General features: G+C 71.7%; 53 protein-coding genes (2 of these 53 running past the window's edge). 23 read left to right on the top strand and 30 right to left on the bottom strand.

The window, feature by feature from the left end; all coding sequences use genetic code 11:
* Together ACIQ7D_RS24650 and ACIQ7D_RS24645 are read right to left on the bottom strand one after the other, a co-directional pair.
* Positions 1–234 carry the 5' portion of a sugar phosphate isomerase/epimerase family protein gene (locus ACIQ7D_RS24650; RefSeq protein ID WP_403940884.1) on the bottom strand. It extends 720 nt beyond the left edge of the window, so 234 of the gene's 954 nt are visible here — the first part of the coding sequence; its start codon is at positions 232–234; its stop codon lies beyond the left edge, outside the window.
* A gap of 61 nt (positions 235–295) precedes the next feature.
* On the bottom strand, positions 296–1,225 hold the full coding sequence (locus ACIQ7D_RS24645; RefSeq protein WP_403940882.1) for a Ppx/GppA family phosphatase: 930 nt from the start codon (positions 1,223–1,225) through the stop codon (positions 296–298).
* A gap of 39 nt (positions 1,226–1,264) precedes the next feature.
* On the opposite strand from ACIQ7D_RS24645, the gene ACIQ7D_RS24640 reads away from it, so the two are divergent.
* A complete protein-coding gene (locus ACIQ7D_RS24640) occupies positions 1,265–2,119 on the top strand; it encodes a hypothetical protein (protein ID WP_403940880.1) in 855 nt (284 codons plus the stop codon).
* Positions 2,120–2,165: 46 nt separating this feature from the next.
* Here the strand turns inward: ACIQ7D_RS24640 and ACIQ7D_RS24635 are convergent, their stop codons facing one another.
* Positions 2,166–4,067 (bottom strand): hypothetical protein, encoded by a 1,902-nt coding sequence (locus ACIQ7D_RS24635; RefSeq protein ID WP_403940911.1) that lies wholly within the window; start codon positions 4,065–4,067, stop codon positions 2,166–2,168.
* 221 nt (positions 4,068–4,288) lie between these two features.
* Between ACIQ7D_RS24635 and radA the strand changes: the two genes are divergently transcribed.
* Together radA and disA are read left to right on the top strand one after the other, a co-directional pair.
* Positions 4,289–5,695, top strand: coding sequence for a DNA repair protein RadA (gene radA / locus ACIQ7D_RS24630; RefSeq protein ID WP_403940879.1), 1,407 nt, complete (start codon positions 4,289–4,291; stop codon positions 5,693–5,695).
* 44 nt (positions 5,696–5,739) lie between these two features.
* Positions 5,740–6,864, top strand: a complete 1,125-nt coding sequence (gene disA, locus ACIQ7D_RS24625) for a DNA integrity scanning diadenylate cyclase DisA (RefSeq protein ID WP_329822168.1) — start codon at positions 5,740–5,742, stop codon at positions 6,862–6,864.
* Positions 6,865–7,020: 156 nt separating this feature from the next.
* Here the strand turns inward: disA and ACIQ7D_RS24620 are convergent, their stop codons facing one another.
* Entirely contained in the window at positions 7,021–7,890 is an 870-nt protein-coding gene (locus ACIQ7D_RS24620; protein WP_403940876.1) for a hypothetical protein, read from the bottom strand.
* 169 nt (positions 7,891–8,059) lie between these two features.
* Between ACIQ7D_RS24620 and ACIQ7D_RS24615 the strand changes: the two genes are divergently transcribed.
* From ACIQ7D_RS24615 to cseC, 6 genes are all read left to right on the top strand, one after another.
* Entirely contained in the window at positions 8,060–8,710 is a 651-nt protein-coding gene (locus ACIQ7D_RS24615; RefSeq protein ID WP_403940874.1) for a phosphatase PAP2 family protein, read from the top strand.
* Positions 8,711–8,974: 264 nt separating this feature from the next.
* A complete protein-coding gene (locus ACIQ7D_RS24610) occupies positions 8,975–9,949 on the top strand; it encodes an A/G-specific adenine glycosylase (protein WP_403940872.1) in 975 nt (324 codons plus the stop codon).
* Between the two features lie 162 nt (positions 9,950–10,111).
* Entirely contained in the window at positions 10,112–10,711 is a 600-nt protein-coding gene (locus tag ACIQ7D_RS24605; protein ID WP_403940870.1) for a SigE family RNA polymerase sigma factor, read from the top strand.
* Entirely contained in the window at positions 10,708–11,427 is a 720-nt protein-coding gene (locus tag ACIQ7D_RS24600) for a hypothetical protein (protein WP_403940910.1), read from the top strand. Before ACIQ7D_RS24605 ends, ACIQ7D_RS24600 begins: the two co-directional genes overlap by 4 nt.
* Positions 11,428–11,492: 65 nt before the next feature.
* Positions 11,493–12,206, top strand: a complete 714-nt coding sequence (gene cseB / locus ACIQ7D_RS24595; protein WP_403940868.1) for a two-component system response regulator CseB — start codon at positions 11,493–11,495, stop codon at positions 12,204–12,206.
* Entirely contained in the window at positions 12,203–13,531 is a 1,329-nt protein-coding gene (gene cseC / locus ACIQ7D_RS24590) for a two-component system sensor histidine kinase CseC (RefSeq protein ID WP_403940866.1), read from the top strand. The genes cseB and cseC overlap by 4 nt, the downstream gene beginning before the upstream one ends.
* A gap of 102 nt (positions 13,532–13,633) precedes the next feature.
* Here cseC and ACIQ7D_RS24585 read toward each other — a convergent pair whose 3' ends face one another.
* On the bottom strand, positions 13,634–15,295 hold the full coding sequence (locus ACIQ7D_RS24585; protein ID WP_403940864.1) for an MDR family MFS transporter: 1,662 nt from the start codon (positions 15,293–15,295) through the stop codon (positions 13,634–13,636).
* A 145-nt stretch (positions 15,296–15,440) separates the two neighbouring features.
* Between ACIQ7D_RS24585 and ACIQ7D_RS24580 the strand changes: the two genes are divergently transcribed.
* Entirely contained in the window at positions 15,441–16,022 is a 582-nt protein-coding gene (locus tag ACIQ7D_RS24580) for a TetR/AcrR family transcriptional regulator (RefSeq protein WP_403940862.1), read from the top strand.
* Between the two features lie 52 nt (positions 16,023–16,074).
* Here the strand turns inward: ACIQ7D_RS24580 and ACIQ7D_RS24575 are convergent, their stop codons facing one another.
* Positions 16,075–16,746 (bottom strand): M23 family metallopeptidase, encoded by a 672-nt coding sequence (locus ACIQ7D_RS24575; RefSeq protein WP_403940860.1) that lies wholly within the window; start codon positions 16,744–16,746, stop codon positions 16,075–16,077.
* 362 nt (positions 16,747–17,108) lie between these two features.
* Between ACIQ7D_RS24575 and ACIQ7D_RS24570 the strand changes: the two genes are divergently transcribed.
* On the top strand, positions 17,109–17,528 hold the full coding sequence (locus ACIQ7D_RS24570; RefSeq protein WP_403940859.1) for a trypco2 family protein: 420 nt from the start codon (positions 17,109–17,111) through the stop codon (positions 17,526–17,528).
* Positions 17,525–20,752 (top strand): NACHT domain-containing protein, encoded by a 3,228-nt coding sequence (locus tag ACIQ7D_RS24565; protein WP_403940857.1) that lies wholly within the window; start codon positions 17,525–17,527, stop codon positions 20,750–20,752. The genes ACIQ7D_RS24570 and ACIQ7D_RS24565 overlap by 4 nt, the downstream gene beginning before the upstream one ends.
* Positions 20,753–20,853: 101 nt before the next feature.
* On the opposite strand, the gene ACIQ7D_RS24560 is transcribed toward ACIQ7D_RS24565, so the two are convergent.
* Positions 20,854–23,376, bottom strand: coding sequence for an ATP-dependent Clp protease ATP-binding subunit (locus ACIQ7D_RS24560; protein WP_403940855.1), 2,523 nt, complete (start codon positions 23,374–23,376; stop codon positions 20,854–20,856).
* Positions 23,377–23,809: 433 nt separating this feature from the next.
* Between ACIQ7D_RS24560 and ACIQ7D_RS24555 the strand changes: the two genes are divergently transcribed.
* Positions 23,810–24,502: an SCO3374 family protein gene (locus ACIQ7D_RS24555; protein ID WP_403940853.1), complete on the top strand. Its 693-nt coding sequence runs from the start codon at positions 23,810–23,812 to the stop codon at positions 24,500–24,502.
* Here ACIQ7D_RS24555 and ACIQ7D_RS24550 read toward each other — a convergent pair.
* From ACIQ7D_RS24550 to ACIQ7D_RS24505, 10 genes are all read right to left on the bottom strand, one after another.
* On the bottom strand, positions 24,481–24,816 hold the full coding sequence (locus ACIQ7D_RS24550; protein WP_365806118.1) for an Lsr2 family protein: 336 nt from the start codon (positions 24,814–24,816) through the stop codon (positions 24,481–24,483). The genes ACIQ7D_RS24555 and ACIQ7D_RS24550 overlap by 22 nt on opposite strands.
* A 143-nt stretch (positions 24,817–24,959) precedes the next feature.
* Positions 24,960–25,499, bottom strand: coding sequence for an amino-acid N-acetyltransferase (locus tag ACIQ7D_RS24545; protein WP_403940850.1), 540 nt, complete (start codon positions 25,497–25,499; stop codon positions 24,960–24,962).
* A gap of 9 nt (positions 25,500–25,508) precedes the next feature.
* Positions 25,509–26,018 (bottom strand): BlaI/MecI/CopY family transcriptional regulator, encoded by a 510-nt coding sequence (locus tag ACIQ7D_RS24540; protein WP_403940849.1) that lies wholly within the window; start codon positions 26,016–26,018, stop codon positions 25,509–25,511.
* 147 nt (positions 26,019–26,165) lie between these two features.
* Positions 26,166–26,351 (bottom strand): hypothetical protein, encoded by a 186-nt coding sequence (locus ACIQ7D_RS24535; protein ID WP_403940847.1) that lies wholly within the window; start codon positions 26,349–26,351, stop codon positions 26,166–26,168.
* A gap of 14 nt (positions 26,352–26,365) precedes the next feature.
* Positions 26,366–27,010, bottom strand: a complete 645-nt coding sequence (locus ACIQ7D_RS24530; RefSeq protein ID WP_403940908.1) for a hypothetical protein — start codon at positions 27,008–27,010, stop codon at positions 26,366–26,368.
* 266 nt (positions 27,011–27,276) lie between these two features.
* Complete coding sequence (locus ACIQ7D_RS24525) at positions 27,277–28,074, bottom strand: type III pantothenate kinase (protein WP_329822185.1); 798 nt, start codon at positions 28,072–28,074, stop codon at positions 27,277–27,279.
* Complete coding sequence (nadC, locus tag ACIQ7D_RS24520; protein WP_403940845.1) at positions 28,074–29,126, bottom strand: carboxylating nicotinate-nucleotide diphosphorylase; 1,053 nt, start codon at positions 29,124–29,126, stop codon at positions 28,074–28,076. The genes ACIQ7D_RS24525 and nadC overlap by 1 nt, the downstream gene beginning before the upstream one ends.
* Before the next feature lie 2 nt (positions 29,127–29,128).
* On the bottom strand, positions 29,129–31,000 hold the full coding sequence (locus ACIQ7D_RS24515) for an L-aspartate oxidase (protein ID WP_403940843.1): 1,872 nt from the start codon (positions 30,998–31,000) through the stop codon (positions 29,129–29,131).
* The gene (gene panC, locus ACIQ7D_RS24510; RefSeq protein ID WP_403940906.1) at positions 30,997–32,004 is read right to left on the bottom strand and encodes a pantoate--beta-alanine ligase; all 1,008 of its coding nucleotides are present in this window, start codon (positions 32,002–32,004) and stop codon (positions 30,997–30,999) included. Before panC ends, ACIQ7D_RS24515 begins: the two co-directional genes overlap by 4 nt.
* 68 nt (positions 32,005–32,072) lie before the next feature.
* Positions 32,073–33,026, bottom strand: a complete 954-nt coding sequence (locus ACIQ7D_RS24505) for a Rossmann-like and DUF2520 domain-containing protein (protein ID WP_403940841.1) — start codon at positions 33,024–33,026, stop codon at positions 32,073–32,075.
* Positions 33,027–33,178: 152 nt separating this feature from the next.
* Here ACIQ7D_RS24505 and ACIQ7D_RS24500 point away from each other — a divergent pair, with 152 nt between their 5' ends.
* Positions 33,179–34,438, top strand: a complete 1,260-nt coding sequence (locus ACIQ7D_RS24500; protein WP_403940839.1) for a threonine aldolase family protein — start codon at positions 33,179–33,181, stop codon at positions 34,436–34,438.
* Between the two features lie 19 nt (positions 34,439–34,457).
* On the opposite strand, the gene ACIQ7D_RS24495 is transcribed toward ACIQ7D_RS24500, so the two are convergent.
* The 4 genes from ACIQ7D_RS24495 to ACIQ7D_RS24480 all read right to left on the bottom strand — a co-directional run bounded on the left by ACIQ7D_RS24495 (position 34,458) and on the right by ACIQ7D_RS24480 (position 37,456).
* The gene (locus tag ACIQ7D_RS24495; RefSeq protein WP_403940837.1) at positions 34,458–34,688 is read right to left on the bottom strand and encodes a hypothetical protein; all 231 of its coding nucleotides are present in this window, start codon (positions 34,686–34,688) and stop codon (positions 34,458–34,460) included.
* A gap of 184 nt (positions 34,689–34,872) precedes the next feature.
* Positions 34,873–35,475 (bottom strand): AAA family ATPase, encoded by a 603-nt coding sequence (locus ACIQ7D_RS24490; protein ID WP_403940835.1) that lies wholly within the window; start codon positions 35,473–35,475, stop codon positions 34,873–34,875.
* A gap of 5 nt (positions 35,476–35,480) precedes the next feature.
* Positions 35,481–36,152 (bottom strand): response regulator, encoded by a 672-nt coding sequence (locus ACIQ7D_RS24485; RefSeq protein WP_403940833.1) that lies wholly within the window; start codon positions 36,150–36,152, stop codon positions 35,481–35,483.
* 107 nt (positions 36,153–36,259) lie between these two features.
* Positions 36,260–37,456, bottom strand: coding sequence for a sensor histidine kinase (locus ACIQ7D_RS24480; RefSeq protein ID WP_403940831.1), 1,197 nt, complete (start codon positions 37,454–37,456; stop codon positions 36,260–36,262).
* 168 nt (positions 37,457–37,624) lie between these two features.
* Here ACIQ7D_RS24480 and ACIQ7D_RS24475 point away from each other — a divergent pair, with 168 nt between their 5' ends.
* Positions 37,625–38,605 carry an SAM-dependent methyltransferase gene (locus tag ACIQ7D_RS24475; protein ID WP_403940905.1) on the top strand — a complete coding sequence of 327 codons (981 nt, stop codon included), beginning with the start codon at positions 37,625–37,627 and terminating at the stop codon, positions 38,603–38,605.
* A gap of 101 nt (positions 38,606–38,706) precedes the next feature.
* Positions 38,707–39,858, top strand: coding sequence for an NADH-quinone oxidoreductase subunit D (locus ACIQ7D_RS24470; RefSeq protein ID WP_403940830.1), 1,152 nt, complete (start codon positions 38,707–38,709; stop codon positions 39,856–39,858).
* Positions 39,859–39,931: 73 nt separating this feature from the next.
* Here ACIQ7D_RS24470 and ACIQ7D_RS24465 read toward each other — a convergent pair whose 3' ends face one another.
* The 4 genes from ACIQ7D_RS24465 to ACIQ7D_RS24450 all read right to left on the bottom strand — a co-directional run bounded on the left by ACIQ7D_RS24465 (position 39,932) and on the right by ACIQ7D_RS24450 (position 43,822).
* Positions 39,932–41,125, bottom strand: coding sequence for a hypothetical protein (locus ACIQ7D_RS24465; RefSeq protein WP_403940828.1), 1,194 nt, complete (start codon positions 41,123–41,125; stop codon positions 39,932–39,934).
* A gap of 175 nt (positions 41,126–41,300) precedes the next feature.
* A complete protein-coding gene (locus tag ACIQ7D_RS24460) occupies positions 41,301–42,290 on the bottom strand; it encodes an ABC transporter substrate-binding protein (RefSeq protein ID WP_403940826.1) in 990 nt (329 codons plus the stop codon).
* A gap of 87 nt (positions 42,291–42,377) precedes the next feature.
* On the bottom strand, positions 42,378–43,127 hold the full coding sequence (locus ACIQ7D_RS24455; RefSeq protein ID WP_403940824.1) for an ABC transporter permease: 750 nt from the start codon (positions 43,125–43,127) through the stop codon (positions 42,378–42,380).
* A 2-nt stretch (positions 43,128–43,129) separates the two neighbouring features.
* A complete protein-coding gene (locus tag ACIQ7D_RS24450; protein WP_403940822.1) occupies positions 43,130–43,822 on the bottom strand; it encodes an ABC transporter permease in 693 nt (230 codons plus the stop codon).
* A 152-nt stretch (positions 43,823–43,974) separates the two neighbouring features.
* On the opposite strand from ACIQ7D_RS24450, the gene ACIQ7D_RS24445 reads away from it, so the two are divergent.
* A complete protein-coding gene (locus tag ACIQ7D_RS24445; protein ID WP_403940821.1) occupies positions 43,975–45,162 on the top strand; it encodes an ABC transporter ATP-binding protein in 1,188 nt (395 codons plus the stop codon).
* 70 nt (positions 45,163–45,232) lie between these two features.
* Here ACIQ7D_RS24445 and ACIQ7D_RS24440 read toward each other — a convergent pair whose 3' ends face one another.
* The gene (locus ACIQ7D_RS24440; protein WP_403940819.1) at positions 45,233–46,348 is read right to left on the bottom strand and encodes an alpha/beta hydrolase; all 1,116 of its coding nucleotides are present in this window, start codon (positions 46,346–46,348) and stop codon (positions 45,233–45,235) included.
* 358 nt (positions 46,349–46,706) lie between these two features.
* On the opposite strand from ACIQ7D_RS24440, the gene ACIQ7D_RS24435 reads away from it, so the two are divergent.
* From ACIQ7D_RS24435 to ACIQ7D_RS24410, 6 genes are all read left to right on the top strand, one after another.
* Positions 46,707–48,593, top strand: a complete 1,887-nt coding sequence (locus ACIQ7D_RS24435) for a phosphatidylglycerol lysyltransferase domain-containing protein (protein ID WP_403940817.1) — start codon at positions 46,707–46,709, stop codon at positions 48,591–48,593.
* A 71-nt stretch (positions 48,594–48,664) separates the two neighbouring features.
* Complete coding sequence (folP, locus tag ACIQ7D_RS24430) at positions 48,665–49,546, top strand: dihydropteroate synthase (RefSeq protein ID WP_403940815.1); 882 nt, start codon at positions 48,665–48,667, stop codon at positions 49,544–49,546.
* An 8-nt stretch (positions 49,547–49,554) separates the two neighbouring features.
* Positions 49,555–50,043: a nuclear transport factor 2 family protein gene (locus ACIQ7D_RS24425; RefSeq protein ID WP_403940903.1), complete on the top strand. Its 489-nt coding sequence runs from the start codon at positions 49,555–49,557 to the stop codon at positions 50,041–50,043.
* A gap of 192 nt (positions 50,044–50,235) precedes the next feature.
* Positions 50,236–50,595, top strand: coding sequence for a dihydroneopterin aldolase (gene folB / locus ACIQ7D_RS24420; RefSeq protein ID WP_403940813.1), 360 nt, complete (start codon positions 50,236–50,238; stop codon positions 50,593–50,595).
* The gene (gene folK / locus ACIQ7D_RS24415) at positions 50,592–51,206 is read left to right on the top strand and encodes a 2-amino-4-hydroxy-6-hydroxymethyldihydropteridine diphosphokinase (RefSeq protein ID WP_403940811.1); all 615 of its coding nucleotides are present in this window, start codon (positions 50,592–50,594) and stop codon (positions 51,204–51,206) included. The genes folB and folK overlap by 4 nt, the downstream gene beginning before the upstream one ends.
* Before the next feature lie 51 nt (positions 51,207–51,257).
* On the top strand, positions 51,258–51,755 hold the full coding sequence (locus ACIQ7D_RS24410; RefSeq protein WP_403940810.1) for a DUF3180 domain-containing protein: 498 nt from the start codon (positions 51,258–51,260) through the stop codon (positions 51,753–51,755).
* A gap of 28 nt (positions 51,756–51,783) precedes the next feature.
* Here the strand turns inward: ACIQ7D_RS24410 and folE are convergent, their stop codons facing one another.
* The 4 genes from folE to tilS form a co-directional block, all read right to left on the bottom strand.
* Complete coding sequence (folE, locus tag ACIQ7D_RS24405) at positions 51,784–52,389, bottom strand: GTP cyclohydrolase I FolE (RefSeq protein WP_403940809.1); 606 nt, start codon at positions 52,387–52,389, stop codon at positions 51,784–51,786.
* A 117-nt stretch (positions 52,390–52,506) separates the two neighbouring features.
* Positions 52,507–54,534: an ATP-dependent zinc metalloprotease FtsH gene (gene ftsH, locus ACIQ7D_RS24400; RefSeq protein WP_403940807.1), complete on the bottom strand. Its 2,028-nt coding sequence runs from the start codon at positions 54,532–54,534 to the stop codon at positions 52,507–52,509.
* Positions 54,535–54,777: 243 nt separating this feature from the next.
* The gene (gene hpt / locus ACIQ7D_RS24395; protein WP_329822208.1) at positions 54,778–55,338 is read right to left on the bottom strand and encodes a hypoxanthine phosphoribosyltransferase; all 561 of its coding nucleotides are present in this window, start codon (positions 55,336–55,338) and stop codon (positions 54,778–54,780) included.
* A gap of 93 nt (positions 55,339–55,431) precedes the next feature.
* Positions 55,432–56,123, bottom strand: partial view of a tRNA lysidine(34) synthetase TilS gene (gene tilS / locus ACIQ7D_RS24390; RefSeq protein WP_403940805.1) — the 3' portion only. 355 nt of this gene lie beyond the right edge of the window; 692 of the gene's 1,047 nt are visible here — the last part of the coding sequence; its start codon lies beyond the right edge, outside the window; its stop codon occupies positions 55,432–55,434.

The following is a 56,123-nucleotide window of genomic DNA, read 5'->3' as shown; positions in this document are numbered from 1 at the left end:
GGTGATCAGCAGACAGGGCGCGTGCACGGCGAGGACCGGGACGCCGTGGTAGTCGGAGAGCCGGCGCAGCGCCTCGATGTCCTGGCTGACGGGGTCCGTCCAGACCATGACCTCGACGCCGTCGTAGCCGAGACGCGCGGCGATGTCGAAGGCCGTCGCCGTGGACTCCGGGTAGACCGAGGCCGTCGACAGCGCGACCTTCGTATCCGGGATGCGCACCACTGGATCTGCCACGGGGACAGCGTACGGGCCGCGGCGGTGCGGCCGTCGGCCGGTTACGGCGGGAGTCGGCCGGTCACGGTGCGAGCTGGTCGAGCCGGCGCAGGATGACGCCCTCGCGCAGCGCCCACGGGCAGACCTCCAGCGTCTCCACGCCGAACAGGTCCATCGCGCCCTCCGCGACCAGCGCGCCCGCCAGCAACTGGGCCGACCGGCCCTCGGAGACCCCGGGGAGCGCGGCGCGCTGGACGGCGTTCATCGTGGCCAGTTTCGGGACCCACTCCTCCAGGTCCGGGCGTCTCAGCTCGCGCTGCACGTACAGCCCCTCGCCGGAGCGGGCCGCGCCCGCCAGCCGCGCGAGCTGCTTGAAGGTCTTGGACGTGGCCACCACATGGTCCGGGCTGCCGATCCGGGCGAACTCGCCGACCGTACGGGCGATCCGGGCCCGTACATGGCGGCGCAGCGCCTTCACGTCGATCGGGTCGGGCGGGTCCCCGGGCAGCCAGCCCGCCGTGAGCCGGCCCGCGCCCAGGGGCAGGGAGACCGCCGCGTCCGGCTCCTCGTCGATCCCGTACGCGATCTCCAGGGAGCCGCCGCCGATGTCGAGCACCAGCAGCTTCCCGGCCGACCAGCCGAACCAGCGGCGGGCGGCGAGGAAGGTCAGCCGGGCCTCCTGCTCGCCGGTCAGGACTTCGAGGTCCACCCCGGTCTCGCTCTTGACGCGCGCGAGGACCTGCTCGGCGTTGACGGCCTCCCTTACCGCGGAGGTGGCGAACGGCAGCACGTCCTCGCACCCCTTGTCCTCCGCCGCCTGGAGGGCGTCCGCGATCGTCGCCACGAGACGGTCGACACCGTCGGGGCCGATCGCGCCCTCGGGTTCGAGCAGTTCGGCGAGGCGCAGCTCCGCCTTGTACGAATGCGCCGGCAGCGGCCGGGCACCGCGGTGGGCGTCGACCGCCAGCAGGTGCACGGTGTTCGAACCGACGTCCAGGACTCCGAGTCTCATGAGCGGAACGCTACTGCGAACGCCGCATACGCTGGACATGTGCCAAAGACGAAAAAGGCGAAGCCGGGCAAAGCCAAGGGCCCGAAGAAGCAGGACCAGCAGCAGGGGACCCGTGGCGGCGCCCGGGCGGTCCCTGACGAGAAGGGGCTTGACTTCGCCCGTGCCTGGGTCGAGTTCCCGGACCCGGCCGACGAGGAGCAGGTGTTCCGCTGCGATCTGACGTGGCTCACCTCACGGTGGAGCTGCATCTTCGGCAGCGGCTGCCAGGGCATCCAGGCGGGCCGCGCCGACGACGGCTGCTGCACGCTGGGCGCGCACTTCTCGGACGAGGACGACGAGGCGCGGGTCGCACAGCATGTGGCGCGGCTCACGCCCGAGCTGTGGCAGTTCCACGAGGAGGGGACGGCCACGGGCTGGACGCAGACCGACGAGGACGGTGAGCGCCAGACGCGGCGCTGGGAGGGGTCCTGCATCTTCCAGAACCGTCCCGGATTCGCGGCGGGCGCGGGGTGCTCGCTGCACATCCTGGCGCTGCGGGAGGGCCGGGAGCCGCTGGAGACGAAGCCGGACGTCTGCTGGCAGTTGCCGGTGCGGCGTACGTACGACTGGATCGACCGGCCCGACGACACGCGCGTGCTCCAGGTGTCGATCGGCGAGTACGACCGGCGCGGCTGGGGGTCGGGCGGTCACGATCTGCACTGGTGGTGCACGTCCGCGACGTCGGCTCACGGCGCGGGCGAGCCGGTGTACAAGACGTACGGGCCCGAGCTGACGGAGCTGATGGGCAAGGAGGGGTACGACCGGCTGGTGGAGCTGTGCGAGCGGCGGATGGCGAGCGAGCTTCCGCTGCTGGCCCCGCACCCGGCGGACCCGCCGCGACCGGCGTCCGCCTGACGCGCGGCCGGTCGGCGGGGCGGTGCGGTGCCGTGAGCGGCCGTGGTCAGCGGGGCCCGGACGGTTCGGCGGACGGGGCGGGCCCGGCGGCGGAGCTGGTGGCGGGGGCCTGATCGGGCGGGTCCGGGTCCGGCGGCGACTGCGACGGGCTGCCGGGGCCCGGCAGCCCGGGGCCTGAGTTCTCCGGGCCTGGCCCCGTCGGGTCCGCGGAGCCCGGGGCCGAGGAGCCGCCGGGCGCCGTGGGCCCTGTCCAGGCCGGCCGGGGTGGGCCGGGGTGCGCGGGGTGGCCGGGCCGCCCGCTGTGGTCGGGTCGGCCGGGGAGCGGGGGCCTGGTGCCGTACCCGTGGATCCGTACGGCGGCGCCCGCCGGGTAGAGCGCGATCCGGGCGCTCCACGGGCCCGCCGGTTCGCGCGCGTGGTCCACGTAGACGCGGACGGTGACGGACTCGCCGGGCGCGAGCGTCCCGTAGTGGCGGCTCAGGGTGATCCAGGGGGCGCGGGTGCCGGCCGTCCAGGAGACCCGCTCGCCGCCGGAGGCCCGCAGCGTGATCAGGGTCGTGGCGCCGGCGGGCCGTGCCTCGACGGTGAGCCCGCCGGGGTCGGCGTGGCCCGCGCCGGACGCGCCCGTACCGTCGCTGAGGATCTCGACGGCGACGCCGGGCGCGCGGCTGTCCTCGGTGAAGGGGGCGCCGGGCCGGTTCCGGGTGGCGCCCGCGTTCTCGTAGTGGTCGTGATTCTCGTGGTTCTCGTCGTTCCCGTGGTTTCCGTACCGCTCGTACGGGTCGTCATAGGGATGGCCGTCGAGGGCGGGCGGGCCCGCGGTCTCACCCGCGCTGACCGAGGCGCCGTCGCGGCCCTCGCCGGTCCCCGGCGCGCCGCGGTACGCCGCCCAGAGGGCGAGGACGGGCGCGGCGACGACGGTCGCGACCACGGTGGTCGTCACGGCGCGCGCCCGCAGCCGGTCGCGGCGGGCCGCGCGGTCCTTGGGGTCCATCGGGTAGCCGTTGCGGCCGAAGCGCGGGGCGGTGGCGCGGGCGCGGGGCGCCTGGACCATGGCGGTGTACGCGGCGCCGCGCGGCGCTTCGACGAGCGGCAGCGGGGCGGTGCCGACGGACAGCGCCTCGGTGGCGTCGGCGGCCCCGGCGGCACCTGCGGCGGGGCCGGGCGGGGAGGGCTGCGTCGTACGTGAGCCGGGCCACGGCCCCGCCGCCTCGGCGCGCTCCGCGGCGCGGCGGCAGCGCGGGCAGTCGTCGACGTGGCGGACCAGTTCGCGCCGGAGCGCGGCGGAGAGCAGGACGTGGTGGTCGCCGGTGAGCCGGGCGACGGAGGGGCAGTCGCAGGTGTCCACGACGGCGAGCGCGGCGCGGGTGCGTTCGACCTCGCAGGCGGCGGAGGAGAGCAGTTCCCGGGTCGCGGCGAGTTCCTTGGACAGGACGGCGGCGACATCGCGCGGATCGAGCCGGTGCCGTACCACCAGCTCCAGGACCTCGCGCTGCTCGGGCGTGGTCCCGGCGGCCTCGGGCCAGGCCAGCAGGGCCAGTTCACTGCGGCGGCGCTCGGCGGTCCCGGGCGCGGTCCCGGCGGAAGGCGGCGCGGGGCCGGGCTCCGGAGCCGGCTCGCGGTGGCCCGTATGCGCCCCCGGGCGGGTGCGGCGCTGTTCGGTGAGCTTGCGCAGACAGGCCCAGCGGGCGAGGGCGTAGAGCCAGGCCTTGCGCTCCCCGGCGCCGGAGGGGCAACGGCCGTACTGCCGCTCGGAGAGGGCGAGGACGTCGCCGAGTACCTCGGTGGCCGCGTCATGGTCGCAGAGCACGGAGAGGCAGTAGGTGAACAGGCCGTCCAGATACGGCTCGTACCGTGCCGGAGGGCGCTGCGCCACCGAACGGGGCGCACGACGGAGGGCGCGGTGTGCGCCGGTGGTGTGCGTGGAGGTTTCGGGGCGGCTGCTCATCACCCGGCGACCGTAGACAGGGCAACCCGTACCCTTCACGCCCCTTGAGCACATTTAATCCTTACGGGTGAAGCTATCCCTCAAAAGGGGACACGAATGTCGCGTTTCAATGGGTTCGAAGTGGTACAGGGGCCTCCCTCACCTGACTTACTCCCTCCCGGAGCGCCCGGCGGACCGGCCGGGTGGTCCCGGCTGTCGGTGTGCCCCTATACGGTGACGCCATGGCTGCCCGTGCGAAATCCAAGGACCGGCCGTCCTACCGCTGCACCGAGTGCGGCTGGACGACCGCCAAGTGGCTCGGCCGCTGCCCCGAATGCCAGGCGTGGGGGACGGTCGAGGAGTACGGCGCGCCCGCGGTGCGGACGACGGCGGCCGGCCGGGTCTCCACTGCCGCGCTCCCCATCGGCCAGGTCGACATCCGTACGGCGACGGCGCGCTCGACCGGTGTGCCGGAGCTGGACCGGGTGCTGGGCGGCGGGCTGGTGCCCGGGGCCGTGGTGCTGGTCGCGGGCGAGCCGGGCGTGGGGAAGTCGACGCTGCTGCTGGACGTCGCGGCGAAGGCGGCCAGTGACGAGCACCGCACGCTCTATGTGACGGGCGAGGAGTCCACCAGCCAGGTCCGGCTGCGCGCCGACCGGATCAAGGCGATCAGCGACCATCTCTACCTCGCCGCCGAGACGGACCTCTCGGCCGTCCTCGGTCATCTCGACGCGGTCAAGCCGTCGCTGCTGATCATGGACTCCGTACAGACCGTCGCGTCCCCCGAGATCGACGGGGCGCCGGGCGGCATGGCGCAGGTCAGGGAGGTCGCGGGGGCGCTCATCCGGGCCTCGAAGGAGCGCGACATGGCGACGCTGCTGGTCGGGCACGTGACGAAGGACGGGGCGATCGCGGGCCCCCGGCTGCTCGAACACCTCGTGGATGTCGTGCTGTCCTTCGAGGGCGACCGGCACGCGCGGCTGCGGCTGGTCCGCGGCGTGAAGAACCGGTACGGCGCGACGGACGAGGTCGGCTGCTTCGAGCTGCACGACGAGGGGATCACCGGCCTCGCCGACCCGTCGGGGCTCTTCCTGACCCGGCGCGACGAGCCCGTACCCGGCACCTGTCTCACCGTCACCCTCGAAGGGCGCCGGCCGCTCGTCGCCGAGGTGCAGGCGCTCACGGTCGACTCCCAGATCCCCTCGCCCCGGCGCACCACCTCGGGGCTGGAGACCTCCCGGGTCTCGATGATGCTGGCGGTCCTGGAGCAGCGCGGCCGGATCAGCGCGCTCGGCAAGCGCGACATCTACAGCGCGACGGTGGGCGGCGTGAAGCTGACGGAGCCCGCCGCGGACCTGGCGGTCGCCCTCGCGCTGGCGTCGGCGGCGAGCGACACCCCGCTGCCGAAGAACCTGGTCGCGATCGGCGAGGTCGGGCTCGCGGGCGAGGTCAGACGGGTCACGGGGGTCCAGCGCAGACTGTCCGAGGCACACCGTCTGGGCTTCACCCAGGCCCTCGTGCCGACCGATCCGGGCAAGGTTCCGCCCGGTATGAAGGTGACGGAGGTGGCCGACATGGGCGACGCTCTGAGGGTGCTGCCGCGCCGAGGTAGGGCGGACGCCCCACGGGACGACAACGCTCGCCGGTAGACTTTGCCCTGGTCTCGCCCATCCGTACGAGCCGGAGGAGTGCAGTGGCAGCCAACGACCGGGCATCAGCGCCCGGAAAGTCCGGCGCGGGCTCCGGCAACGAAGCGCTGATCCGCGCGTCCCTGAGCGCTGTCGCGCCGGGGATGGCGCTGCGCGACGGGCTGGAGCGCATCCTGCGCGGTAACACCGGCGGTCTCATCGTCCTGGGGATGGACAAGACCGTCGAGTCGATGTGCACGGGCGGTTTCGTACTGGACGTGGAGTTCACCGCGACGCGCCTGCGCGAGCTGTGCAAGCTCGACGGCGCGCTCATCCTCGACAAGGACATCACGAAGATCCTCCGGGCGGGCGTGCAGCTCGTCCCGGAGTCCTCGATCCCCACCGAGGAGACGGGCACCCGGCACCGTACGGCGGACCGGGTCTCCAAGCAGTGCGGCTTCCCGGTCGTCTCCGTGTCGCAGTCGATGCGGCTGATCGCGCTGTACGTGAACGGGGAGCGCCGGGTCCTGGAGGAGTCGGCGGCGATCCTGTCGCGGGCGAACCAGGCGCTGGCGACCCTGGAGCGGTACAAGCTCCGTCTGGACGAGGTCGCGGGCACGCTCTCCGCCCTGGAGATCGAGGACCTGGTGACGGTCCGGGACGTGACGGCGGTGGCTCAGCGGCTGGAGATGGTGCGCCGGATCGCCACGGAGATCGCCGAGTACGTGGTCGAGCTGGGCACCGACGGCCGGCTTCTCTCGCTCCAGTTGGACGAGTTGATCGCGGGCGTGGAGCCGGAGCGGGATCTGGTGGCCCGTGACTATGTCCCGGAGCCGACCGCGAAGCGGGCCCGTACGGTCGACGAGGCGTTGGTCGAACTGGACGCGCTCACCCATCCGGAGCTGCTGGAACTGCCCATCGTGGCGCGGGCCCTGGGGTACAGCGGCTCACCGGAGACCCTCGACTCGGCGGTCTCGCCCCGCGGTTACCGGCTGCTGGCGAAGGTGCCGCGGCTTCCGGGCGCCATCATCGAGCGGCTGGTCGAGCACTTCGGCGGGCTCCAGAAGCTGCTGGCGGCGAGCGTGGACGACCTCCAGACGGTGGACGGTGTCGGCGAGGCCCGCGCGCGGAGCGTCCGCGAGGGCCTGTCGCGGCTGGCGGAGTCGTCGATCCTGGAGCGGTACGTCTAGCCGTACAACCAGCGGTACGTCCAGCCGTAGGTCACGTCATATGTCCGGCGGTACGTCCAGCGGTACGGATGCCGGAAGCGCGCGAACGCCCCGGCCGGGGAAGGGATCCTGGCCGGGGCGTTCGCGTATCCGGTGCCGTCGTGGGCGCGCGGCCGGTCAGTCCTTCTCCAGGCGGATCGACTGCTGCCCCTGCTTGACCGTCGCGCCCGGCGCCACCGCCTCCACCAGGTACGTTCCGGGGCCGACCGCGCCGGCCGGCGGGGTGGCGCACCGCTCCGCGCTGCGCCCGCGGTCCCACTCGACGGTACGAGTGACGGTGGAGCCCGCCGGCACCCGGAACAGCGCGTCGCCGGCCTGGGGGCAGTCCTTGGAGGACCAGACCCGCTCGTCGTCGGAGTCGGTGACGGTGAGGACCATGGCCTTCGGCCCGAAGTCCGCCTTGCAGGTGGTCGCCGAGGTGTTCTTGGCGACCAGCCGGAACACGGGCTTCTCGCCAGGACCGTAGGCGACCTTCGTCGTGGCGAGGGTCAGCGTCAGGGAGCCGGGGGCGCAGTCCGGCAGCGCGGAACTCCCGGGCACCTGCCGGCCCGAAGTGGTGGTGCCGCCCGCGCCGGAGCCCGAACCGCCGCCGGACGAACCGGCGGAACCGGAGGATCCCGCGGAACCGCCGCCGGACGATGCGCCGCCTCCGCCGGAGCCCGCGCCGCCGGTGTCGCCGTTCTTGCCGCCGTCGGCGCCCGCGTCCGTACCGCTCTGGCCGCCGTCGTTCCCGTCGGCGCCCGCCGACTCGTCGCGGCCGCCCGGCTGTTCGCTGATGGCGGGGCCCGAACCGGAGGGCCCGGGGGTGATGGTCGTCGCGGGATTGGCGCCGTCGCCCTTGCCGTCGGTCTTCTTGCCACCTCCACCCAAGGTGACGACCCATACGACCAGCAGGGTGAGCAGCGCGATCAGCGTCGCCGCGACTGCCCTCCGTCGCCAGTAGATGGTGGAGGGAAGCGGCCCGACCGGATTGCGCAAAGATCCCACGGCGCAAACTGTACGAGAGATCCGGGCCAACTCCCGCCCCACATGCCGTCCGTGTGCGCAAGTTTTACGGATCATCATCCCGCAGCGGCGAGTCTGACCGCGATCTTCGGCTGATGCGTATTCAGGTGGCGATTGAGGGAACCCCGGATGGCCTCGGTACGTTCTCCCCATGAACAGCAGCGCAACCAGCGGCCTCTATCGAGATGTCGTCGACTTCGCCCACTCCACCCCTTCCTGGTTCCAGTTCCTGGCGGAAATATGGACAGAAGCCGGACTGCTCTTGTTCGGGGTCCTCTTCGTCGTGCTCTGGTGGCAGGCCAGACCGGCCGGCTCGCGCGCCGTGGCCGTCGCGGTGCTCGCCCCGCTCGCGACCGCCTTCGCGTATGTGTGCAGCGAGGTGTCCAAATCGGTGATCCAGGAGGACCGGCCCTGCCGGACCGTCACGGGCGCCGTCTCCCTCATCCCCTGTCCGCCCGTGGGTGACTGGTCCTTCCCCAGCAACCACTCGACGATCGCCGGTGCCGCGGCGATCACCCTGGTGCTCGCACGCCCCGTCCTCGCGTATCTGACGGTGCCGATGGCGCTGCTGATGGCGTTCTCGCGGGTCTTCGTCGGCGTCCACTACCCGCACGACGTGGCGGTGGGCCTGGTGTTCGGCGGTGTGGTGGCCACGATCGTCGTCCTGCTCGCGGCCCGTCCCGTACAGCTCCTGGTCGAGACGATGCGCTCCGGCCGGTCGGGCGCGGCGCTCTGGCTGGCGGGTCCCGGCGACGGCGCGCCGGTGGTGGCGCGCGGACGCCACAGCGCGGGCCGGAGCTGAGGCACGACCGGAGCTGAGGCACGACCGGAGCTGAGCACGGCGCGGAAGAGAGCGGAAGAGAACAGGGAAGAGGAAAAGGCGTACTTCCGGAGCGCGTCGGACCGGGCGGGGGCACTGCCCCAGGCGTACAGCGCCGGCCGGGCGCGTGACGGCGACGCGGCGCGCGGGCACTGACCCGGGCGTGCGGAGCCCTCCGGCGTACTCCGGCGTACGCCTGCCTGCTGCACCGTCCGCGCGCCCGCACATGTCAGGATCGGTGCTGCCATGACTGCTACCTCCGCGCACCCCACGCCCCCGCGCCACCCGTCGTCCCCGTCGCACCCCGCCCCGGTGGACGGGACCGGTCCGGCCGCACCGCCCTCCGCCCCCTCCACGCTGCACACCCCCGTCATCGCGTGGTTCGAGACACACGCCCGCGATCTGCCCTGGCGCCGCCCCGAGGCGGGCGCCTGGGGGGTGATGGTCAGCGAGTTCATGCTCCAGCAGACCCCGGTGAACCGGGTCCTCCCGGTGTACGAGCAGTGGCTCGCCCGCTGGCCCCGCCCCGCCGACCTGGCCGCCGAGGCGCCCGGCGAGGCGGTGCGCGCCTGGGGCCGGCTGGGCTATCCGCGGCGCGCGCTGCGGCTGCACGGCGCCGCGAAGGCGATAACGGAGCGGCACGGCGGTGACGTACCCCGCGAGCACGCGCAACTCCTCTCGCTGCCCGGGATCGGCGAGTACACGGCCGCCGCGGTCGCGTCGTTCGCGTACGGGCAGCGGCACGCCGTGCTCGACACGAACGTACGGCGCGTCCTGGCCCGCGCCGTGAACGGCGTCCAGTACCCGCCGAACGCGACCACCGCCGCCGAGCGGAAGCTCGCGCGGGCGCTGCTGCCCGAGGACGCGTCGACGGCGGCGCGCTGGGCCGCTTCCTCCATGGAGCTGGGCGCGCTGATCTGCACGGCGAAGAACGAGGGGTGCGCGCGCTGCCCGATCGCCGCGCGGTGCGCCTGGCAGCTCGCCGGGAAGCCCGCCCACGACGGGCCGGCGCGGCGCGGCCAGACCTACGCGGGCACGGACCGCCAGGTGCGCGGCAAGCTCCTCGCCGTACTGCGGGAGGCGCCGGCGCCCGTACCGCAGGCGGCGCTGGACGCGGTGTGGGACGAGCCGGTGCAACGGGCGCGGGCCCTGGACGGGCTGGTCGCCGACGGACTGGTCGAGCCCCTGGAGAACGCCCTGTACCGGCTGCCGCAGAGCTGAGCCCGGCCGGGCCGCCGTTACACAACCGATGGACAGCCGTGCGTCCTCCGACGGCTGTCCCGCACAGCCCCGTGACAAGCGCTCCGTAATTTCGGTGGCGTCAGGAAAGTGCCGTCGGGTCAGGGAACGGCATGGATGATCACGGGGTCGGAGGCGGTTGGCATGTCGCAGGGTGAGGTGCTCGGATTCGAGGAGTACGTGCGTACCCGGCAGGAGGCTCTGCTGCGCAGCGCCCGGCGTCTCGTACCCGATCCCGTCGACGCGCAGGATCTGCTCCAGACCGCGCTGGCCCGTACGTACGGCCGCTGGGACGGCATCGCCGACAAGTCCCTCGCCGACGCCTACCTCCGCCGCGTCATGATCAACACCCGTACGGAGTGGTGGCGCGCCCGCAAGCTCGAAGAGGTCCCCACCGAGCAGCTTCCCGACGCGAGCGTCGAGGACGGCAGCGACCAGCGGGCCGACCGCGCGCTGCTGATGGACATCCTCGGAGTGCTGGCTCCGAAGCAACGCAGCGTCGTCGTGCTGCGACACTGGGAGCAGATGAGCACGGAGGAGACGGCCGCGGCGCTCGGCATGTCGGCGGGTACGGTGAAGAGCACGCTGCACCGCGCGCTGGCGCGGCTCCGCGAGGAGTTGGAGAGCCGCGCTGCCGAGAGCCGGGAGGCCCACGCGCCGGAGAAGCCGGTGGTGGTCCGTCGTGACGCACGTGGCGGCCGGGGTGGCCGCCGGGAACGGGGGCGGGAGAGGTGCGCGGCCTGAGAGGCCCCGATCGGTCGGGGAGCGGATCGGCGGAGGGCGGACCGCCCGGCCAGGAATCGGTAGGCCAGGAATCGGCGGGGCGCGGCACGTCGGGGCACGCGTCCCTCGCGGCGGGTGGCACGGTGCTGGCCGGGCTCGCCGCCATCGGCCTGCTCGCGGCCGGCTGTTCGACGGGCGGTACGGGGACCCGGGACGAGGGCGCGGCCGTGACGGCGCCGGTCGAGCGGAACGTCCCCACGCACAAGGCGTCCGCGGTGACGCCCGCCACGACCGTCGACGCGCTGTCCCTGCTCAGGAACGACCCCAAGGTCAGCCCGCGGATCAAGGCGGACCTCAAACAGTGCGGCGAGGACACGTACCCGGTGGACACGTCGTACGGGAACCTCACCGGCGGTACCGCGCCCGATGTGGTGATCAACGTGATGACGTGCGGCGACGCCGTCGGCATCGGCACGTTCGTGTACCGCGAGAAGGACAAGGCGTACGAGAACGTCTTCGCGGCCGAGGAGCCGGCGGTCTACTCCACGATCGACCGCGGCGAACTTGTCGTCACCCAGCAGGTGTACGCGAAGGGCGACCCGATGTCGTACCCCTCGGGCGAGGACGTGGTCACCTACAGGTGGGGCGACGGCAAGTTCGGCGAGCGGTACCGCGTACGCAATGACTACAGACGGTCGGTGCCCACGTCCGCTCCCTCCGTCGTCGACGGAGGCTGACCCCCCCGGCACGACACGTTCACCTTCCGGCATGACACCCACGACCGAGAACTGAGAGCCGCAGGATGGCCGAGACCCATGTCCTGTTCGTCGAGGACGACGACGTCATCCGCGAAGCCACCCAACTCGCGCTGGAGCGCGACGGCTTCGCGGTCACCGCGATGCCGGACGGCCTCTCCGGCCTGGAGGCGTTCCGCGCGAACCGGCCCGACATCGCACTGCTCGACGTGATGGTGCCGGGCCTGGACGGCGTCAGCCTGTGCCGGCGGATCCGTGACGAGTCGACCGTGCCCGTGATCATGCTGTCGGCGCGCGCCGACTCGATCGACGTGGTGCTCGGCCTGGAGGCGGGCGCCGACGACTACGTGACCAAGCCCTTCGACGGCGCGGTGCTCGTCGCCAGGATCCGCGCCGTCCTGCGCCGCTTCGGCCACGCGGGCCGGCCGGCCGGGGAGCCGGGCCGGCTCGGCGGACCGGGCGAGCCCGACGAGCACGGGGTGCTCTCCTTCGGCGATCTGGAGATCGACACGGAGGGCATGGAGGTACGGCGGAGCGGCGTGCGGGTGGCGCTGACCCCGACGGAGATGCGGCTCCTCCTGGAGTTCTCGTCCGCGCCCGGCACGGTGCTCTCCCGCGACAGGCTGCTGGAGCGGGTCTGGGACTACGGCTGGGGCGGCGACACCCGGGTCGTGGACGTCCATGTGCAGCGGCTGCGTACCAAGATCGGCCAGGACCGGATCGACACCGTCCGCGGTTTCGGATACAAGCTCAAGGCATGAAACGCCTCGCTCTGCGCACCGGCGTCAGGTGGAAGATCAGCATCGCGATCGCGGCGGTCAGCGCGCTCGTGGCGGTCGCCCTGAGTCTGGTCGTCCACAACTCGGCCCGGGTCTCCATGCTCGACAACGCGCGTGAAGTCCAGTTGGAACGGCTGCTGTTCGCCCAGCGCATGTACGACAGCACCAAGGAAGCGAAGTTCGGCACCAAGGTCGACGATCCGAACCTGCCGCGCTCCCTGGAACGGAAGATGGCCCAGGGAAGACGCGCTACCTATGTGCAGGAGGGGGAGAACGGGGTGCCCGACGTCTGGGCGGCCGTCCCGCTCAGCAACGGCACCGTGCTCTCGCTGCACAGCAAGTTCGCCGACCGCTCCAACACGATCATGAAGGACCTGGACCGGTCCCTGATCATCGGCTCGGTCTCGGTGGTCTTCGGCGGCTGCGCCCTCGGGGTGCTGGTCGGCGGCCAGCTCTCGCGGCGGCTGCGCAAGGCCGCCGCGGCGGCGGGCCGGGTGGCGCAGGGCCATACGGACGTACGGGTCGGGGAGGCCGTGGGCGGTGTCGTACGCGACGAGACGGACGAGCTGGCCCGTGCGGTGGACGCGCTGACGGACGCGCTGAACGAGCGGATCGAGGCGGAGCGCCGCGTCACCGCGGACATCGCCCACGAGCTGCGCACCCCGGTGACGGGGCTGCTCACCGCGGCCGAGCTGCTACCGCCCGGGCGGCCCACCGAGCTGGTGCGCGACCGGGCGCAGGCCATGCGGACCCTGGTCGAGGACGTTCTGGAGGTCGCGCGGCTCGACAGCGCCTCGGAGCGGGCGGAGCTTCAGGAGATCGCGCTCGGCGAGTTCGTCGCACGGCGGGTGGCCACGCTCGACCCCGGCATCGAGGTGCAGGTCGTCCACGACTCGTGGGTCAGCACCGACCCACGCCGGCTGGAACGCATCCTGGGCAATCTGCTGGCCAACGCCGCCAAGCACGGCGGCACACCGGTCGAGGTCACGGTGGAGGGCCGGGTGGTACGGATACGGGACCATGGCCCCGGCTTCCCGGAGGCGCTGCTCCGCGAGGGCCCGAGCCGTTTCCGTACGGGCGCCACGGACCGCGCGGGATACGGGCACGGTCTGGGCCTGACCATCGCCGCCGGGCAGTCCCGGGTCCTGGGCGCCCGGCTCACGTTCCGCAACGCGACCCCTGCGGGGTCGCCGGGCAGCGGCGCGGGGGGCGCGATCGCGGTGCTCTGGCTCCCGGAGCACGCCCCGACGAACACGGGCAGCTTCCCGATGCCGCTCCTCCAGGACCTTGAGGACCTCAAGGACTGAGCGGAGCGGCCGTCCGGTCCCCCCGTACGAGAGCGCCCCGGACTGCCGCCGGCCCCGTCCCGTGAGGCGGGACAGGGCCGGAAGCAGGGGGAGGGGTGAGGGTCAGACGGTCTGCGGGACCTTGCCGTCCACCGCCGTGACCTCGTCGGCGTCCTTCGGGCCCGCGCCCCGCAGCGGGACCTCGCGGACGAAGAAGGCCGCCGCGAGCCCGATCACCGCGATGCCCGCGCCGAGCAGGAACGCCGAGTGCGTACCGGCGGAGACCGCCTGCTGGTACGCCTCGCGCACCACGTCCGGCAGCTTCGCCAGGCTCGCCGCGTCGAGCTGCGCGGACTGCTCCGTCACACCGGCGGCGCCGGAGCCCGCGCGGGCCGCCATCTCGTCCTGCACCTTGCCGGTGAAGAGCGCGCCCATGATCGCGGCACCGAAGGAGCCGCCGAGCGTACGGAAGAGGGTGGTCGTGGACGAGCCGACGCCCATGTCCTTCATCTCGACGCTGTTCTGCGCGACCAGCATCGTGATCTGCATCAGGAAGCCCAGACCGGCGCCGAGCACCGCCATGTAGATGCCCGAGGTCAGCCGCGTGGTGTCCGGGCCCATCTGCGCCAGGAGGAAGAGCCCCGTGACCATCAGGCCGCTGCCCACGATGGGGAAGATCTTGTACTTGCCGGTGTTGGTGGTGATCCGTCCCACCACCAGCGAGACGAGCATCATCGACAGGAGCATCGGCAGGAGCAGCAGACCGGAGTTGGTGGCGGAGGCGCCCTGCACGGCCTGCTGGTAGAGCGGGAGGAAGAGGACCGCGCCGAACATCACGAAGCCGGTCAGGAAGCCGACGACCGACATGATCGTGAAGTTGCGGCTGCGGAAGATGTGCAGCGGCATGATCGGTTCGTCGACCTTGGTCTGCACGGTGACGAACCCGACGAGCGCGGCGACACCGACGAAGATCAGCAGCAGGATCATCCCGGAGGTCCAGGCGTACTCCGTACCGCCCCAGGTCGTGACCAGCACGATCGAGGTGATGCCGATGGTCAGCAGCCCGGCGCCGAGGTAGTCGACCTTGACCTTCTTCGAGCGGTCCCTGGCGGGCAGGTGCAGTACTGCGCTGATCATCGCGAGCGCCACGGCGCCCAGCGGCAGGTTGATGTAGAAGCTCCAGCGCCAGCCGAGGTGGTCGGTGATCGTGCCGCCGACCAGCGGTCCGCCGATCATGGCGAGGGCCATGACCCCGGCCATCATGCCCTGGTACTTGCCGCGCTCCCGGGGCGGGATCAGGTCACCGATGATGGCCATGACGCCGACCATCAGACCACCGGCGCCGAGCCCCTGGACGGCCCGGAAGCCGATGAGCTGGCCCATGTCCTGCGCCATGCCGCTGAGCGCGGAGCCGATCAGGAAGACGACGATCGAGGCGAGGAAGACGCCCTTGCGTCCGTACAGGTCGCCGAGCTTGCCCCAGATCGGTGTGGCGGCCGCCGTGGCGAGGGCGTACGCGGTGACCACCCAGGAAAGGTGGGCGAGGCCGCCCAGCTCGCCGACGATGGTCGGCATCGCCGTACCGACGATCATGTTGTCGAGCATGGCGAGCAGCATCGCGATCATCAGCGCCAGCAGGACGACGCGCACGCTGCGCGGCTGCCGCTCACCGCTCGTGGCCGCCTCCGCGGCCGCCACGGACCCGGCGGTCGTTATGGACCCCGCCCCGTCCCCCGCTGGTGCCGCGCCCGCGGCCTTCCCCGGCTGCGTCCCGTTCGAACTCATCGTCCCCACCGCTCCCCTGGTACATCTTGATGCTCGGTACATGTGCCGGCCCGGACCCTTACTTGCCGACCGGCTAGCTGACTACACTGCGGTAAAGTAGACCTCTACTTGCCGGGCGTCAAGTAAGTTATTCGGGAGAGCAGCCATGGGCAGCACGCAGCACCCCCGGCGGGGCAACACCCGCCAGCGCATCCAGGACGTCGCGCTGGAGCTGTTCGCGGAACAGGGGTACGAGAAGACCTCGCTGCGGGAGATCGCCGAACGGCTGGACGTCACGAAGGCGGCGCTCTACTACCACTTCAAGACCAAGGAAGACATCCTGATCAGCCTGGCCGAGGATCTGACGCGCCCGATCGACGAGCTGATCGCCTGGGGCCAGGAGCAGCCGCACACCCTGGAGAGCAAGCAGGAGATCCTGCACCGCTACAGCGCGGCCCTCGCGGGCGCGGCGCCGTTCTTCCGCTTCATGCAGGAGAACCAGGCGACCGTACGCGAGCTGAGCGTCGGCGAGAGCTTCAAGGGCCGGATGGTCGGCCTGTTCGACCTGTTCAAGGACCCCGGCGCCTCCATGGCCGACCAGGTCCGGTGTGTGAGCGCGCTCTTCACCATGCACGCGGGCACGTTCGCGCTCAAGGACGTCGAAGGAGACCCCGAGGAGAAGCGCGAGGCCATCCTGGAGGTCTCCATGGAGCTGATCACCAACGCGCACCACGGGACCACGTCCTGAGACGTGGTCCCGTGGTGGGGTCACTCCCCCGTGCCCGATGTCATGCCAGGCGTCACACCTTGACGCCGACGGAGCGCAGGAAGGGCACCGGGTCGACGGCCGAGCCGTAGTTCGGCGTCGTACGGATCTCGAAGTGCAGGTGCGGGCCGCTGGAGTTGCCGGTGTTGCCGGACAGGGCGATCTTCTGCCCCGTCTTGACCGACTGGCCGATCCCCACGTCGATCTTCGAGAGGTGCGCGTACTGCGAGTACGTACCGTTCTTGTGCTTGATCACGATCGCGTTGCCGTACGCGGGACCGTCACCGGCACCGTTGGGGCCGGCCTTGACCACGGTGCCCGTGTGGGCGGCGTGGACGACGGTGCCGACCGGCACGGCGAAGTCCTGGCCGGAGTGCTTGTGCGACCACATCGAGCCGCCACGGCCGAACTTCGCGCTCAGCGTGTACTTCTTGACCGGGTCGGTCCACGCGGCGGCCTTCTTGGCGTCCGCCGCGGCCTTGCTCTGCACGGCGTCGGCGGCCTTGGCCTGGACGGCGGCCTGCTGGTGCACGGCGCCGGCCGAGACCGAGGAACCGGCCGGGCTCGCGGGAGCGTCACCGCTGGTCGCGGCGAACGCGGTCCCGGCCCCGGCCACCATCGTCACTCCGAGTCCGGCAGCCAGAACGCCGGCACGGGCACGAAGGGCGGACGGGCGGGACAGACGGGACAGGTTGCGCTGCGACATACGGGATGAACCTCCGGGCAAGAATGGTCCCGGCACTCATGCGCCGGGCTGGCCACACCTTGGTAACCCGGACCCACCCGCATCCCAAAACACCCCATCTACGACATCTCGTCGTAGCACCGGTGGCGGTCCTCGGCCTCTTGACGCCCCGCCCGCCCCGCGCACCGCACCGGCACCGCAGATCCGGGCCTCCCTGTCGAACCGGCGGCTTGCGCACTATTCCGTCTAGTAGCGCCGAAAACGCCTGTGCGCCTTGTCACGGCCGCGGGCAGGAGGACTGTCCGTTTCGGGACCAAAGCCCTGGCCCGCGTCCTAGGCTCGGAAGCCTTCCGAGACCAGGAACTTCACCAGGGGGCACCGCCATGACCGCACCGGCAGTCGGCCACGCGCACGAACACGACTTCGACGGCATCGAACTGGCCGACGCGATCCAGTCCGTACGGGACCAGCTCATCGAGGCCGCCACCCGCGCCACGGGGGCTCCCGTGGCCTTCGAGGTCGGTGACATCCAGATGGAGTTCACTCTGGAGCTGCGCAAGGAGGTCAAGGGCGGCGCGAAGGTCAAGGCCTGGGTGGTGGAGGCCGGCGCGGACGCCTCCCGTACCTCGGGCCGCACCCACAAGGTCGCCTTCACGCTGAAGCCCCAGGAGGCCCGCTCCGGCGCGCCCTGGAAGGTCGGCAACCGGGACCACGGCAGTACGGCGGGCTTCGGCGGCGGCGCGTCCGAGGGCACCGGAACCGGCAGCGGCAGCGGCAGCGGCAGCGGCAGCGACGCTCGGTGAGCGCCCACCGCGTCGTCGCCGTCTTCGGTGAGCAGCAGGGCACCGGCGTACTGCTCACCCCTCGCTCCGTGCTGACCTGCGCACATGTGGTCGGTGCCACGGACAGGACGACGATCGCCCATCCCGGCCGCGCCGAGAGCTTCAGCGCCGAGGTCCAGTGGCGCGACGACGCCCTGGACACGGCGCTGCTCGTCACCGACCACGACGTCCTCGCCCCGGAGGTGGCCGCGCCGCTCGGCCGCCTCCGTATCGGCACACTCGCCACGGAGGCGCCACTGCCGTACTGCGAGATCGTCGGCTTCCCCGACATCCAGCGGTACGGGCCGGCCGCCGCCCTGGAGCTGGACCAGTACCGCGCCACCGTCCTGCCCACGGCGGGGCGGCTGCGTACCGCCCTGGTCTGTGAACTGGACCACTCGGCGGCAGCCGAGCGCGCCGACGACACCACCCCGCTCCAGGGCCTCTCCGGCTCCCCGGTCTTCGCGGGCGCCGTGCTGCTCGGCATCGTCACCCAAGTACCCCAGGGCCGTGGCCACCTACGGGTGGAGGGCGTGCCCATGGCCCGGATCCTGGGGGCGGACGGCCCGCTCCGCAGCACGTTCCTGGCCGCGCCGGTGACCGATGTCCACCCACGGGACGAGCGCTTCGAGAAGGAGTACGCGAACGCCGTCAAGGCCCGCTACCGCAAGACCCGGATCTTCGGCATCGACGAACTGGGCACGAACGAGGCGACCTGGGACCTGGACACGGCGTATCTGAGCCTGGAGGCCGGCGGCCGGGAGCGGCCGTCCGGCCTGGACAGGGCGGAGCCGCACCGGCCGCCCCCGGTCCAGCCGAGCCGGATCGACAACCTGCTGGCGGACCGCCCCCGCACCCTGCTGCGCGGCGAGGCCGGCGCGGGCAAGACCACCCTGGTGTGGTGGCTGGCCGCCCACGCGGCCTGCGGCACGCTGGGCCCGGAACTGGCCGACCTCAACGGCCTGGTCCCGTTCGTCGTCCCGCTGCGCACCGTGCACGCCCGGGGCAACGGACTGCCGACACCGTCCCAGCTCTCCTCCGTGGCCCAGATCCTGACGGACGACGCGCCTCCCGGCTGGGAGCGGCGGGTACTGGAGGCGGGGCGGGGCTTCCTCCTGGTCGACGGCGTGGACGAAGTGCCCCCCGCCGAGCGCGAACACACCCGGGTCTGGCTGCACGAACTGCTCGACCTGTACCCGAACACCCGCTGCCTGGCCACGGTCCGCCCGCTCGCCGTCGAGGAGGAGTGGCTGCGCTCCGTACGCTTCGACGAGCTGCAACTCCTCCCGATGGGCCACGAGGACATCCAGGCGTTCGTCACGGCCTGGCACCGGGCCGCGCGCCTCGAATGCGAGACATACGCGGACCAGGGGCGCGCCGAGGCGGAACGCGCCGAACTCGCCACGCTGGAGGCCGAGCTGCGGGCGCAGTTCAGCCAGAACGACGCCCTGCGCACCCTCGCCCAGACCCCGTTGCTGTGCGCCGTCATCTGCGCCCTGCACCGCCGCCGGGGCGGCCTCCTGCCCGACACCCGCTGGGAGCTGTACCGCTCCACGCTCGCGATGCTCCTCGGCACCCGGGACACCCAGCGCGGGATCGCCAACCCCGACGGCATCACGATGGGCTTCGAGGAGCACCAGGAGCTGCTGCAGTCCCTGGCGGTCTGGCTGGTACGGGGCGGGCAGGCACAGCTCTCGCGCGAGGTGGCGGAGGGGCAGATCAAGGTGGCGATGCGGCGGCTGCCCCAGGTCGGCAAACAGGGTTCGGCGGCCACGGTCCTGACGCATCTGCTCAACCGCAGCGGCCTGCTCCAGGAACGCGGCGACGACGAGATCCAGTTCATCCACCGGACGTTCCAGGACTATCTGGCGGCCCGCGCGTTGGTGGAAGGCGGCTCGCTCCCCGAGCTGCTCCGCAACGCCCACAACGAGCAGTGGCAGGACACCGTCAGGCTGACGGTGGGCCACTGCCGCCCCAACGAAGTCCGGGCCCTGATCGAGGGGTTGCTGGAGAACGGGGAAGGCGCCGCGGACCACACCCAGCGCGCGACCCTGTACACGCTCGCGGCCCGCTGTCTCCTCGACACGGTCGTGGTCGACGAGACGGTCGGCGAGATGGTCGCCGCCCGGATCCGCACCCTGCTGCCACCGCGCGACGCGACCGGCGTGGAGCTGCTGGCATCGCTGGGCGGCTACATCCTGCCCTTTCTCCCCGAGCCGTCCTCGCTCGACCCCATGGCGGCGACGTACGTCACCGAGCTCATCTGCGAGATCGGGGGCAGCGAGGCCGTCCCCTACGCGAAGCGGTACGCGCTGTACGACAGTTCCGACGTACGGTCCCGGCTCGCCAACAGCTGGTCGCGGTTCCCGGCGGAGGAGTTCGGCGGTGAAGTGCTCGCCCGTCTGCCGCTCGCCGAGGCGGATGTCCTGGTCGACCGCGGTGACCAGCTCCGCCTGCTCAGGGAGCTGGCACCCTTCGACACCCTCACCCTCCGAGGCGACTTCTCGGGGGCCCGGCTCAGCCGTGACCTGGCCGGTGTCGAGGTCGGCAAACTGTACGTCTCGGCGAACGGGGCGCTCGACGATCTGGCCTTCGTCCAGCGGCTGCCCACGCTGAGGCAGCTCACCACGATCGACTGTCCGGCGGTCACCAACCTCACCCCGCTCAAGAAGACCGGCATCGATCTGCTCAATCTGAGCCTGCACGGCATCACCCAGGCACAGCTCGCGTCGATCCGGGGCATCCCGGAGCTCACCGCGCTGCTGCTCCGCTACCGGAGCACGTCCACCGCGCGCAAGCTGCCCGCGGCGCATCCGCAGGTGATCGCTCTCGACGTCGAGTGCCTGAAGCGGATCGATCTCTCCACGCTGAGGATGTGGCCGGCGCTCCGCTATCTGACGCTGGAACTCGACTCCTGCACCTGGCTGGTCCGCGGTCGGCGTGCCGTCACCCCGGCACCGCAGATCAGGATGGTGGAGCTGCGGCTCAGGTCCGACTACGCCGGAGTGGAGCAGATCGCCGTCGCCTTCCCCGCTCTCAAGGAGCTGGAACTCGTCTCCGCCGTATCGACGGTTCAGGCCCTGGACCTCACGCCGCTGCACGCCCTGCCCGATCTGCGGGTCACCGTCTCGTCGGAGTGGCCCGGCGTCCGGCCCACCCTCCTCGGCACCGAGCCCTTCGGCGACCGTCTGACCGTAGCGGGCTAGGACAGCCGAAAAGGGGCTGCCCCGGAACCGTGGGAAACGGTCCGGGGCAGCCCCTTCAAGCGCTCAGGCGCTCGGCCCAGCAGCGTCACGCGCGTGGCGCGTCACGCCTCCTTCGTCAGGTTCGGGCCGCCGCCCGCCGCCTGCTCGATCGGGGGGACGTCCGGCAGCGGGGACTTCTCCTCGCCGCGGAAGGTGAACGCCTTCGCGTCACCCTCGCCCTCCGTGTCGACGACCACGATGTGACCGGGGCGCAGCTCACCGAAGAGGATCTTCTCGGAGAGGATGTCCTCGATCTCCCGCTGGATCGTCCGGCGCAGCGGCCGGGCGCCCAGGACCGGGTCGTAGCCCTTCTTCGCGAGGAGCGACTTGGCGTTCGGGCTCAGCTCCAGGCCCATGTCGCGGTCCTTGAGGCGCTCGTCCACCTTGTCGACCATGAGGTCGACGATCTGGATGATGTCTTCCTCGGTGAGCTGGTGGAAGACGACCGTGTCGTCGACACGGTTGAGGAACTCGGGGCGGAAGTGCTGCTTCAGCTCTTCGTTGACCTTGTTCTTCATCCGCTCGTAGTTCGTCTTCGTGTCGCCCTGCGCCGCGAAGCCGAGGTTGAAGCCCTTCGAGATGTCCCGCGTCCCGAGGTTGGTCGTCATGATGATGACCGTGTTCTTGAAGTCCACGACCCGGCCCTGGGAGTCGGTCAGGCGACCGTCCTCCAGGATCTGGAGAAGGGAATTGAAGATATCGGGGTGGGCCTTCTCGACCTCGTCGAAGAGAACGACGGAGAACGGCTTCCTGCGGACCTTCTCGGTGAGCTGGCCGCCCTCTTCGTATCCCACGTAACCGGGGGGAGAACCGAAGAGGCGGGAAACCGTGTGCTTCTCGCTGAACTCCGACATGTCGAGAGCGATCAGCGCGTCCTCGTCGCCGAAGAGGAATTCGGCGAGCGTCTTGGACAGCTCGGTCTTACCGACACCGGACGGACCGGCGAAGATGAACGAGCCGCCGGGGCGCTTCGGGTCCTTCAGACCCGCTCGCGTACGGCGGATCGCCTGCGAGAGCGCCTTGATGGCGTCCTTCTGGCCGATGACGCGCTTGTGCAGCTCGTCCTCCATGCGGAGCAGCCGGGAGGACTCCTCTTCCGTGAGCTTGAAGACCGGGATGCCCGTGGCCGTCGCCAGGACCTCGGCGATCAGCTCTTCGTCCACCTCGGCGACGACGTCCATGTCGCCGGCCTTCCACTCCTTCTCCCGCTTGGTCTTCGCGGCGAGGAGCTGCTTCTCCTTGTCGCGGAGAGAGGCGGCCTTCTCGAAGTCCTGGGAGTCGATGGCCGACTCCTTGTCGCGGCGGACTCCGGCGATCTTCTCGTCGAACTCGCGGAGGTCCGGCGGCGCGGTCATCCGGCGGATGCGCATCCGGGAGCCGGCCTCATCGATCAGGTCGATCGCCTTGTCCGGCAGGAAGCGGTCCGAGATGTAGCGGTCGGCGAGCGTCGCGGCGGCGACCAGCGCGGAGTCCGTGATGGACACGCGGTGGTGCGCCTCGTAACGGTCGCGCAGACCCTTCAGGATCTCGATCGTGTGCGGCAGCGACGGCTCCGCGACCTGGATCGGCTGGAAGCGGCGCTCCAGGGCCGCGTCCTTCTCCAGGTGCTTGCGGTACTCGTCGAGCGTCGTCGCACCGATGGTCTGGAGCTCACCGCGGGCCAGCATCGGCTTCAGGATGCTGGCGGCGTCGATCGCGCCCTCGGCGGCGCCGGCACCCACGAGGGTGTGCAGCTCGTCGATGAACAGGATGATGTCGCCGCGGGTGCGGATCTCCTTCAAGACCTTCTTCAAGCGCTCCTCGAAGTCACCGCGGTAGCGGGAGCCGGCGACGAGCGCGCCGAGGTCGAGGGTGTAGAGGTGCTTGTCCTTGAGGGTCTCGGGCACCTCGCCCTTGACGATGGCCTGGGCCAGTCCCTCGACGACCGCCGTCTTGCCGACGCCGGGCTCGCCGATGAGGACCGGGTTGTTCTTCGTACGGCGGGACAGCACCTGCATGACCCGCTCGATCTCCTTCTCGCGCCCGATGACCGGGTCGAGCTTGGATTCGCGCGCGGCCTGGGTGAGGTTCCGGCCGAACTGGTCGAGGACCAGGGACGTGGAGGGCGTGCCCTCGGCAGGACCGCCCGCTGTGGCGGCCTCCTTGCCCTGGTAGCCGGAGAGCAACTGGATGACCTGCTGCCGCACCCGGTTGAGATCGGCGCCCAGCTTCACGAGGACCTGGGCGGCGACGCCCTCGCCCTCGCGGATCAGGCCGAGCAGGATGTGCTCGGTGCCGATGTAGTTGTGGCCGAGCTGAAGGGCCTCGCGGAGCGACAGCTCCAGGACCTTCTTGGCACGGGGGGTGAAGGGGATGTGCCCGGACGGGGCCTGCTGGCCCTGGCCGATGATCTCCTCCACCTGCTGGCGGACCGCCTCGAGCGAAATCCCGAGGCTCTCCAGGGCCTTAGCGGCGACACCCTCACCCTCGTGGATAAGGCCCAGGAGGATGTGCTCGGTGCCGATGTAGTTGTGGTTGAGCATCCGGGCTTCTTCCTGAGCCAGGACGACAACCCGCCGCGCGCGGTCGGTGAACCTCTCGAACATCGTTAATCGCTCCTCAGAGCGGTCAGGCAGTAAAGGGGTCGGTCCCCTCCCTGTCCTTCCGCAGCTTAGTCCCGCAAGCGGGGACCGCTCATTCCAACTGCCGACTACCTGTCCCAGGCTCCCAGCCCCGAACGCCGGACAACAGCTTCAACCTGATGGTGGGAGACGATGTTCCCGCAGGCCAGGCAGATACCCCACGCATCACTACGCCGATGGCGAACGCGAGACGCCAGGAACCGCGTGTCGCCCCTTCCCACTAGGAATGTCTTACCCGCTCGCACCGACACTCCATGCGGCGCACCCCGATTCACTCCGCTACGGGCGAACACCCTTGCGCTCCCCCACACGCCCGCACGCCCCCAAATCGGGGACTGTGCGCGATGGAGCGCGTACCGAGCGTAACTCCGGGCGGTGGACGGGAGTTTCCCGGGGTATGACTCCGACCGTTCCGCCACCCCGTGCTCCCTCCGACGACGGTCGCGGCCCCCGGTACGCGCGGTACACGGAGCCGTACGCGCAGTGGTGCGAGGAGTGGTACCAGGAATGGTACGAGGACGGGCTCGGCTGGCCGACCGCGTCCGGGCCGCCGCTCGGGCTGCTCACCGGGGTCCGCTTCGATGTGCTGGAGCTGCCGGCCGACGCGGGCGCCGCGCTGCTGCGGCGGACCGGCCCGACGGGCGGTCCTGTGGCGCTCAGCGGCTGCGGCGGCCTGGTCCGGCTGCTGGTGGCCGAGGGGAGCGCGGACGAGCTGCCCGGGCTGCTCGACTGGCTGGACTGGGGCGGTATCGCCCTGGGGCTGACGGCGCTCGGCGCGGGCGGACGGATGGCCGCCCCTGTGCGGAATGCCGTACGCGATGCCGTACGGAGTGCCGCTCCCCCGCGGCCGGCGGGCGGCGCGGCACAGGGGGCCGCCGTGTGGCTGCGGCCCCCCGAGCCCGGACGTGAGGTGGAACCGACGCTGCCGGTGCTCACACTCTCCGGACGGGGGGACGGTAACGGGGGCAGGGGTGGGGGTGCCCCCGATCTCGTACGGCTCGTGGACGCGGCGGCCACAGAGTGCCACCGGGCCCGCTTGCTGCGCGGAAATACGTTCCGTACGAATACTCAGCCGTTGGCCTTCTCGTAGGCTTCACGGATCTCGGCGGGAACACGGCCGCGGTCGTTGACGCTGTAGCCGTTCTCCTTCGCCCACTTGCGGATTTCGGCGGTGTCCTTGTTGCCACCGGCCGCCAGGCGCCCCTTGCCACGACTGCCCGCGGCGCGGCCACCGGTACGCCGGCCACCCTTGGTGTACGGATCGAGGAGACCCCGCAGCTTGTCCGCATTGGCCGTGGTGAGGTCGATCTCGTAGGTCTTGCCATCCAGAGCGAACGTCACTGTCTCGTCCGCCTCGCCGCCGTCGAGGTCGTCGACAAGAAGGACCTGAACCTTCTGTGCCACCGGATTTCCTTTCATCGAAAATGCAGTACGCGGAAAGGAAACCGCTTTTCTCAGGAAAACACAAACCCCCGGGAGAGGTTCACAGGCGCAACAGGACGGGAAACGTGCGCGATTCGGACATAGAGCTCTGCGGAGTCGGACGATCACAGATGCAGAAGCATCCGGCTGTTGCCCAAGGTGTTCGGCTTCACCCGTTCGAGACCGAGGAACTCGGCAACACCCTCGTCATAGGAACGCAGCAGCTCTCGGTAGACATCTCGGCCGACCGGGGTCTCACCGATCTCCTCGAAGCCCCGCTTCGCGAAGAACTCGACTTCGAAGGTCAGGCAGAATACCCGGCGCACTCCGAGCCAGCGGGCCGTCTCCAGCAACTTGTCCAGCAGAAGATGTCCGGCTCCGGCCCCCTTGACCACGGGATCAACGGCGAGTGTGCGCACTTCGGCGAGGTCCTCCCACATCACGTGCAAGGCGCCGCAGCCGATGACGCTCGCGTCCGCGTCGCGTTCCGCGACCCAGAACTCCTGGATGTCCTCGTAAAGGGTCACCGGCGCTTTGTCGAGCAGGATGCCTTCGCTCACGTAAGCGTCGACGAGACGCCGGATCGCCGGTACATCCCTGGTCCTGGCCCGCCGGACGGTGAGGGCATTTGCTTCGGCATTGGGAACGGGTGGCACTGAGGGCATGACCGGACGCTATCGCCCCGGCCCTGAACCGCCGTCGGCGCCCTCTCCCGGCCGGCCCTCCACGGCTTCCGGGGCTTCGGGGGGTTCGGGCACTTCCTGGGCTTCGGGCGCTTCCACGGGGGCCTGAAGCGGTTCCGGGACAACCGGTACGTCCGGACTGTTCACCCGGACCATACGGACGGCGTCCTCAAGGGCCTGGCGCTGCTCGGCCGACATCATGCCGAAGAAGGCGACGAGTGCGGCGGCCGGGTTGTCACTCTTCGACCAGGCTTCGTTCATGAGGGCCGCGGCGTAGGCGGCACGGGTGGAGACCGCCGTATATCGATAGGCACGGCCGTCCACTTCCCGGCGTACCCAGCCCTTCTGATGGAGATTGTCCATTACGGTCATGACGGTGGTGTAGGCGATGGACCGTTCCCGCTGAAGGTCTTCGAGGACTTCCCGGACGGTGACCGGACGGTTCCATTGCCAGACGCGTGTCATGACGGCGTCTTCCAGGTCTCCCAATTGACGGGGCACCCCGCCACCATAGTGCGAGATGTCCGAATGGCCGGTTATTGACGTAACAAAAAGGACGTACGACTGGGTTTCAGTCGTACGTCCGTACGTTCGTACATCCGTAGGCGGCATCCGTACGCGTCCGGTGCCGCGTGCGGGCGGAGTCCCTCAGGCGCGGTGCGCTTCCGGGGTGGAGCCGTGCCCGGCGGCCTCCGTGCGGGCCAGGGCCGCGTCGACGGCCGCGTCCTCCTTGGCCTTATTGGGGCCACCCTGGCTCTTGACGATCGTCCTGACCAGGAGGGTGAAGAACGTGGCCATGACCACGGGGGGCAGCAGCGCGGAGACGTAGTCCATGCCGTCCAGAGTAGCTAGCCGACGGCGAGCCGTTCCGGCGGGGGCGCGGGTCTGCGGCGGGGCGGAAAGACCTCGGACGGCTTGGGCATCGGCTTGTCCGGCGCGGGACGGCGCGGCTCGGCGGGCTCGGCGGGTTTGGCGGGCCGGGCCGGCTTGGCGGGCTTGGCGGGTTCCCGGGGCTCGCGCGCCGGTTCGTCGGCCGCCCGGCCGCCGGGCAGCGCGAGGAGCCGGGTACGGGGCGCGGGGGCCGTGCGGGGCGCGGGAGCCGTACGGTGCCCCGCGCCACCCAGCCCCGCGAAGCGGGACCGTACCGAGCGCTCGGCGAGCCGTCGGCAGTGGTCGAGCAGGGCCGCGGCGGCCGGGTTGCCCCGCAGGGCGCGCAGCGCGGCGAGGTCGTCGGGGCCCGGCGGGTAACCGGTGGCCAGGGCGTCCTGGAGCAGTTCGAGATAGCCGGTGACGGAGCCGGGCAGCGCCTGGCGGTAGCGGGCCAGGTCGGCGACGAGGAACGCCCGCATCCGCCTGGCCTCGCGTACCGCCTCGTCCACGGACTCGGCGAGCCGCAGGCAGTCCTGGACGTCTTCGCGCGGGAGCGGGGCGGGGTGCAGGGCGGTGGCGAGGGCGCGTCGGAGCACACACAGCTCGTCAGCGCCGAACGCCATGCCGCCGCGGGATCCGTAGGGCGTGGGCATGGGGCGACAGTACGCGCCAAAGGGACAAAATCCGCTTAATACCCCACTCCGGGCGCGCCCGGAGTGGGGGCCGGCGTGAACGGGCCGCGGGGCGGGTGGGTCCCGCCGCCCGGCGCCCCCGTGCGGGCCCGTGAAGGCGGCTCACGGGCCCGCGCGGGGGCGACGCGGTCCCATGGGCCGCCACGCCTAGGGGGCCGCGCTCACCTACGGGCAGGGCTCACGAACCGGAAAGCGGCTCACATACGGGAGACGTTGCGTTCGTACACCAGGCGCAGGCCGATCAGGGTCAGCCACGGCTCGTGCTCGTCGATCACGGACGCCTCGCCCAGGACCATCGGCGCGAGGCCGCCGGTGGCGATGACCGTCACCTCTTCCGGGTCGTCCGACAGCTCGCGCGCCATGCGCGACACCACGCCGTCGACCTGGCCCGCGAAGCCGTACAGAATGCCCGACTGCATCGCCTCGACGGTGTTCTTGCCGATCACGCTGCGCGGCCGGGCCAGCTCGATCTTGCGGAGCTGCGCGCCCTTGACGCCCAGCGCCTCGACCGAGATCTCGATGCCGGGGGCGATGACCCCGCCCGTGTACTCGCCGCGCTCGCTGACCGCGTCGAAGGTCGTCGCCGTACCGAAGTCGACGACGATCGCGGGGCCTCCGTACAGCTCGACCGCGGCGACCGCGTTGATGATGCGGTCGGCGCCGACCTCCTTGGGGTTGTCCATCAGGATCGGCACGCCCGTCTTGATGCCGGGCTCCACGAGGACGGCGGGTACGTCGCCGTAGTAGCGGCGCGTCACCTCGCGCAGCTCGTGCAGGACGGAGGGGACCGTGGAGCAGATCGCGATGCCCTCGATGCCGTCGCCCAGTTCCTCGCCGAGGAGCGGGTGCATGCCCATCAGGCCCTGGAGGAGGACGGCGAGTTCGTCGGCGGTGCGGCGCGCGTCCGTGGAGATGCGCCAGTGTTCGACGATCTCCTCGCCGTCGAACAGACCGAGGACGGTGTGGGTGTTGCCCACGTCGATGGTGAGCAGCATCAGGCGCCGACCTCGCGCAGGTCCAGGCCGATGTCGAGGATCGGGGAGGAGTGCGTCAGCGCGCCGACCGCGAGGAAGTCGACGCCCGTCTCCGCGTAGGCGCGGGCGTTGTCGAGCGTGAGCCGGCCCGAGGATTCCAGGACCGCGCGGCCCGCGACGACCCCGACGGCCTCGGCGGTCTCGGCGGGGGTGAAGTTGTCCAGGAGGATCAGATCGGCGCCGGCGTCCAGGACTTCGCGTACCTGGTGCAGGGTGTCGACCTCCACCTCGACCGGCAGATCGGGCGTGCCCAGCTCCTCCAGGGTGGCCCGTACGGCCTTGAACGCCTCGGCGACGCCGCCCGCGGCGACGACGTGGTTGTCCTTGACCAGGGCGGCGTCGGAGAGCGACATCCGGTGGTTGACGCCACCGCCGCACCTCACCGCGTACTTCTCCAGGGCGCGCAGCCCCGGTGTGGTCTTGCGGGTGTCGCGGACCTTGGCGCCGGTGCCTTCGAGTGCGTCGGCCCACGCGCGCGTGGCGGTCGCGACGCCGGAGAGCCGGCACAGGAGGTTGAGCGCGCTGCGTTCGGCGGTGAGCAGATCGCGGGTGCGGGTGGTGACGCTGAGCAGCCTCTGGCCCGCTTCGACGCGGTCGCCGTCCAGGACGTGCCGCTCGACCTCGAACTCCTCCGTGCAGACGAGGGAGAGGACGGCCTCGGCGATGTGCAGTCCGGCGACCGTGCCGTTCTCGCGGGCGGTGAAGTCGGCGGTGGCGACGGCGTCCTCGGGGACGGTCGCCAGGGTCGTCACGTCCACGCCGCGGTCGAGGTCCTCCTCGATGGCGACATGGGCGATGTCCTCGACCTGGACGGGGTCGAGTCCGGCGTCGGCGAGGAGCTGGGCGAGGGCGGGGTCGAGTCCGCACTCCAGGTCCGCGGGGTCGTACCCGTCCTCGTCGCCGCAGCCGCAGTGGTCACCGCAGCCGCCCGCGGAGGCTCCGGCGGGGGCGCCGATCTGGATGAGCGGTACGTCCACGGGCTCGGGGCGCGGACTGTCTTCGGGCGTGCTCACGGTTACGGCTCCCTGGGGGCGTTGGCTGGACGTGGGGGTACGTCGGAATCCGGGACGGCGGTGGGGACGGCGTCGGACGGGGCGACGGGAGAGGGGTCGATGTAAGGGGGGTCGACGGGCGGGAAGGCGGCCGTCGCCGTACGGCGCAGGACCAGGCCGCGGTCGGGTGCGAGCCGGGCGACGAGATGGGTGCGCCAGTCGGTGTCGTCGCGCTCGGGCCGGTCCTCGCGCCAGTGGCAGCCCCGGGTCTCCGCGCGCTCCAGTGCGGTGGCGACCAGGACGCGCGCGACGCAGAGGAGGTTCGTCGTCTCCCAGGCGTCGACCCCGGGGACGGCGGCCTTGCCGGGGGATCCGGCGGGCGGCTCCGGGTCGGTGGGGTGGTCGGCGCCGGGGGGTGGGGCCTGCTGGAAGACCGCCTCCAGGGCCGCCGCGGCGGCTTCGAGGCTCGCGGCGGACCGGAGCACTCCGGCGCCCTGGGACATGACGCGCTGGATGCCGGCGCGGGCCTCGGGGGCGATGAGCGGGAGGTGGAGCGTGCCGGCCGGTTCGACCGGTAGGGGTGCGGCCTCGGCGGGCCCGCGCCGGGGCGTGGCGCCCTCGGCCCCGCGCGCGGCCCCCTCGGCGATGTCGGCGGCGATACGCTCCGCGAAGACCAGGCCCTCCAGGAGGGAGTTGGAGGCCAGCCGGTTGGCTCCGTGGACCCCCGTACAGGCGGTCTCGCCGCTCGCGTACAGGCCCGGGACCGTCGTACGGCCGCGCAGGTCGGTGCGGACCCCGCCGGAGGCGTAGTGGGCGGCGGGGGCGACCGGGATCGGCTCCGTCACCGGGTCGATGCCGTGGGAGCGGCAGGTGGCGAGGATCGTCGGGAAGCGGGTCTCCCACATCTCGGCGCCGAAGTGCCGCGCGTCGAGATACATGTGCGCGGCGCCCTGCTCCCGCATCCGCAGCGTGATCGCCTTGGCGACGATGTCGCGGGGGGCCAGCTCCGCCAGTTCGTGCTGTCCGAGCATGAAGCGGACGCCCTCGGCGTCGACGAGATGGGCGCCCTCGCCCCGTACCGCCTCGGAGACCAGCGGCTGCTGGCCTTCGGCCCCGGCGCCGAGGAACAGCACCGTCGGGTGGAACTGCACGAACTCCAGGTCGGAGACCTCCGCGCCCGCGCGCAGCGCCAGCGCCACGCCGTCGCCGGTGGAGACCGGGGGGTTGGTCGTCGCGGAGAAGACCTGGCCCATGCCGCCGGTGGCGAGGACCACGGCCGGGGCGTGGACGGCTCCGACGCCGTCGTGCTGTCCCTCGCCCATGACATGGAGGGTGACGCCCGACGTACGGCCCTGTCCGTCCGTCAGGAGGTCCAGGACAAGCGCGTTCTCGACGGTGCGGAGCGCGGCCCCGCGGACGGCCTCGACCAGGGCGCGGGAGATCTCGGCGCCGGTGGCGTCGCCGCCCGCGTGGGCGATACGGCGGCGGTGGTGGCCGCCTTCGCGGGTGAGGTGCAGTTCGCCGGCGGCCGAGGTGTCGAAGTGCGCGCCGGTGTCGATGAGGCGGCGTACGGCGGCCGGGCCCTCGGTGACGAGGGTGCGGACCGCCTCCTCGTCGCAGAGTCCGACGCCCGCCACGAGCGTGTCGTCGAGATGCTGCCCGGGGGTGTCGCCCTCGCCGAGGGCGGCGGCTATGCCGCCCTGCGCCCAGCGGGTGGAGCCGTCGTCCAGCCGGGCCTTGGTGACGACGACGGTACGGAGGCCGGCGGCGGTGCAGCGCAGGGCGGTGGTGAGTCCGGCGACACCGGAGCCGACCACGACGACATCGGCGTCGAGGGCCCAGCCGGGGGTGGGGGCGGTCAGCCGTATTCCGGTTCCGGTCGGGCGTCCGGTCACTGGGGGGCTCCGAAGGTCAGAGGGATGTTGTCGATCAGCCGGGTGGTACCGACCTTCGCGGCCACGACGAGGACCGCCTCGCCGGTGTGGCCGTCGGAGACCTCGGTGAAGTCCGCGGGGTCCACGAGGGCGAGATAGTCGAGGTCCAGCGGCGGTACGGCGCGCGCGGCCTCGTCGAGGACGCCCTGGGCCGCGGCCCGTACGGCGTCCGCGCCGTCCGGGGTACGGGCTGCGGCCACCGCGTGGGCGTCGGCGGCGAGGCGCGGCTCGCCGAGGGCGGAGAGGCGGGCGGCGCGGGCGCCGGGCGCAGGGGCGGATGCGGCGCGGGCGCGCAGCGCGTGCTGGGCCGCGAGCCGGTCGCGGGCGGCGAACAGGGCGCGGGAGAGCGCCAGGGCGGTACGGCGCTCGGCCACCGACAGGTAGCGGTTGCGGCTGGAGAGCGCGAGGCCGTCGTCCTCGCGGACCGTCGGTACGCCGACGATCTCGACCGGGAAGTTCAGGTCGCGGGCCATCCGGCGGACCAGGGCGAGCTGTTGGGCGTCCTTGAGGCCGAAGAAGGTGACGTCGGCGCGGGTGAGATGGAGGAGTTTGGCGACGACCGTGAGCATGCCGTCGAAGTGGCCGGGGCGTGCGGCGCCTTCGAAGTGCTCGCCCATGGGGCCCGCGGAGAGGGTGATCTGCGGGGCGCCGCCGGGGTAGACCTCGTCGGCGCCCGGCGCGAAGACGACATCGGCGCCGGCTTCCCGCGCGACCTTCAGGTCGGCCTCAAGGGTGCGCGGGTAGCGGTCCAGGTCCTCCCCGGCGCCGAACTGGAGCGGGTTGACGAAGACGGTGACCACGACGAGGCCCTGGGGACCGACCCGGGCGCGGGCGGCGCGTACGAGCGTGGCGTGGCCCTCGTGGAGCGCGCCCATCGTCAACAGGACGCCGATCCGGGCGCCGGGGGCGCGCCGGTCCAGGAGGCGGTCGAGGTCCGCGCGCGTGGCGGCGAGTTCGAAGCTCATGGGGTCCGTCTCTCCGGTCTCGGCGGTCCGTGCGGTGGGGCCGGTCCGTGCGGTGGGGCTGATCAGGCTCATCGGGTGCCTCCGGCGCCGCCGCCCGTGGCGTTTCCGAGGCTGTCGCCGCCCGCGAGCACGTCGAGCAGGTCCTCCGCCAGCTCCGGCTTGAGCAGCCCGTGCGCCAGCGCCCGGTCCGCCGTCGTACGGGCCATCGCGAGGTAGCCGGCGACGGCACCGGGCGCGTGCGCGCGCAACTCGGCGACATGCGCGGCGACCGTGCCCGCGTCGCCGCGCGCCACAGGTCCGGTCAGGGCGGCGTCGCCGGAGCGCAGCGCGTTGTCCAGGGCCGCGCCGAGCAGCGGTCCGAGCATCCGGTCGGGGGCGGCGACCCCGGCGGCACGGAGCAGTTCCATGGCCTGCGCCACCAGTGTGACCAGGTGGTTCGCGCCCAGAGCGAGCGCCGCGTGGTAGAGCGGGCGGGACTCCTCCGCGATCCACTCGGGCTCGCCGCCCATCTCGATGACCAGCGCTTCCGCGGCCAGCCGCAGCTCCTCGGGCGCGGTGACCCCGAAGGAGCAGCCGGCCAGCCGCTGGACGTCCACTGAGGTGCCGGTGAAGGTCATCGCGGGGTGCAGGGCGAGCGGCAGCGCGCCGGCGCGCAGGGCGGGGTCGAGGACGCGCGTGCCGTACCGCCCCGAGGTGTGCACGAGGAGCTGTCCCGGCCGTACGGCGCCGGTCTCGGCCAGCCCCTCGACCAGGCCGGGCAGGGCGTCGTCGGGGACGGTCAGCAGGACCAGCTCGGCGCGGGCCAGCACCTCGGCGGGGGTGACCAGCGGGATGTCGGGGAGCAGGGCACCCGCTCTCCGTACGGAGGCGTCCGAGACGCCCGAGACGGCGACCGGGCGGTGACCGGCGAGCTGGAGCGACGCCGCGAGCGCCGGTCCGACGCGGCCCGCGCCGACGACACCGACCGTGAGCCGGGCGGGGCGGTCCCGGGGGTCGAAGGACTCTTGAGCTGATGCGTTCACGCGAGGGCCTTCCGTTCCAGTCCGCAGGGGGTACCGGACGATTTCTCGCCATGCTACGCCAGCGTTTCGCACCACCACCCGAGTTGTCCACAGGCTGTGGGCGATATCCACAGCCCTGCCACGACGGGTCCGGGGTGAGCCATCATCGGTCCATGAACGAGACGAGCGGGACGGCCGAGGTGACCGGGGAGACCGGGGAGACCGGGACGACGAGGGAGAGCGGGACGACCGGGACGACCACCGGGCAGGACGAGGCCGTACGGCGGCGGAGGCCGGCCGCGTGGCGGGCGTCCCACCGGGCGCTGGCGCGCCCCGCCATGGATCTGCGGCTGGGGGAGCGGCTGGCGGCCCTGGCGGCGGACGCGGGGGAGGTGCACGGCCCGGACGACCCGGCGGACATGTACGGGGACGGGGTGGTCGCCGAGCTGGAGCGGCGCGTGGCCGGGCTGCTCGGCTTCCCGGCCGCGGCGTTCTTCCCGACGGGCACGATGGCGCAGCAGGTGGCGCTGCGGTGCTGGGCGGGGCGTACGGGCAACCGCACGGTGGCGGTGCATCCGCTGGCGCACCCTGAGGTCCATGAGCGTGACGCGCTGTCGGCGGTGAGCGGGCTGCTCACGGTCCGTCCGACGAGGGAGCCCCGGCCGCCGACCGCGCAGGAGATACGGGACCTGGCGGAGCCCTTCGGCACGCTGATGCTGGAGCTGCCGCTGCGGGACGCGGGCTATGTCCTGCCCTCCTGGGACGAGCTGGTCGCCGTCGTGGAGGCGGCGCGCGAGCGGGACGCGGTGGTGCATGTCGACGGCGCGCGCCTGTGGGAGTGCACCGCGCACTTCGGCCGTCCGCTGGCCGAGATCGCGGGCCTGGCGGACAGCGTGTACGTGTCCTTCTACAAGTCTCTGGAGGGCCTGTCGGGCGCGGCGCTGGTGGGCCCCGAGGAGCTGGTGGAGGAGGCGCGCACCTGGCGCCACCGCTACGGCGGCCAGGTCTTCCAGCAGTTCCCGGCCGCCTTGTCGGCCCTGCTGGGCTTGGAGCGCGAGCTGCCCCGGCTGCCCGCGTACGCGGCGCACGCGCGCATGGTGGCCGCTGAGCTGGCGCGGGGTCTGGCCGCGTCCCCGGTCCCGTGGTTCCGCGTCCACCCCGAGCCGCCGCACACCCACCAGTTCCAGGTGTGGCTGCCGTACGAGCCCGAGGTGCTGAGCGAGGCGGCGGTGCGGCAGGCCGAGGAGACGGGGGTGACGCTGTTCCGTGTCTGGAATCCGGCGCCCGCCGGTCCCCCGGGCCTCGCCTTCACGGAGGTGACCGTGGCGCGGGCGGGTCTGGAGTGGACCGCCCAGGATGTCCGGGCGGCGGTCGAGGACTTCGTACGCCGTGTCCAGGAAGAGCAGGAGCGGCAGTTGGACACGACGGGGTGACCGGCGGCCGGGCGGCCGGTCACGGGGTGGTGCCGCCCGGCGGTGCGCCGCCGCGGAGCACGCGCGGAAGCCGGGCCAGGCGGGTGTACCAGGGGGCGCGCGGGGCGGCCCGGTGCGTACGGCGGTACTCCGGGATCGTGCGTACCGTCTGGCGGTCGTAGCGGTCGTAGCGGCCGGGCGGCGGTGGAGGGGGCTCACCGTGCCGGGCCGCGCGGTAGGTGTCGAGCAGGTGCTGCTGTACGGCGTCCATGCGGCGCGGACGCCATGTGCTGCATCAGCTCGACGTCACCGTGGTGGCCAGACTCGGCAGCGACTTCCTGGAGGGGTTGATGCGCTGAGCCTGCCGGCCGGCAGGCCGGCCGCACCGAGCGGAGCCGCCGCACCGACTGGAGCCTCGCCGCGCGGAGCCGCGCCGGGAAGCCCGCTGTCGCGCGTCAGTCGAAGCGGATGTGGCCGAGACCGACCCGGAGCTGCCGCAGCCGGTGGCGCCGCCGTCCGTACGTGTTCGGCGCGAGCCGCAGCCCGGCGGACGCGGCGACGTGGTCCGCGACCTGCGGGAGCGTCAGCCGGTCGGTGCGCAGATGCTCGGCGAACCGCGGTGCGGCCAGCGCCTCCAGACAGTGGTCCAGCTTCCGGACGGCGAAGCTCTCCCGTTGCAGCCCCCGCCCCCAGCCGCGTTCGGTCAGCCGCCGCAGTACGGTCGCGCGCTCGGCCAGCAGCGCGAAGTGCCGTACGTCGTGGCCCTTCTCGCGCAGCCGGCCGACGATCTCGTCGAAGTAGCCGGGGTCGACCAGGGTCATCGGCGCGATCACCGTGCCCGCGTGTTTCCTGAGGGCCAGATCGAGCATCTCGTACACGCCCTGCCGCCACGCGGGCAGATCCTGGAAGTCGTCGCGCAGCGCGGGCGGCAGCATCCGGTGCAGGCCGAAGCCGACATGCTCCGGGTCGCAGACGACGCTGCCCGGCAGCCGCCGCCGGATCTCGAACGCGGTCTGGGTCTTGCCACCGCCGAACGGGCCGTTGAGCCATAGCAGCACCGGGGTCAGCCCGCCCCGCCGCCCGCCCTGACCAGGCCCGTCTCATACGCGAGCACGACGACCTGGACACGGTCGCGCAGCCCGAGCTTGGTGAGGATCCGGCCCACGTGTGTCTTCACGGTCGCCTCGGACAGCACCAGCCGTCCGGCGATCTCACCGTTCGACAGCCCCTGCGCGACCAGCATCATGACCTCGCGCTCCCGCTCGGTCAGCCGTCCCAACTCCTTGTTCTGCGGCTTGCCGCTGCTGGGCAGCATCGGCGCGAAGCGGTCGAGGAGGCGGCGGGTCGTGGACGGCGCGACGACCGCGTCGCCGCTGTGCACGGCACGGATCGCGTTCAGCAGCTCGCCCGGGGGCACATCCTTCAGCATGAAGCCGCTGGCGCCCGCCTTGAGCCCGGAGAACGCGTACTCGTCGAGGTCGAAGGTGGTCAGGATGAGGACCTTCGGGGCGCCGGGCACCCCGCAGATCCTGCGGGTCGCCTCGACGCCGTCCAGTCTGGGCATCCGTACGTCCATCAGCACGACGTCGACCTCGGTGGAGCGCAGGTTCTCGATCGCCTCCGCGCCGTCCCCGGCCTCCGCGACGACATCCATGTCCGGTTGCGCGGCCAGCACCATACGGAAGCCGGTCCGCAGCAGCATCTGGTCGTCGACGAGCATCACGCGGATCGACATCGGGGTTCCTTGTCCGGTAGGGGCCATCAGTGGTGCGGAGGGTGGTGGGGCGGCGGGGACGGAGGAACGGGGCGCGGGGGCCGGCGAGCTCCGCCCCCGGCGCTGCACTAGGCCGCCTTCAGAGGGAGCAGCGCGCTGATCCGGAAGCCGCCGCCCGGACGCGGGCCCGCGTCCAGCGTGCCGCCGACCATGCCGACCCGCTCCCGCATGCCGATCATCCCGTGGCCGCGCCCGTCCGCGCCGCCGTCCTCGTACAGTTCGTGCGCCGCGCCCCGGCCGTCGTCCTCGACGAGCAGGCCGAGCCCGTCGTCGAAGTAGACGAGCCGGACGCTGGCGCCGACGTCCGGGCCGCCGTGCTTGCGCGAGTTCGTGAGGGCTTCCTGCACGATGCGGTACGCGGTCAGTTCCACCCCGCTGGGCAGCGGCCTCGGGGTGCCCTCGATCTTGAAATCCACGGCCAGGCCCGCCTCCCGTACCTTCTCGATCAGGTCCTCGATCTGACCGACGTCGGGCTGCGGAACGTACTCCCCGCTCTCCTTGGTGTCCCCGGTCCGCAGCACGCCCAGCAGCCTGCGCATCTCAGCGAGCGCCTGCCGCCCGGTGGTCGAGATGGTCTCCAGGGCCTGTTTGGCCTGGTCGGGGGCCGCGTCCAGGACGTAGGCGGCGCCGTCCGCCTGGACCACCATGACCGACACGTTGTGCGCGACGACATCGTGCAGCTCGCGGGCGATCCTGGCGCGCTCGGCGGCGACCGCCACCTTGGCCTGTGCCTCGCGCTCCTTCTCCAGGCGGGTGGCCCGCTCCTCCAACTGCGCGAAGTAGGCACTGCGGGTCCGCATCGAGTCGCCCAGCACCCAGGCCAGCACGAACGGCACGACCAGTACGGCGGTGAAGAAGATCTGGCCCGTGACGCCCGCCTCGTCCACCGGCCAGCGGAGCTGTGACAGCGGCGCCGCGAGCACCCCGCCGACCAGCGCGAACCGGGGGGCCCAGCGCGCCCCGCCGCGCGCGGCGACCGTGTAGATGACGACGAGCATCGCGAAGTCGGCCGGGCTGACGTGCACGTTCAGCGCGAGCTGCGCGACGCCCACGGCCGTCACCAGCAGCAGCATGTACTCGGGCGCGTGCCTCCGCAGCGCCACCGCCACGCACAGCGGAACGGTCAGGACGATGGCGATCAGCCGTGGTTCAACGCCGATGTTCTCCTGGACGGCCCACAACAGCGAGATCCCGAAGAGCAGGACAGCCCAGAAGCTGTCGACGCCCGTCGGGTGTCGTCGGAGAAAGTCGTAGAAGCGCTGCACGTAACCCAGCGTAGGGAAGCGGATAAGCCGGAGGGGTCAACCGGAGGATCGATCCGGTCGGCGGAAGCCTACTCCCCAAGGTGGAGACTTGGCGCCGTGACGGATGACGTGACGGGTGAGACGTGTAAGTCGCGCGAGACGCGAGGCGGCGGGCCCGGTTCCGGGCCGGTGAGCTGGCGTACGGCGGCCGAGGCGGCGCTGTACGGCCCCGGCGGCTTCTATCTGCGGCCCGAGGGCCCCGCGGGCCACTTCCGTACCTCGGTGCACGCCTCCCCGCTCTTCGCCGGGGCCGTCGCCCGGCTGCTGGTGCGGACCGCGCGGCTGCTCGGCCGTGACGAGGTGGCGCTGATCGATGTCGGCGCGGGCCGGGGCGAGCTGCTGACCGGCGTGCTGGCGGCGGTTCCGGCAGGGCTGACGGTGCACCCGTACGCCGTGGAACGCGCCCCGCGCCCGCCGGGGCTCGACCCGCGCGTGGAGTGGTGCGCGGAGCCGCCGGCCGGGACCGTCGGACTGCTCTTCGCGAACGAGTGGCTGGACAATGTGCCGCTCGACATCGCCGAGACCGATCCCGAGGGGGTCGTACGGTACGTCCTCGTACGGCCGGACGGCTCCGAGGAACTGGGCAGGCCCGTCGAGGGCGCCGACGCACGGTGGCTCGCCCGCTGGTGGCCGCCGGCGGGGCCCGGCAGCCGCGCGGAGATCGGCCGCCCGCGCGACGAGGCGTGGGCGGCGGCGGTCGGCACGCTGGAGCGGGGGCTCGCGGTCGCCGTGGACTACGCGCACGTACGGGAAGCCCGGCCGCCGTTCGGCACACTCACCGGTTTCCGGGCGGGCCGGGAGGTGGCCCCCGTACCGGACGGGACCCGCGACCTCACCGCGCATGTGGCGCTGGACGCGTGCGCGGACGCCTGCCCGCTGCCCGGCGCCGAACTGCTGCGCCAGCGTGAGGCGCTGCACCGGCTGGGCGTGCGCGGGGCGCGCCCGCCGCTCACGCTGGCGTCCTCGGACCCGGGGGCGTACGTACGGGCGCTCGCGGCGGCCGGTGAGGCGGCGGAGCTGACGGCGCGCGGCGGCCTCGGGGACTTCGGCTGGCTGACGCAGCCGGCCGGGATCACGCCGGAGGACCTGTGGGAGCCGGGGGACCTCTGACGGTGGAGGATGCCGGAGGACGGCCAAGGACGGCGAAGGCCCGCAAAGGACGGCGAAGGGTGTTCGCGGGCCGTCCGCGCGCCTCTGAGAGACTGTCGCCCATGACGGAGACCACCCGGACGACGGTCGGCATCGGCGGCGCGGCGGAGAGCACCGACATGGTGCTCAACATCGGTCCGCAGCACCCCTCCACCCATGGGGTGCTCCGGCTGCGCCTGGTGCTCGACGGCGAGGTGATCCGGCACGCCGAGCCGGTGATCGGCTATATGCACCGGGGCGCGGAGAAGCTGTTCGAGGCCCGTGACTACCGGCAGATCGTGGTGCTCGCCAACCGCCACGACTGGCTGTCGGCGTTCTCCAACGAGCTGGGTGTGGTGATGGCCGTCGAGCGGATGCTCGGCATGGAGGTCCCCGAGCGGGCCGTCTGGCTCAGAACGCTGCTCGCCGAGCTGAACCGGGTCCTCAACCACCTGATGTTCCTCGGCTCGTACCCCCTCGAACTGGGCGGGATCACCCCGATGTTCCACGCGTTCCGGGAGCGCGAGGAGCTCCAGGCCGTGATGGAGGAGGTCTCCGGCGGCCGGATGCACTACATGTTCAACCGGGTCGGCGGCCTCAAGGAGGATCTGCCCGCGGGGTGGCTGGGCCGGGCCCGGCACGCGATCGCCGAGGTGCGCTCGCGGATGGACGTGTACGACCGGCTGGTCCTCGGCAACGAGATCTTCCGGGGGCGGACGCGCGGCGTCGGGGTGCTGTCGCGGGAGGCGGTGCACGCGTACGGGGTGTCGGGGCCGATCGCCCGCGCCTCCGGGGTCGACTTCGACCTGCGGCGCGACGAGCCCTACCTCGCGTACGGCGAGCTGGCCGATGTGCTCACGGTGGTGACCCGCCAGGACGGCGACTGCCTGGCCCGTTTCGAGTGCCTGCTGGAGCAGACGCACAACGCGCTCGCGCTGGCGGACGCCTGTCTGGACCGGATCGGGGAGCTGCCGCCGGGGCCGGTCAACCAGCGGCTGCCCAAGGTGCTGAAGGCGCCGGAGGGGCACACGTACGCCTGGACGGAGAACCCGCTCGGCATCAACGGCTACTACCTGGTGTCGAAGGGCGAGAAGACGCCGTACCGGCTGAAGCTCCGCTCCGCCTCGTTCAACAACATCCAGGCGCTGACCGAACTGCTGCCCGGGACGCAGGTCGCGGACATGGTGTCGATCCTGGGGTCGCTGTTCTTCGTCGTCGGCGACATCGACAAGTAGACCGGCCGGTGGACCTGTCCGGGGGCGTCCCCGAACAGGCCCACGGTGTGCGTGACGTACGCCCGGTACGGCGTTACGAGCTGATCGCGCCGCGCAGCTCACCGAGGGGAAGCTGCTCGGTCTCGTCGTGCGCGGTCAGGTCGATGACCTGGCCGATCCCCCGCTCCTCGGCCCTGCGCCGCTCGGCGAGCGCCTCCTCGCCCACGACATCGGCGAGGTCCTCGCGCGCCACGCGCGCCAGCCGGTCCAGGGGTACGGGCGCGGCGTCGGCCGGTGCCTGCTCCGTATTCACGGCATCCGCCGCATCCGCCGTAGCGGTCGGGTCCGTCGGGGCCGCCTCGTCCCGTGGGCCCGTGCTGCTCTCCGGGCCGGCCGGTGTCCCGGCGTCCTGGGCGCCGTTCCGGGGCTCAAGGACATGGGCGCACTGGGCGCCGAAGAAGTCGAAGCCGCCCTCGGAGCGGCGTCCGGGACGGCCCGCCGGGGAGTACGGGACGATCGCGGACGCGATCGGCACAGAGGGCGTGGAAGGGGCGGAGGAGGCGGACGACGGGCGGCTGTGCTGCTCCGCGCCGGCGGCCGCCGCCGACGGGCGGCTGTGCTGCTCCGCGCCGGCGGCCGCCGCGTGCTTCCCCTGCGGTTCCTCCGCCTCCGTCGCCCGCTCCGCGAGATCGCGGGCACGGGCGGCCTCGACCGTCCGCTTCACCTGCTGGGCCACTCCGTTGCGCGTCAGCTCGTCCAGGGCGCGCGCCGCTCCGACATAGGCGTCCTTGGCCGGGCCGCCGCTCGCGGCGGTCAGCGCCTTGGGCTCGGCCGCCGCCTCCAGGGCGAGTTGACGCCGCCCCTCCAGCGCGGTCGCCCGCTCGGTCTCCGCCGTGGCGTACCGGCGCAGCAGCGCGGCGTGCTCGCCGCGCAGGCCCGCCAGTTCGATCCGCTTGGAGCGGAGTTTGGCGTCCAGCTTGGCGCGCAGTTCGCGCGACTCCTCGACGTCGGCCTCCAGTTCGGCGATACGCTCCTCGGTCTTCCAGTGGTCGCTCTCCCGGCCGCGGGTCAGCTCGGCGACCCGGCGGCCCGCGTTCCGGTCCCAGCTCCGCATGAAGACGGCGCCGCTGATCGCGGCGGCGGCCGTCGCCGCGATCAGCCCGCGGAGCACCAGGGGATCCGCGAACAGCCAGGAGCCCGCAGCGCAGAGAACCGCGGCTCCGGCGACCGCCGTCGGCGGCAGAAGCTTGTGGAGGGGTGGGGAATGGCGGTGGCGTCCACGTGGCATGGCCTGAAATTTACCGTGCGTGGACGCCGATTGGGGAACCGGTCGGACAATCTTTCCCGGCCTGTTGTCGACTCCGCTCCCCCATCCCTCCCGCCCGTCCGCTGTTTCCTCTACAGAACTCCGTTTTGCCTGCCGCGGCTTACCGTCCGCTTACCGTTCACGCGGCGCTCTTCGGCTACTTCTTGACCAGACCTTTGGACTCCAGATACTCCTTGGCCACGTCCTCGGGCTTGGCGCGCTCGGCGTCGACCTTGAGGTTCAACTGCGCGAGATCCGCGGTCGTCAGGGTGTCCGTCAGCTTGCCGAGGGCATCCGCTATCTCCTGCGAACCGGCGTCCTTGGCATTGACCACCGGCAGTACGTTGTCCGCGTTCTGGAGCTTCTTGTCGTCCTCCAGCACCACGAGTCCGTAACTGTCGAGCGTGCCGTCGGTGGTGGAGCTGAGGGCCATCTGGTCCACGCCGTCCTTGACCGCCTGCTTGGACTGGGGCGTACCGACTCCCTTGGGGTCGATGCCCGCTACATCAATACCGTAGGTCTTCTTGAGACCCGGGGCGCAGAACGGCCGTACCTCGCACTCGTCGCCTGCCGCGATCTTGACTTTGATCTTGGATTTTCCAAGATCGGAAAGTGTCTTGAGGTTGTTCTTGCCGGCGAATTCCTTGCTGACGGCGAAGGCATTCTGGTCGACGGCCTGCCCGGCGGGCAGCACCTTCAGCCCGCGCGGCTCGGCAAGCTTCTTCAGCTCGGCGACCGTGGCGGCGGCGTCGCTGGAGGCGAGGGGCTTCTCCTGCGCCGCCTTGGCCCCGTTGACCTTGGCGTTGAGGAACTCGGTGATCGTCGCGGCGTACTCGGGCACCACGTCGATCTCGCCCTTCTCCAGGGACGGTTCGTACAGCTCACGGTTCTTCACGGTCGTGACGGACGTGGAGTACCCGGCGCCGCCCAGCACCTGGGCGTACAGCTCCGCCAGCACCTTGGACTCCGTGAAGGCCGCGGCGCCGACGACCAGCGAGCCCTTCCCGCCCGATCCGGACGCCGCGCCGGAACCGGAGTCGGCACCGCTCTTGTTCTTCTCCAGGCTGTCGCCGCCGCACGCGGCGAGCGACACGCTCAGCGCCGCCACCGCGAGTACCGCGCCCGCGAAACGCGAGGTCTTGCTCATGATGTCCACTCTCCAAAGAAGCAGAAAAAGCCTGTCGTGATCACACGGGTCGTCGTCACACGGTCGCTCGCTGTCACACGGTCGTCTTCACACGGTCGTCTTCACCCGGTCGTCCGTCGTCGCACGGTCGGTCGTACGGGCGCCGGGCTCCCCGCCGTCGGCAGCCACCGCGGCGAGGGACGGCGCCGGGTCGATCACCCGGTCCAGCGCCACCAGCGCGCCCTCGACGAGCAGCGCCAGCAGCGCGACGAGCAGCGCGCCCGCGACCACCTGCCCGGTGTCGTACGTGTTGAACCCCGCGGTGATGATCCGGCCGAGCCCGCCCTGGCCCACCATCGCCGCGATGGTGGCGGTGGCCACCACCTGGACGGCGGCCGACCGCAGCCCGGTCATGATCATCGGGTAGGCGAGGGGCAGCTCGACCCGGACGAAGACCTGGCGCCCCGACATCCCCATGCCCCGCGCCGCCTCCACCACCGCGGGATCCACCCCGCGCATGCCCACATAGGCGTTGGTGAGCAGGGGCGGCACCGCGAAGAGCACCAGCGCGATGATCGTGGGGACCGAGCCGGAGTTGCGCAGCGGCGAGACCATGAAGAGCGCGAGCACGGCGAAGACGGGGACCGCCCGCCCCACGTTGGAGATGTTGATCGCGAGCGCGCCGCCCCTGCCGATGTGCCCCAGGAAGAGCGCCAGGGGCAGGGCTATCGCGCAGGCGAGCGCCATCGAGACCCCGCTGACGACGATGTGCTCCTCCAGCCGCTGCCACACCCCGCCGTCGCCCGACCAGTTGGAACCCGTCGTCAGCCAGCCCCACGCGTCCCCGAGGAACCCCATGCTCACCCCACCGCCTTCGCCGCGCGCGTACGTATGCGGGTCCAGGGCGTCAGCGCGCGCTGGACCCCGAGCAGCAGCAGGTCGGCCAGGACGGCCAGCAGCACGCACAGCACCGACGCCGTCAGCACCTGCGCCTTGAAGAAGCTCTGCAACGCGTCGTCGATGAGATTGCCGAGCCCGCCACGACCCACGATCGAACCGACCGTCGTCAGCGCGACCGTCGACACCGTGGCGATCCGCAGACCGGCCATGAGCGCGGGCAGCGCGAGCGGCAGCTCGACCTCCCAGAGCAGCCGCCCCGGCCCGTACCCCATCCCGCGGGCGGCCTCCCTGGCCTCTTCCGGCACCGACGCCAGTCCCGCCATGATGTTCCGTACGAGAATGGTCAGCGAATAGAGCACGAGGCCCGTGATCACCAGACCGGCGGAGAGTCCGAAGACCGGCAGCAGCAGCGAGAACATCGCGAGCGAGGGAATCGTGTAGAGCAGGGTCGTCAGGCCCAGTACGGGGGCGGTGAATGCGGGCCTGCTCCGCGCGAGCAGCGCGAGCGGAAATGCGACCAGCAGTCCTATGGCGACCGAGACCGCCGTGATCCACACGTGCTGGACCGTGGCGTCGATCAACTCCTGGCTACGGGAGCGGAGATATTCCCCGCAGATCCAGTCGTTCGCCGCCAGGCATCCTTGCGTACCCATCCACCCCCGCCTCCCCGTCCGGCCGCGCACACACGCGTCGGCCTCCACAACCTCCTACTCCGGCGAGCCTATCCCCGACCTCTGACATTCGCGGAAGCCCGCCACATTCCAGCAACATTGCCTTCACACAACGCGCCGCACAATGGGGAACCATGATCCGATTCGAGCATGTCACCAAGCGGTACCCGGACGGCACCACCGCTGTGGACGACCTCTCCTTCGAGGTCTCCGAGGGCGAACTGGTCACGCTCGTCGGACCTTCCGGCTGTGGCAAGACCACCACCATGAAAATGGTCAACCGCCTCATCGAACCGTCCGAGGGCCGCGTATTCCTCGACGGGGACGACATATCCGCGATCGATCCGGTCAGCCTCCGGCGCCGTATCGGCTATGTCATCCAGCAGGTCGGTCTCTTCCCGCACAAGACGGTCCTGGAGAACACCGCGACCGTCCCGCATCTCCTCGGCTGGCAGCGCGCCAAGGGCCGGGCGCGCGCCGCGGAACTCCTCGATCTGGTCGGACTGGACCCGTCCGTCTACGGCGACCGCTACCCCGAGCAGCTCTCCGGCGGCCAGCGCCAGCGCGTCGGGGTGGCCCGCGCCCTCGCCGCCGACCCGCCCGTCCTGCTGATGGACGAGCCGTTCGGCGCGGTCGACCCGGTCGTGCGCGACCACCTCCAGAGCGAGTTCCTCAGGCTCCAGGCGGCCGTGCGCAAGACTGTGCTCTTCGTCACGCACGACATCGAGGAGGCCGTCAGGCTCGGCGACCGTATCGCCGTCTACGGGCACGGCAGGATCGAGCAGTTCGACGCCCCCACGGCGGTGCTCGGCGCCCCGGCCACCCCGTACGTCGCGGACTTCGTCGGCGCGGACCGCGGCCTGAAGCGGCTCTCCGTCACCCCCATCGAGGAGGGCGACCTCGAACAGCCGCCCGTCGTCCATCTCGACGACCCGCTCCCGCGCGCCGCGGCGAAGCTCACCAAGGAGGGCGCGCGCTGGGCCGTCGTCCTGGACTCCGACGACAATCTGCACGGCTGGCTCTCCGCCGACCGGGCCGCCACGGCGGGCGGGGCCGAGGCGGGGACCGTACGGGAGCACGCGCGCCGGATGGAGGCGTGGCTGCCGGTCGGCGCCTCGCTCAAGCAGGCGTTCGCCACGATGCTCCAGCACGACGCCGGCTGGATAGCGGTCATCGACCGGGAGAAGACCGGCCGGTTCCTCGGGGTCCTCACCCCGGCGCGGCTGCACGAGGCGCTGCGCCGGTCGATCGACGCGGACGCGCAGGCCATCGCCCGTACGGACGTCGAGCTGGAGACCGTCAGCAAGCTCGTCGCGCCCTGAGCGTCCTGAGTTCCCTGAACGCTCCGGTCCGGTCCGTACGGCCGGCGGGTACGGACCGGACCGGGCCGGCTCAGTTCGCGCTGAGCCTGCCCGACATCCACTCCAGCGCCGGCGGGATCTCCCGGCGCCAGGTGTTGAAGTTGTGCGCGCCGCTCTGGAGGATGATCGACGACACCTCCGAGGGCGCCTTGACCTTCTGGATGAACTCCTCGGTGGACTTGAGGTTCCGCTCGCCCTTCCTGGAGCTGGTGACGAGCAGCGACGATTCGCCCTGCCGCCCGTGGTCCAGGCTCCACAGCAGGTCGGCGCGGTTGCGCAGCGTCTGGTCGCCGTGGAAGAGGTCGCCGGTCGTCGGGTCCTCCGCCGCCTTGTAGTACGCGGAGAGCCCGGCGCCCGCCGAGTACCGCTCCGGGTGGTGCATGGCGATCTTCAGCGCGCAGTAGCCGCCGGTGGAGTTGCCGATGATGCCCCAGTTCCGGGGCGCGGTCTTGACGCGGTACGTCTTCGACACGGCCAGCGGCAGGTCCTTGCCGAGGAACGTCTCGGTCTGCGGGCCGCCCGGGACGTCCACGCACTCGGTGTCGCGCGGCGGTGCCACGGTGGGCCGCAGCATCACCAGGATCATCGGCTGCATCTTCCCGCGGCGGGCGAGCTGCCAGGCGGTCGACGGGTAGTTCAGGCCCTTGATCAGATTCTCGGCCACTCCGGGGTAGCCGGTGAGCACCGCGGCGGCCGGGAAGGTCTGCCGCGCGAACTGCGGCTGGAAGTACTCGGGCGGCAGATAGACGTACCCCGTGGAGTCGATCCCTGAGCTCGCTCCCGCGATGGCGACCTTCTGGATCTGCCCGGCCGTCGCGGGCCGGCTTCCCCCGGGGACGGCCGTGCGCTGCGTGTCCATGACCGTCACATGCTTGCCGTCCGCCGCCGCCTGGCCGACCACGGAACCCAGCTCCTGCTCCTGGCCGAAGAGATCGCCCCAGGTGCCGTAGAAGAGAAAGTACTGGTTGGCCACCAGGCCCACCGCGGCGAAGATCGCCACCTGGGTGGCGAAGGTGAGGCCGATCCTGCCGAGCACGGCCCGCGCGGTACGGCGCGAGAGCCGCGGCCAGAGCCAGATGGTCGCGACGAACAGGAGAAGAGCCAGCAGGACGGCCAAGGCCAGGACTTTACGACTGGTGAGACCCATGTCGACCGAGCTTTCTTCCGTGAGATTTTCCCGAATGCAGAGGAACCCGTCCCCCGAAAGCCCCGTCCTAGAGAGCGCAAAATGTCCGGCCCGCGAAGAAGAAGCGGACTCGGGCACTCACTCTCTCGCGGAGCCACGGGAAGCGATGTCTGTGACGCTAGATGGGGATAAATCGGGATCGGTTCCGGAGAGGGCAGGACAGTCCCCCGGAACGCACTCCAACGGGTCACCGCGCACCACCAGGTCACCGCATCCCGCCGAGCCGCCCCGTTCCGGCGGCTCGCCCCGGGACGACCGGTCGGCCCGAACCCGCACGTCACCGCAGACTGACGCACCCGCCCCTCCCGGCCGGTCCGGCATGTCCACCCCGGCCGCCTCGTCCGGCACGCCCGCCCCGCCCGGCAGGCCGGCGCACCGGCCGCCGTCCGCGGCGCGCCGTCTGCTCCGTGGTCCGCGCCCCGAGTCGGTCCCCTCGCTCGTAGGTACGGCCTGCGCCCTCATCGGTCTCGTCGACATCGCCGCGGGCGTCTTCCCGCGCTTCCGCCACAGCCGTATGCACTCCTTCGCCGAGGTGCTGCCCGGGGCTCTCGGCCCCTTCGCCGCCGCGCTCTCGCTGAGCACCGGCGTACTCCTGCTGCTGCTCGCGCACGGGCTCAAACGGCGCAAGCGCCGGGCGTGGCGGGCCGCGGTGTTCCTGCTGCCGGCCGGCACCGTGGCGCAGTTCGCCTACCGGCACTCGGTCATCGGCGCCCTGCTCTCGCTGGGCCTGCTCGCCCTGCTCGTACACCACCGCGGGGAGTTCGCGGCTCTGCCCGACCCGCGCAGCCGCTGGCGGGCGCTGGCGAACTTCGTCCTCATGGGGGCGGGCTCCATCGGACTCGGCCTGGTCATCGTCAGCGTCCACCCGCACCGGACCATCGGTAACCCCAGCCTGTCCGAACGGCTCGAACATGTGCTGTACGGCCTGTTCGGCTTCGACGGTCCCATCGACTACAAGGGGATCGTCAGCGGCACCGTCGGCTACTCCCTCGGCTCGCTCGGTCTGCTCACCGTGCTCACCACCATCTACCTCGCCTTCCGCCCAGAACACCCGGTCGCGCGGCTCACCGAGGACGACGAGCGGCGGCTGCGCGCCCTACTCGACCGGCACGGCGGCCGCGACTCGCTGGGCCACTTCGCGCTCCGCCGCGACAAGGGCGTGGTCTTCTCCCCCAGCGGCAAGGCGGCCATCTGCTACCGCGTCGTCTCCGGAGTGATGCTCGCCAGCGGCGACCCCATCGGCGACGTGGAGGCATGGCCCGGCGCCATCGAACGCTTCATGGACGAGGCGAAGGCCCACTCCTGGACCCCCGCCGTGATGGGGTGCAGCGAGACCGGCGGCGAGGTCTGGACCCGCGAGACCGGGCTCGACGCGCTGGAGCTGGGCGACGAAGCGGTGGTGGACGTGCCGGATTTCTCCTTGCGCGGCCGCGCGATGCGCAACGTACGCCAGATGGTGACGCGCATCGAGCGAGCCGGCTACGAAACCCGCGTACGGCGCGTCCGTGACCTCTCCGAGGGCGAGCTGGCCCGGATCCGCGACGCCGCCGACGACTGGCGCGGTACGGACACGGAACGTGGCTTCTCCATGGCGCTCGGCCGGATCGGCGACCCCGCCGACGGCGACTCCGTCATCGCCACCGCGCACAAGCCGGGCGAAAACGGGCCTGGAGCCCCGGGCACGCCGGGCCCGTACGGCGATCTCAAGGCCGTCCTGCACTTCGTCCCGTGGGGGACGGACGGGATGTCCCTGGACCTGATGCGCCGCGACCGCACCGCCGACCCGGGCATGAACGAACTGCTGATCGTCGCCGCGCTGCACGCCGCGCCCGCGCTCGGGGTGGCGCGGGTCTCGCTCAACTTCGCGATGTTCCGCTCGGCGCTCGCCCGCGGCGAGCGGCTGGGCGCGGGGCCCGTGCTGCGCGGCTGGCGCGGTCTGCTGGTCTTCCTCTCGCGCTGGTTCCAGATCGAGTCGCTGTACCGCTTCAACGCCAAGTTCCGGCCCCGCTGGGAGCCGCGTTACGTGGTCTTCCGCTCCACCGGTGACCTGCCGCGGATCGGCTTCGCCGCGATGCAGGCGGAGGGCTTCGTCACCCTGTCGCTCCCGCGCCCCCTGCGTCGCCCCCGCCGCACCCGCCCCGGCGGGCCCCACGACCGCACCGCCCCCGCCGCCGCCCAGCCCGACCCCGGGGTCCGTACGGCGTAGGGGCCTCCCCACGACGGCGCGGGGCTTCCCCACCAGGCCTGCGGAACAGCGGAACACCTAGGGTGGGGCATATGAGTACGTTGCGCGGGCGGGGCACGGTGCGGGGGCTGCCGGGGTGGGACCGGTGTGCGGTGATGGGGGTCGTCAACGTGACGCCCGACTCCTTCTCCGACGGCGGTCGCTGGTTCGACACCACCGCCGCCGTCAAGCGCGGCCTGGACCTCGTCGGCGCGGGCGCCGACCTGGTCGACGTCGGCGGCGAGTCGACCCGGCCCGGCGCGACCCGGGTCGACGAGGACGAGGAGCTGCGGCGCGTCGTCCCGGTCGTACGCGGCCTGGCCGCCGAAGGCGTCACCGTCTCCGTCGACACCATGCGCGCCCGCGTCGCCGAGCAGGCCGTCGCCGCCGGCGCGGCTCTGGTCAACGATGTCAGCGGCGGACTCGCCGACCCGGCGATGGTGCCCGCCGTGGCCGCCGCGGGGGTGCCGTTCGTCGTGATGCACTGGCGCGGTTTCAGCCAGGGCATGAACAGCCGCGCGGTCTACACGGATGTCGTCGCCGAAGTCGTCGCGGAGCTGCGCGCCCGGATGGACGCCGTGATCGCCGGCGGTATCGCCCCCGAACTCCTCGTCGTCGACCCCGGCCTCGGCTTCGCGAAGCAGGCCGAGCACGATCTCGCCCTCCTCGCCCACCTCCCCGAGCTGCGCTCGCTGGGCCGGCCGCTGCTCGTCGCCGCGTCCCGCAAGCGGTTCCTCGGTCATGTCCTCGCGGGCGGCGAGAGCTCCCCGCCGCCCGCCCGCGAGCGCGACGCGGCCACCGCGGCGGTCTCCGCGATCGCCGCCCACCAGGGCGCCTGGGCGGTCCGGGTCCACGAGGTACGGGCGACGGCCGACGCGGTACGGGTGGCACGCGCCGTCGAAGGCGCCCGCGGCCCGGCCGGGGGAGCCCGGTGACCGCCCGGATGGAGAGCGGCGCGCCGGACGACAGCGGGCTGACGGAGCGCGAGCGCGTCGAGCGGGCCAACACCACGTTCTACGAGGCGATGGAGCGCGGCGATCTGGAGGCCATGTCGGGGCTCTGGCTGGACGGCGAGGACTCGGGCGTCTCCTGCGTCCACCCGGGCTGGCCGGTGCTGAGCGGACGCGGCGAGGTGCTGCGCTCGTACGCCCTGATCATGGCGCACACCGAGTACATCCAGTTCTTCCTGACCGACGTCGCGGTCTCCGTCAGCGCCGACACCGCCCTGGTGACCTGCACCGAGAACATCCTCAGCGGCGGCCCCGCCGAGTCGGGCGGCGAGCTGGGACCGCTGGTCGGGCAGCTCGTCGTCGCGACGAACGTGTTCCGGCGCACACCGGAGGGGTGGAAGCTCTGGTCGCACCACGGCTCCCCCGTACTGACCGAAAACGGCGAGGAGGACGCGGAAGCGGACGACGTGCCGCCCACGTGAGTGGGTAATCGGTCGGTATGGATTGGCAGCGGGAACCGGCGGGTAGGGGCGGCTACCAGTCGCGCGGCGCTCCCGCCCGTAACCCCGCGGGACAGCACTGTCGGTGCTCACGGGTAGATTCAAATGTGGGCACCGAGCCGCCCCCGCTCGCGACCGTGTGCCCCGACGACAAACGAAGCAGGAGTGATTCGCGTGGATCGTGTCGCGCTGCGCGGCCTCAAGGCCCGTGGGCACCATGGCGTCTTCCCCCGGGAGCGCGAGGAGGGCCAGACCTTCATCGTGGACCTGGTGCTCGGCCTCGACACCCGCCCCGCGGCGGCCGGCGACGACCTGGCGAAGACCGTCCATTACGGCATCGTGGCGGAGGAGGTCGTGGAGGTCGTCCAGGGAGAGCCCGTCAATCTGATCGAGACACTGGCGGAGCGCATCGCCCGGATCTGCCTGAAACACGACGGCGTCCAGGAGGTCGAGGTCGTCGTGCACAAACCGGACGCCCCGATCACCGTGCCCTTTGACGATGTGACCATCACCATCACCCGGAGCCGAGTATGAGTCTGTCTTCATCGAACGGGCCGCAGAGCGACCCCACGGTCCAGCCGGTGCCCGCCTCCGTGGTCGCCCAGGTGGACGCCGCGGACAGTACGCTGTCCAACCCGCAGCGGGCCGTGGTTGCCCTCGGCTCCAACCTCGGGAACCGGCTGGAGACGATCCAGGGCGCGATCGACGCCCTGGAGGACACCCCGGGCGTCCGGGTCAAAGCGGTCTCCCCGGTGTACGAGACGGAGCCCTGGGGCGTCGACCCCGGCACGCAGCCGTCGTACTTCAACGCGGTGGTGGTCATCAAGACGACGCTGCCGCCGTCCTCGCTGCTGGAGCGCGGCCAGGCCATCGAGGAAGCCTTCGACCGGGTCCGTGACGAGCGCTGGGGGCCGCGCACGATCGACGTGGACATCCTGGCGTACGCGGACATCGTCTCGGACGACCCGCGGCTCACCCTCCCGCACCCCCGCGCCCACCAGCGCGCCTTCGTCCTCGCGCCGTGGCACGACGTGGACCCGGAGGCGCGGGTCCCTGGCCACGGCCCGGTGGCGGAGCTGCTGACGGACATCGGCCAGGATGGTGTACAGCCCCGGTCCGACCTGGAACTGCGCCTGCCCGAATAGTCGTTAGGCTCTGCGGATCGGTACGGCGAGGTGTGAAGGGCGGCTTACTCGGTGAAGCAGTTGCGGATCGGCGTCCTCGCCGGCCTGTTCGTGGTGGCCGGCGTGCTCTCCTGGGCCGCCGCCCGCCTCTGGGACGCGTTCGGGACCCTGCCGAGCGTCCCGCTCGCGGCGCCCATCGTGCTCGCCGCGATCGCCGCGGTACTCGCCGCGACGGCCCTGTCGCTGCGCTCCCGCCTCAAGGCCCAGCGGGAGCGGCGCCCCGGCGCGCAGGGCGTGGACCCGCTGATGGCGGCGCGCGCCGTGGTCTTCGGCCAGGCGAGCGCCCTGGTCGCGGCCCTGGTCTCCGGCATGTACGGCGGTACGGGCGTCTTCCTGCTCGGCTCCCTCGACATCCCCGCCCGCCGTGACCAGGCCATCTACGCGGGCTTCTCGGTGCTGGCGGGCATCGCGGTGATCGTCGCGGCGTTCTTCCTGGAGCGCGTCTGCAAGCTCCCCGAGGACGGCAACGACAACAAGAACGGCGCGGCCCCGGCCGGCCCCGCCGCCTGAACCCCGGCCACCGGCCCCGTCCCGGCGCTCAGCGGGCCAGGATCAGGCTCATCGCCTCCGCGCGGGTGGCCGGATCGCGGAGCTGGCCGCGTACGGCCGAGGTGATGGTCTTCGCCCCGGGCTTGCGCACCCCCCGCATCGACATGCACATGTGCTCGCACTCGATGACCACGATCACCCCGCGCGGCTCCAGGATCTCCATCACGGACTCGGCGATCTGCGTCGTCAGCCGCTCCTGGACCTGCGGCCTGCGGGCGTAGACGTCCACGAGGCGAGCCAGCTTCGACAGCCCGGTGATCTTGCCGTCCGTGGAGGGGATGTAGCCGACGTGCGCGACCCCGACGAACGGGACGAGATGGTGTTCACAGGTCGAGGTCACTTCGATGTCCTTCACCATGACCATTTCGTCATGGCCCAGGTCGAACGTCGTGGTCAGCACGTCTTCCGGGTTCTGCCACAGCCCGGCGAATATCTCCTTGTACGCGCGCGCCACCCGGCCCGGGGTCGCCCGCAGCCCCTCGCGGTCCGGGTCCTCCCCGACCGCGATCAGCAGTTCGCGCACGGCATTCTCGGCCCGCTTCTCGTCGAATTCGCGGACGGGACTCTGCCCGTCCAGCGTCACCGGGTCGGTCATGTGTGCCTCGTTCCTGTGCCGTTCTCGTGTGCGGACATACGGATGCCGCGCCCCCCAGGCTAAAACCTGGGCGACGCGGCATCCATTCCGGGCCCTTCGAGGGGACCCGGCCCGCTGTCAGCTCTCCGGACGGTCCTCGGGAAGCGCCTCGGTGGGCGTCTCGCCGGAGGTCACGGAGGGGAGCCCGCCGTTGACGCCCGCGGCGCCGTTGGTCAGCGCCAGCTCCTTGGGCGAGAGCACCGGCGGACGCGTCGACGGAGTACGACGCGACGAGCCGGTCCACGCCGGACGGGACGGGCGCTTCACGATGGTCGAGAAGATCTCCGCGATCTGCTCCTTGTTGAGCGTCTCCTTCTCCAGGAGCGCCAGGACCAGATTGTCGAGTACGTCACGATTCTCGACCAGGATCTCCCAGGCCTCGTTGTGCGCGGTCTCGATGAGCTTCTTGACCTCTTCGTCGACCAGCGCCGCGACCTCTTCCGAGTAGTCGCGCTGATGCGCCATCTCCCGGCCGAGGAACGGTTCGGTGTTGTCGCCGCCGAACTTGATCGCGCCGAGCCGCTCGGTCATGCCGTACTGCGTGACCATCGCCCGCGCTGTGGCCGTGGCCTTCTCGATGTCGTTGGCCGCGCCGGTGGTCGGGTCGTGGAAGACCAGCTCCTCCGCCGCGCGTCCGCCCATCATGTAGGCGAGCTGGTCGAGCATCTCGTTGCGCGTGGTCGAGTACTTGTCCTCGTCGGGCAGGACCATGGTGTAGCCCAGGGCCCGGCCGCGGGACAGGATCGTGATCTTGTGCACCGGGTCGGAGTTCGGAGACGCCGCGGCGACCAGGGCGTGACCGCCCTCGTGGTACGCGGTGATCTTCTTTTCCTTCTCGGACATGATCCGGGTCCGCTTCTGCGGGCCCGCCACGACGCGGTCGATCGCCTCGTCCAGGGCGTGGTTGTCGACGAGCTTCCCGTCACCGCGCGCCGTCAGGAGCGCGGCCTCGTTCAGCACGTTCGCCAGGTCGGCGCCGGTGAAGCCGGGCGTACGACGGGCGACGGCGCCCAGATCGACGTCCGGGGCGACCGGCTTGCCCTTCTGGTGGACCTTGAGGATCTCCAGACGGCCCTGCATGTCCGGGCGGTCGACAGCGATCTGCCGGTCGAACCGGCCCGGGCGCAGCAGCGCCGGGTCGAGGATGTCCGGCCGGTTGGTGGCGGCGATCAGGATGACGCCGCCCTTCACGTCGAAGCCGTCCATCTCCACCAGGAGCTGGTTCAGCGTCTGCTCGCGCTCGTCGTGCCCGCCGCCGAGGCCCGCGCCGCGGTGCCGGCCGACGGCGTCGATCTCGTCGACGAAGACGATCGCCGGGGCGTTCGCCTTGGCCTGCTCGAAGAGGTCGCGCACCCGGGAGGCACCGACACCGACGAACATCTCGACGAAGTCGGAGCCCGAGATCGAGTAGAACGGCACCCCGGCCTCGCCCGCGACGGCACGCGCCAGCAGCGTCTTGCCCGTACCGGGCGGGCCGTAGAGCAGCACGCCCTTCGGGATCTTGGCGCCGACGGCCTGGAACTTCGCGGGCTCCTGGAGGAATTCCTTGATCTCGTGGAGTTCCTCGACCGCCTCGTCCGACCCGGCCACATCGGCGAAGGTCGTCTTCGGGGTGTCCTTGGTGATCAGCTTGGCCTTGGACTTCCCGAACTGCATGACGCGGGATCCGCCGCCCTGCATCTGATTCATCAGGAACAGGAAGACCACGACGATCAGCACGAAGGGCAGCAGCGAGAACAGCACCGAGAGGAACGGGCTCTGCTTCGAAGGCGAGACCGTATAGCCCTTGGTGATGTCACCGTTCTGGAACTTCGTTTGGAGCGTTGCGGCCAGCGAGGATCCCTGAGTGCCGATGTAGCTGGCCTGGATCTTGTCGCTGCCCTTGACCTTCAGGCCGTCCTTGAGGTCGACCTTGATGATCTGGTCGTCGCCGGTGGTCAGTTTGACCTGCTCGGCCTGGTTCTTGTCGATCGCCTGGACGACCTCACCGGTGTCCACCGTCTTGTAGCCGCCCGACGAGCCGACGACCTGCATCAACACGACCACGGCGAGGACGGCCAGCACGATCCACATGACCGGCCCACGGAAGTATCGCTTCACGTCCATCCATACGGAGCGAAGTCGCCCCGTCCCTCCTGCCCGTAGGTAAATGCTGCTGTGAGAAAAGACTGTTCCTGGGAAGGTACCCCAGCATCATGGCCCGCGACCGCACGGGACGGCTGACGAACCCGTCTTCCCCTGCTCCAACGGCGCGCGCCGGGCTGAGGTTCCCGGCGGCGGTCGCCACGCCCCGGCCCAGGTCCCCGGCCGGGAGGTCGCGCGGACAGGCGGGGCCGGGTCGCGGAGCCTCTAACCGCCGTAGACATGCGGCGCGAGGGTACCGACGAATGGAATGTTGCGGTACTTCTCCGCGTAATCCAGCCCGTATCCGACGACGAACTCGTTGGGAATGTCGAAGCCGATCCACTTGACGTCGATCGCGACCTTTGCGGCATCCGGCTTACGGAGCAGGGTGCAGACCTCCAGCGAGGCCGGCTCCCGCGAACCGAGGTTGGACAGCAGCCAGGACAGGGTCAGCCCCGAGTCGATGATGTCCTCGACGATCAGGACGTGCTTGCCCTTGATGTCCGTGTCCAGGTCCTTGAGGATCCGGACCACGCCCGAGGACTGGGTGCCCGCCCCGTACGAGGAGACGGCCATCCAGTCCATCGTCACCGGGGTGGACAGGGCGCGCGCCAGGTCCGCCATGACCATCACGGCGCCCTTGAGGACACCGACGAGAAGCAGATCCTTGCCTGCGTATTCCGCGTCGATCTTCGCGGCCAGTTCGGCCAGCTTCGCGTCGATCTCTTCCTTGGTGATGAGCACCGACTGGAGGTCGTTGCCCAGGTCCTTGTCGTCCACCCGCATCACTTTCGTTGTCGGCCAGCGGTCCGGGGCCGGACGGGACTGCTCGAACACGTCCTGGCGGCCCGGGAGACACAGCCGTAGTGCATCAGCGCTTCAGCCCTGCCGGATGACCAGTCTGCCACCCTGCCTCCTGGCCTCCACGCGGCCGGGCAGATTGATGGCTCCCTGGCCGCGCCAGCCCGTGATCAGGCGGTCGACCTCTTCGAGGTGACGGGCGAACAGCGAACCGGCGGGGGCGCCCGCGGCGATGACGGCCCGGCGCAGAACCCGGCGGCGGACGGCGGGCGGCAGCGCGTACAGCCGGGCGCAGGCGAGTTGTCCCGTGTCGTCCCTTACGGCCGCCTCCGCGTCGGCGGCCCAGGCGTCGAGGGCGTCGGCGTCGTCGCGGGAGAGCTGTGCGGTACGGGCCAGGGCCTCGACGACGCCCTTGCCGAGAGCTTTCTCCAGGGCCGGCAGCCCTTCGTGGCGCAGCCGTGAGCGGGTGTAGGCGGGGTCGGTGTTGTGGGGGTCGTCCCAGACGGGGATGGACTGGACCAGGCACGCCTTGCGGGCGGTCTGCCGGTCGAGCTGGAGGAAGGGACGCCGGTAGCGTCCGGCCGTCCCCGAGACGGCCGCCATACCCGACAGGGAGCGGGTGCCGGATCCTCTGGCGAGGCCGAGGAGGACCGTCTCGGCCTGGTCGTCGCGGGTGTGGCCGAGGAGGACGGCGGTGGCGCGGTGGCGTTCGGCGGCGGCGTCGAGGGCGGCGTAGCGCGCGTCCCTGGCGGCGGCCTCGGGCCCTCCGT

This window comes from Streptomyces sp. NPDC096310, assembly GCF_044763125.1.
Lineage (GTDB): Bacteria > Actinomycetota > Actinomycetes > Streptomycetales > Streptomycetaceae > Streptomyces.
This window is presented reverse-complemented; position numbering and strand designations above follow the sequence as displayed.

Excerpts from the sequence above, each read along its gene's own strand:
- ACIQ7D_RS24460 (WP_403940826.1), bottom strand. The coding sequence starts at position 42,290 with ATGAGCAAGACCTCGCGTTTCGCGGGCGCGGTACTCGCGGTGGCGGCG.
- ACIQ7D_RS24575 (WP_403940860.1), bottom strand. The coding sequence starts at position 16,746 with ATGTCGCAGCGCAACCTGTCCCGTCTGTCCCGCCCGTCCGCCCTTCGT.
- ACIQ7D_RS24610 (WP_403940872.1), top strand. The coding sequence starts at position 8,975 with ATGACTGCTACCTCCGCGCACCCCACGCCCCCGCGCCACCCGTCGTCC.
- ACIQ7D_RS24585 (WP_403940864.1), bottom strand. The coding sequence starts at position 15,295 with ATGAGTTCGAACGGGACGCAGCCGGGGAAGGCCGCGGGCGCGGCACCA.
- ACIQ7D_RS24645 (WP_403940882.1), bottom strand. The coding sequence starts at position 1,225 with ATGAGACTCGGAGTCCTGGACGTCGGTTCGAACACCGTGCACCTGCTG.
- ACIQ7D_RS24615 (WP_403940874.1), top strand. The coding sequence starts at position 8,060 with ATGAACAGCAGCGCAACCAGCGGCCTCTATCGAGATGTCGTCGACTTC.
- ACIQ7D_RS24545 (WP_403940850.1), bottom strand. The coding sequence starts at position 25,499 with ATGCCCTCAGTGCCACCCGTTCCCAATGCCGAAGCAAATGCCCTCACC.
- ACIQ7D_RS24485 (WP_403940833.1), bottom strand. The coding sequence starts at position 36,152 with ATGTCGATCCGCGTGATGCTCGTCGACGACCAGATGCTGCTGCGGACC.
- ACIQ7D_RS24605 (WP_403940870.1), top strand. The coding sequence starts at position 10,112 with ATGTCGCAGGGTGAGGTGCTCGGATTCGAGGAGTACGTGCGTACCCGG.
- ACIQ7D_RS24450 (WP_403940822.1), bottom strand. The coding sequence starts at position 43,822 with ATGGGTACGCAAGGATGCCTGGCGGCGAACGACTGGATCTGCGGGGAA.
- ACIQ7D_RS24445 (WP_403940821.1), top strand. The coding sequence starts at position 43,975 with ATGATCCGATTCGAGCATGTCACCAAGCGGTACCCGGACGGCACCACC.
- folE (WP_403940809.1), bottom strand. The coding sequence starts at position 52,389 with ATGACCGACCCGGTGACGCTGGACGGGCAGAGTCCCGTCCGCGAATTC.
- cseC (WP_403940866.1), top strand. The coding sequence starts at position 12,203 with ATGAAACGCCTCGCTCTGCGCACCGGCGTCAGGTGGAAGATCAGCATC.
- ftsH (WP_403940807.1), bottom strand. The coding sequence starts at position 54,534 with ATGGACGTGAAGCGATACTTCCGTGGGCCGGTCATGTGGATCGTGCTG.
- ACIQ7D_RS24570 (WP_403940859.1), top strand. The coding sequence starts at position 17,109 with ATGACCGCACCGGCAGTCGGCCACGCGCACGAACACGACTTCGACGGC.
- ACIQ7D_RS24440 (WP_403940819.1), bottom strand. The coding sequence starts at position 46,348 with ATGGGTCTCACCAGTCGTAAAGTCCTGGCCTTGGCCGTCCTGCTGGCT.
- ACIQ7D_RS24525 (WP_329822185.1), bottom strand. The coding sequence starts at position 28,074 with ATGCTGCTCACCATCGACGTGGGCAACACCCACACCGTCCTCGGTCTG.
- ACIQ7D_RS24470 (WP_403940830.1), top strand. The coding sequence starts at position 38,707 with ATGACGGAGACCACCCGGACGACGGTCGGCATCGGCGGCGCGGCGGAG.
- ACIQ7D_RS24560 (WP_403940855.1), bottom strand. The coding sequence starts at position 23,376 with ATGTTCGAGAGGTTCACCGACCGCGCGCGGCGGGTTGTCGTCCTGGCT.
- ACIQ7D_RS24495 (WP_403940837.1), bottom strand. The coding sequence starts at position 34,688 with ATGGACGCCGTACAGCAGCACCTGCTCGACACCTACCGCGCGGCCCGG.
- folK (WP_403940811.1), top strand. The coding sequence starts at position 50,592 with ATGAGTCTGTCTTCATCGAACGGGCCGCAGAGCGACCCCACGGTCCAG.
- ACIQ7D_RS24580 (WP_403940862.1), top strand. The coding sequence starts at position 15,441 with ATGGGCAGCACGCAGCACCCCCGGCGGGGCAACACCCGCCAGCGCATC.
- ACIQ7D_RS24635 (WP_403940911.1), bottom strand. The coding sequence starts at position 4,067 with ATGAGCAGCCGCCCCGAAACCTCCACGCACACCACCGGCGCACACCGC.
- ACIQ7D_RS24500 (WP_403940839.1), top strand. The coding sequence starts at position 33,179 with ATGAACGAGACGAGCGGGACGGCCGAGGTGACCGGGGAGACCGGGGAG.
- ACIQ7D_RS24435 (WP_403940817.1), top strand. The coding sequence starts at position 46,707 with ATGTCCACCCCGGCCGCCTCGTCCGGCACGCCCGCCCCGCCCGGCAGG.
- ACIQ7D_RS24455 (WP_403940824.1), bottom strand. The coding sequence starts at position 43,127 with ATGGGGTTCCTCGGGGACGCGTGGGGCTGGCTGACGACGGGTTCCAAC.
- radA (WP_403940879.1), top strand. The coding sequence starts at position 4,289 with ATGGCTGCCCGTGCGAAATCCAAGGACCGGCCGTCCTACCGCTGCACC.
- ACIQ7D_RS24425 (WP_403940903.1), top strand. The coding sequence starts at position 49,555 with ATGGAGAGCGGCGCGCCGGACGACAGCGGGCTGACGGAGCGCGAGCGC.
- hpt (WP_329822208.1), bottom strand. The coding sequence starts at position 55,338 with ATGCGGGTGGACGACAAGGACCTGGGCAACGACCTCCAGTCGGTGCTC.
- cseB (WP_403940868.1), top strand. The coding sequence starts at position 11,493 with ATGGCCGAGACCCATGTCCTGTTCGTCGAGGACGACGACGTCATCCGC.
- ACIQ7D_RS24535 (WP_403940847.1), bottom strand. The coding sequence starts at position 26,351 with ATGGACTACGTCTCCGCGCTGCTGCCCCCCGTGGTCATGGCCACGTTC.
- folP (WP_403940815.1), top strand. The coding sequence starts at position 48,665 with ATGAGTACGTTGCGCGGGCGGGGCACGGTGCGGGGGCTGCCGGGGTGG.
- ACIQ7D_RS24530 (WP_403940908.1), bottom strand. The coding sequence starts at position 27,010 with ATGGCGTTCGGCGCTGACGAGCTGTGTGTGCTCCGACGCGCCCTCGCC.
- ACIQ7D_RS24465 (WP_403940828.1), bottom strand. The coding sequence starts at position 41,125 with ATGCCACGTGGACGCCACCGCCATTCCCCACCCCTCCACAAGCTTCTG.
- panC (WP_403940906.1), bottom strand. The coding sequence starts at position 32,004 with ATGAGCTTCGAACTCGCCGCCACGCGCGCGGACCTCGACCGCCTCCTG.
- ACIQ7D_RS24555 (WP_403940853.1), top strand. The coding sequence starts at position 23,810 with ATGACTCCGACCGTTCCGCCACCCCGTGCTCCCTCCGACGACGGTCGC.